General features: G+C 70.0%; 42 protein-coding genes and 13 pseudogenes. 33 read left to right on the top strand and 22 right to left on the bottom strand.

Going from position 1 to position 54,514, the window contains the following annotated elements; genetic code table 11:
- Positions 1–369 precede the first annotated feature (369 nt).
- A pseudogene (locus tag ACIRB1_RS45595) lies at positions 370–1,034 on the bottom strand (proton-conducting transporter membrane subunit); the annotation flags it as partial.
- A 355-nt stretch (positions 1,035–1,389) separates the two neighbouring features.
- Here ACIRB1_RS45595 and ACIRB1_RS45590 point away from each other — a divergent pair.
- A complete protein-coding gene (locus tag ACIRB1_RS45590; protein ID WP_403469861.1) occupies positions 1,390–2,595 on the top strand; it encodes an IS110 family transposase in 1,206 nt (401 codons plus the stop codon).
- A 260-nt stretch (positions 2,596–2,855) separates the two neighbouring features.
- Positions 2,856–3,494 (top strand): diguanylate cyclase, encoded by a 639-nt coding sequence (locus ACIRB1_RS45585; RefSeq protein ID WP_403469860.1) that lies wholly within the window; start codon positions 2,856–2,858, stop codon positions 3,492–3,494.
- A gap of 31 nt (positions 3,495–3,525) precedes the next feature.
- Here ACIRB1_RS45585 and ACIRB1_RS45580 read toward each other — a convergent pair.
- A pseudogene (locus ACIRB1_RS45580) lies at positions 3,526–3,797 on the bottom strand (zinc ribbon domain-containing protein); the annotation flags it as partial.
- Between the two features lie 4 nt (positions 3,798–3,801).
- On the opposite strand from ACIRB1_RS45580, the gene ACIRB1_RS45575 reads away from it, so the two are divergent.
- The 4 genes and pseudogenes from ACIRB1_RS45575 to ACIRB1_RS45560 all read left to right on the top strand — a co-directional run bounded on the left by ACIRB1_RS45575 (position 3,802) and on the right by ACIRB1_RS45560 (position 6,712).
- Positions 3,802–3,966, top strand: a complete 165-nt coding sequence (locus ACIRB1_RS45575; RefSeq protein ID WP_403469859.1) for a hypothetical protein — start codon at positions 3,802–3,804, stop codon at positions 3,964–3,966.
- 21 nt (positions 3,967–3,987) lie between these two features.
- Positions 3,988–4,416: pseudogene (locus tag ACIRB1_RS45570) on the top strand (trehalase-like domain-containing protein); the annotation flags it as partial.
- A gap of 358 nt (positions 4,417–4,774) precedes the next feature.
- Positions 4,775–4,949, top strand: a pseudogene (locus ACIRB1_RS45565) (iron-containing redox enzyme family protein); the annotation flags it as partial.
- Positions 4,950–5,785: 836 nt separating this feature from the next.
- Positions 5,786–6,712, top strand: coding sequence for a Rieske 2Fe-2S domain-containing protein (locus ACIRB1_RS45560; RefSeq protein WP_403469858.1), 927 nt, complete (start codon positions 5,786–5,788; stop codon positions 6,710–6,712).
- Positions 6,713–7,064: 352 nt separating this feature from the next.
- Here the strand turns inward: ACIRB1_RS45560 and ACIRB1_RS45555 are convergent, their stop codons facing one another.
- The 5 genes and pseudogenes from ACIRB1_RS45555 to ACIRB1_RS45535 all read right to left on the bottom strand — a co-directional run bounded on the left by ACIRB1_RS45555 (position 7,065) and on the right by ACIRB1_RS45535 (position 12,057).
- Positions 7,065–8,531 (bottom strand): aminotransferase class I/II-fold pyridoxal phosphate-dependent enzyme, encoded by a 1,467-nt coding sequence (locus ACIRB1_RS45555; RefSeq protein ID WP_403469857.1) that lies wholly within the window; start codon positions 8,529–8,531, stop codon positions 7,065–7,067.
- A gap of 162 nt (positions 8,532–8,693) precedes the next feature.
- Positions 8,694–9,109 (bottom strand): annotated as a pseudogene (locus ACIRB1_RS45550) (CBS domain-containing protein).
- A 293-nt stretch (positions 9,110–9,402) separates the two neighbouring features.
- On the bottom strand, positions 9,403–10,596 hold the full coding sequence (locus ACIRB1_RS45545; protein WP_403469856.1) for an amidohydrolase: 1,194 nt from the start codon (positions 10,594–10,596) through the stop codon (positions 9,403–9,405).
- A 387-nt stretch (positions 10,597–10,983) separates the two neighbouring features.
- Complete coding sequence (locus ACIRB1_RS45540) at positions 10,984–11,253, bottom strand: hypothetical protein (protein ID WP_403469855.1); 270 nt, start codon at positions 11,251–11,253, stop codon at positions 10,984–10,986.
- A gap of 150 nt (positions 11,254–11,403) precedes the next feature.
- Positions 11,404–12,057, bottom strand: a complete 654-nt coding sequence (locus ACIRB1_RS45535; protein ID WP_403469864.1) for a HemK2/MTQ2 family protein methyltransferase — start codon at positions 12,055–12,057, stop codon at positions 11,404–11,406.
- A gap of 475 nt (positions 12,058–12,532) precedes the next feature.
- On the opposite strand from ACIRB1_RS45535, the gene ACIRB1_RS45530 reads away from it, so the two are divergent.
- Positions 12,533–13,081, top strand: coding sequence for a cysteine hydrolase family protein (locus tag ACIRB1_RS45530; protein WP_403469854.1), 549 nt, complete (start codon positions 12,533–12,535; stop codon positions 13,079–13,081).
- Here the strand turns inward: ACIRB1_RS45530 and ACIRB1_RS45525 are convergent.
- From ACIRB1_RS45525 to ACIRB1_RS45505, 5 genes are all read right to left on the bottom strand, one after another.
- Positions 13,059–13,898, bottom strand: coding sequence for a glycosyltransferase family 2 protein (locus tag ACIRB1_RS45525; protein ID WP_403469853.1), 840 nt, complete (start codon positions 13,896–13,898; stop codon positions 13,059–13,061). The genes ACIRB1_RS45530 and ACIRB1_RS45525 overlap by 23 nt on opposite strands.
- Entirely contained in the window at positions 13,883–14,902 is a 1,020-nt protein-coding gene (locus ACIRB1_RS45520; protein ID WP_403469852.1) for a glycosyltransferase, read from the bottom strand. Before ACIRB1_RS45520 ends, ACIRB1_RS45525 begins: the two co-directional genes overlap by 16 nt.
- On the bottom strand, positions 14,899–15,957 hold the full coding sequence (locus ACIRB1_RS45515; RefSeq protein WP_403469851.1) for a glycosyltransferase: 1,059 nt from the start codon (positions 15,955–15,957) through the stop codon (positions 14,899–14,901). The genes ACIRB1_RS45520 and ACIRB1_RS45515 overlap by 4 nt, the downstream gene beginning before the upstream one ends.
- Positions 15,948–16,865, bottom strand: a complete 918-nt coding sequence (locus ACIRB1_RS45510) for a glycosyltransferase family 1 protein (protein WP_403469850.1) — start codon at positions 16,863–16,865, stop codon at positions 15,948–15,950. The genes ACIRB1_RS45515 and ACIRB1_RS45510 overlap by 10 nt, the downstream gene beginning before the upstream one ends.
- A gap of 321 nt (positions 16,866–17,186) precedes the next feature.
- On the bottom strand, positions 17,187–17,561 hold the full coding sequence (locus ACIRB1_RS45505; protein WP_403469849.1) for a hypothetical protein: 375 nt from the start codon (positions 17,559–17,561) through the stop codon (positions 17,187–17,189).
- An 85-nt stretch (positions 17,562–17,646) separates the two neighbouring features.
- On the opposite strand from ACIRB1_RS45505, the gene ACIRB1_RS45500 reads away from it, so the two are divergent.
- The 4 genes and pseudogenes from ACIRB1_RS45500 to ACIRB1_RS45485 form a co-directional block, all read left to right on the top strand.
- Entirely contained in the window at positions 17,647–17,907 is a 261-nt protein-coding gene (locus ACIRB1_RS45500; RefSeq protein ID WP_403469848.1) for a hypothetical protein, read from the top strand.
- Between the two features lie 50 nt (positions 17,908–17,957).
- On the top strand, positions 17,958–18,170 hold the full coding sequence (locus ACIRB1_RS45495) for a hypothetical protein (RefSeq protein ID WP_403469847.1): 213 nt from the start codon (positions 17,958–17,960) through the stop codon (positions 18,168–18,170).
- 12 nt (positions 18,171–18,182) lie between these two features.
- Positions 18,183–18,347: pseudogene (locus ACIRB1_RS45490) on the top strand (gluconate 2-dehydrogenase subunit 3 family protein); the annotation flags it as partial.
- A gap of 122 nt (positions 18,348–18,469) precedes the next feature.
- Positions 18,470–18,829 (top strand): annotated as a pseudogene (locus tag ACIRB1_RS45485) (transposase); the annotation flags it as partial.
- Here ACIRB1_RS45485 and ACIRB1_RS45480 read toward each other — a convergent pair.
- Positions 18,803–20,056 (bottom strand): SGNH/GDSL hydrolase family protein, encoded by a 1,254-nt coding sequence (locus ACIRB1_RS45480; protein WP_403469846.1) that lies wholly within the window; start codon positions 20,054–20,056, stop codon positions 18,803–18,805. The pseudogene ACIRB1_RS45485 and the gene ACIRB1_RS45480 sit on opposite strands and share 27 nt — an antisense overlap.
- 229 nt (positions 20,057–20,285) lie before the next feature.
- Here ACIRB1_RS45480 and ACIRB1_RS45475 point away from each other — a divergent pair, with 229 nt between their 5' ends.
- Complete coding sequence (locus ACIRB1_RS45475; RefSeq protein WP_403469863.1) at positions 20,286–22,622, top strand: glycosyl hydrolase family 95 catalytic domain-containing protein; 2,337 nt, start codon at positions 20,286–20,288, stop codon at positions 22,620–22,622.
- Positions 22,623–22,716: 94 nt separating this feature from the next.
- Here ACIRB1_RS45475 and ACIRB1_RS45470 read toward each other — a convergent pair whose 3' ends face one another.
- The 5 genes from ACIRB1_RS45470 to ACIRB1_RS45450 are packed head-to-tail and all read right to left on the bottom strand — an operon-like array spanning position 22,717 to position 30,317.
- Positions 22,717–25,377, bottom strand: coding sequence for a discoidin domain-containing protein (locus ACIRB1_RS45470; RefSeq protein ID WP_403469845.1), 2,661 nt, complete (start codon positions 25,375–25,377; stop codon positions 22,717–22,719).
- On the bottom strand, positions 25,374–27,188 hold the full coding sequence (locus ACIRB1_RS45465; protein WP_403469844.1) for a DUF2264 domain-containing protein: 1,815 nt from the start codon (positions 27,186–27,188) through the stop codon (positions 25,374–25,376). The genes ACIRB1_RS45470 and ACIRB1_RS45465 overlap by 4 nt, the downstream gene beginning before the upstream one ends.
- Positions 27,188–28,054, bottom strand: coding sequence for a carbohydrate ABC transporter permease (locus ACIRB1_RS45460; protein WP_403469843.1), 867 nt, complete (start codon positions 28,052–28,054; stop codon positions 27,188–27,190). The genes ACIRB1_RS45465 and ACIRB1_RS45460 overlap by 1 nt, the downstream gene beginning before the upstream one ends.
- Before the next feature lie 8 nt (positions 28,055–28,062).
- The gene (locus ACIRB1_RS45455; protein WP_403469842.1) at positions 28,063–28,977 is read right to left on the bottom strand and encodes a carbohydrate ABC transporter permease; all 915 of its coding nucleotides are present in this window, start codon (positions 28,975–28,977) and stop codon (positions 28,063–28,065) included.
- A gap of 26 nt (positions 28,978–29,003) precedes the next feature.
- Complete coding sequence (locus tag ACIRB1_RS45450) at positions 29,004–30,317, bottom strand: ABC transporter substrate-binding protein (protein ID WP_403469841.1); 1,314 nt, start codon at positions 30,315–30,317, stop codon at positions 29,004–29,006.
- A gap of 117 nt (positions 30,318–30,434) precedes the next feature.
- On the opposite strand from ACIRB1_RS45450, the gene ACIRB1_RS45445 reads away from it, so the two are divergent.
- The gene (locus ACIRB1_RS45445; protein ID WP_403469840.1) at positions 30,435–31,481 is read left to right on the top strand and encodes a LacI family DNA-binding transcriptional regulator; all 1,047 of its coding nucleotides are present in this window, start codon (positions 30,435–30,437) and stop codon (positions 31,479–31,481) included.
- A 491-nt stretch (positions 31,482–31,972) separates the two neighbouring features.
- On the opposite strand, the gene ACIRB1_RS45440 is transcribed toward ACIRB1_RS45445, so the two are convergent.
- Positions 31,973–33,181, bottom strand: coding sequence for an IS110 family transposase (locus ACIRB1_RS45440; protein ID WP_403469862.1), 1,209 nt, complete (start codon positions 33,179–33,181; stop codon positions 31,973–31,975).
- Between ACIRB1_RS45440 and ACIRB1_RS45435 the strand changes: the two are divergent.
- Positions 33,089–33,553: pseudogene (locus ACIRB1_RS45435) on the top strand (glutathione-dependent formaldehyde dehydrogenase); the annotation flags it as partial. The gene ACIRB1_RS45440 and the pseudogene ACIRB1_RS45435 overlap by 93 nt on opposite strands.
- Before the next feature lie 65 nt (positions 33,554–33,618).
- On the opposite strand, the gene ACIRB1_RS45430 reads toward ACIRB1_RS45435, so the two are convergent.
- Positions 33,619–34,086: an MSMEG_6728 family protein gene (locus tag ACIRB1_RS45430; RefSeq protein WP_403469839.1), complete on the bottom strand. Its 468-nt coding sequence runs from the start codon at positions 34,084–34,086 to the stop codon at positions 33,619–33,621.
- Positions 34,087–34,340: 254 nt separating this feature from the next.
- Here ACIRB1_RS45430 and ACIRB1_RS45425 point away from each other — a divergent pair, with 254 nt between their 5' ends.
- From ACIRB1_RS45425 to ACIRB1_RS45415, 3 genes are read left to right on the top strand one after another with little or no spacing between them, the layout of a single operon-like run.
- The gene (locus tag ACIRB1_RS45425; protein WP_403469838.1) at positions 34,341–35,027 is read left to right on the top strand and encodes a HemK2/MTQ2 family protein methyltransferase; all 687 of its coding nucleotides are present in this window, start codon (positions 34,341–34,343) and stop codon (positions 35,025–35,027) included.
- Complete coding sequence (locus tag ACIRB1_RS45420) at positions 35,011–35,289, top strand: CDGSH iron-sulfur domain-containing protein (protein WP_403469837.1); 279 nt, start codon at positions 35,011–35,013, stop codon at positions 35,287–35,289. The genes ACIRB1_RS45425 and ACIRB1_RS45420 overlap by 17 nt, the downstream gene beginning before the upstream one ends.
- Positions 35,270–36,277: an iron-containing redox enzyme family protein gene (locus ACIRB1_RS45415; protein ID WP_403469836.1), complete on the top strand. Its 1,008-nt coding sequence runs from the start codon at positions 35,270–35,272 to the stop codon at positions 36,275–36,277. Before ACIRB1_RS45420 ends, ACIRB1_RS45415 begins: the two co-directional genes overlap by 20 nt.
- 205 nt (positions 36,278–36,482) lie before the next feature.
- On the opposite strand, the gene ACIRB1_RS45410 is transcribed toward ACIRB1_RS45415, so the two are convergent.
- On the bottom strand, positions 36,483–36,854 hold the full coding sequence (locus tag ACIRB1_RS45410) for an STAS domain-containing protein (RefSeq protein ID WP_403469835.1): 372 nt from the start codon (positions 36,852–36,854) through the stop codon (positions 36,483–36,485).
- A 532-nt stretch (positions 36,855–37,386) separates the two neighbouring features.
- On the opposite strand from ACIRB1_RS45410, the pseudogene ACIRB1_RS45405 reads away from it, so the two are divergent.
- Positions 37,387–38,508, top strand: a pseudogene (locus ACIRB1_RS45405) (molybdopterin-dependent oxidoreductase); the annotation flags it as partial.
- 180 nt (positions 38,509–38,688) lie between these two features.
- Positions 38,689–38,949 (top strand): alcohol dehydrogenase catalytic domain-containing protein, encoded by a 261-nt coding sequence (locus ACIRB1_RS45400; protein WP_403469834.1) that lies wholly within the window; start codon positions 38,689–38,691, stop codon positions 38,947–38,949.
- A gap of 278 nt (positions 38,950–39,227) precedes the next feature.
- Here ACIRB1_RS45400 and ACIRB1_RS45395 read toward each other — a convergent pair whose 3' ends face one another.
- Positions 39,228–39,935 carry a BTAD domain-containing putative transcriptional regulator gene (locus ACIRB1_RS45395; protein ID WP_403469833.1) on the bottom strand — a complete coding sequence of 236 codons (708 nt, stop codon included), beginning with the start codon at positions 39,933–39,935 and terminating at the stop codon, positions 39,228–39,230.
- 564 nt (positions 39,936–40,499) lie between these two features.
- Between ACIRB1_RS45395 and ACIRB1_RS45390 the strand changes: the two genes are divergently transcribed.
- From ACIRB1_RS45390 to ACIRB1_RS45325, 14 genes and pseudogenes are all read left to right on the top strand, one after another.
- The gene (locus ACIRB1_RS45390) at positions 40,500–41,408 is read left to right on the top strand and encodes a manganese catalase family protein (protein WP_403469832.1); all 909 of its coding nucleotides are present in this window, start codon (positions 40,500–40,502) and stop codon (positions 41,406–41,408) included.
- A gap of 100 nt (positions 41,409–41,508) precedes the next feature.
- Entirely contained in the window at positions 41,509–41,754 is a 246-nt protein-coding gene (locus ACIRB1_RS45385; protein ID WP_403469831.1) for a hypothetical protein, read from the top strand.
- Positions 41,751–43,166 (top strand): Nramp family divalent metal transporter, encoded by a 1,416-nt coding sequence (locus tag ACIRB1_RS45380; protein ID WP_403469830.1) that lies wholly within the window; start codon positions 41,751–41,753, stop codon positions 43,164–43,166. The genes ACIRB1_RS45385 and ACIRB1_RS45380 overlap by 4 nt, the downstream gene beginning before the upstream one ends.
- A 126-nt stretch (positions 43,167–43,292) precedes the next feature.
- Complete coding sequence (locus tag ACIRB1_RS45375; RefSeq protein ID WP_403469829.1) at positions 43,293–44,615, top strand: GAF domain-containing protein; 1,323 nt, start codon at positions 43,293–43,295, stop codon at positions 44,613–44,615.
- A gap of 162 nt (positions 44,616–44,777) precedes the next feature.
- A complete protein-coding gene (locus ACIRB1_RS45370; RefSeq protein ID WP_403469828.1) occupies positions 44,778–46,184 on the top strand; it encodes a cytochrome ubiquinol oxidase subunit I in 1,407 nt (468 codons plus the stop codon).
- A 37-nt stretch (positions 46,185–46,221) separates the two neighbouring features.
- Positions 46,222–47,235, top strand: coding sequence for a cytochrome d ubiquinol oxidase subunit II (locus tag ACIRB1_RS45365; RefSeq protein WP_403469827.1), 1,014 nt, complete (start codon positions 46,222–46,224; stop codon positions 47,233–47,235).
- A 220-nt stretch (positions 47,236–47,455) separates the two neighbouring features.
- The gene (locus tag ACIRB1_RS45360) at positions 47,456–47,635 is read left to right on the top strand and encodes a hypothetical protein (protein ID WP_403469826.1); all 180 of its coding nucleotides are present in this window, start codon (positions 47,456–47,458) and stop codon (positions 47,633–47,635) included.
- A 222-nt stretch (positions 47,636–47,857) separates the two neighbouring features.
- A pseudogene (locus ACIRB1_RS45355) lies at positions 47,858–48,259 on the top strand (transposase); the annotation flags it as partial.
- Between the two features lie 325 nt (positions 48,260–48,584).
- Positions 48,585–48,693, top strand: a pseudogene (locus ACIRB1_RS45350) (transposase); the annotation flags it as partial.
- Positions 48,694–49,000: 307 nt separating this feature from the next.
- Positions 49,001–49,135 (top strand): annotated as a pseudogene (locus ACIRB1_RS45345) (transcriptional regulator); the annotation flags it as partial.
- A 243-nt stretch (positions 49,136–49,378) separates the two neighbouring features.
- A complete protein-coding gene (locus tag ACIRB1_RS45340) occupies positions 49,379–49,882 on the top strand; it encodes a hypothetical protein (protein WP_403469825.1) in 504 nt (167 codons plus the stop codon).
- A gap of 999 nt (positions 49,883–50,881) precedes the next feature.
- Positions 50,882–51,799: a reverse transcriptase domain-containing protein gene (locus ACIRB1_RS45335; RefSeq protein WP_403469824.1), complete on the top strand. Its 918-nt coding sequence runs from the start codon at positions 50,882–50,884 to the stop codon at positions 51,797–51,799.
- Positions 51,800–51,847: 48 nt separating this feature from the next.
- Positions 51,848–52,606 carry a group II intron maturase-specific domain-containing protein gene (locus ACIRB1_RS45330; RefSeq protein WP_403469823.1) on the top strand — a complete coding sequence of 253 codons (759 nt, stop codon included), beginning with the start codon at positions 51,848–51,850 and terminating at the stop codon, positions 52,604–52,606.
- 80 nt (positions 52,607–52,686) lie between these two features.
- Positions 52,687–54,049, top strand: a pseudogene (locus ACIRB1_RS45325) (IS1380 family transposase).
- The last annotated feature ends 465 nt before the right edge of the window (positions 54,050–54,514 follow it).

Raw genomic sequence — 54,514 nt, 5'->3', positions numbered from 1 at the left:
CGCATCCGCAGCGAGAAAGGCATCCGCTGGGGCGGACGCCCCCTCACCACCGCTGCCTGACCAACCCGGCGAACCAACACGGTCACAGCACTAGCGGGGCACCGCGATCATGTGTTTGCCCACGACTCCGCCGCGCTTGAATGCCTGGTGCGCCGCGGCGAGGTCCGCCAGCGGGTACACGCCACCACCGGACGCAGCGCGTCCGAAGCGACATGGTCGGCCCCGATGAGCGCCGACTCGGCATGCCGTCTGGGCTTCGACGAAGGTCGCTTCTGCTGCTGCAGAGAGTGTCACCTGAGGCGGTCCGGCGAGGGTACGAGGTGCGGAAGGCCCACTCGTTCTTCCGCCCACGCGAGGGCGGAGTGGACAGTAGTCGCCGATGTGGCTGGACTGGAGGCGTCGTAGCGGAGTCGTCCATGACGGGTCACCGAGCGGCTTCGGGTGGGTCACGGCGAGTGCGGCCAGGGCGAGGGCCAGCAGGGTCGAGGCGAGGCCGAGGAGCACGCCGACGAGAGTCCAGTGCGGGGCGGGGGCGGCCCGGCCCGACACCGCGTGTCCGACCGCCGTGGCGAAGCCGGGCATCGCGCCCATGGCGAGGGACAGGACCAACAGCACGGCGGGAACCGCGGTCATGGTGTCCGGCACCCGGCTCAGCCGGTTCCGTGTCTCCGGTTCCTCCCGCTCGCCGGTGGTCTCGTACGACGACTCGTCGCCGGGCCGGGGGCCGAGGCCGAAGAACACGCGTGCGCGACCCGGAGCACCGCGCCCGCGGTGACCGCCGACACGGCGACGACCAGGACGGTCAACGGGCCGCCGACCGCCTCCTCCAGCACCGCCTTCCCGAGGCCGATGCCGAAGGGCGGCAGCCCGGCGATGCTCAGCGCGCCGACGACGTACAGCACGGCCACCGCGCGCAGTTCGCGGGCGCGTCCGTGCAGGGCGTGTTCGTCCACCGAGCCGTAGCGGTCCAGGAGAGCGCCGGTGCAGGCGAACAGGGCGGCCTTCACACCCGCGTGGCCCAGGAGGTACAGGGAGGCGGGACCGGGGGTGGCGTCGGCCGGAGCGGGGCGGACGGGGTCCTGTGCCGTGAGCAGCAACTCCTCGTAGTCCCCCGTGCGAGCACGGAGCCGACCATCAGGGGCGGGATGAACGCCGCGAGTACTGCCTGCCATGGCATGCCCTACTTTCTTGGTCGTGGGTTCGAACTGGTCACTCGTAAGATCAGCGGGGCCCAGGGGCTCTGGGGCTATGACTGTCATGGCTGCGCCGTGAGATGGCTGGAAAGGCTTGGCCGCCCGGAGCCCTGTGACGACTCGACCGCCAATTGGGAGATGCGACTCGATCGCTATGTAGGGCAACGTCGGCGAGGTCGTCTGCTGGGCTGTGAATGTGCGACGAGCTGGCGGAGTTGACCGTGCCCGGATATGGGCCGGAGTGGAGATCGGCAAGGAACACCACCACTGCGTGGTGATCAACTCGGATGGTGAGCGGCTGCTGTCCCGCCGGGTCCTGAACGACGAGACGGCCCTGCTGGAACTGATCACCGACGTCCTGGCCCTCGACGAAGACGTGCTGTGGGCGGTCGACCTCAACCACGGCGGAGCCGCCCTGCTGATCGGCCCGCTGCTCAGCCACGAACAGCCGATGGTCTACATCACCGGCTTGACCGTCCACCGCGCCTCGGCCTCCTACAGGGGCGAGGGCAAGACGGACGCCAAGGACGCCTTCGTCATCGCCGACCAGGCGCGCATGCGCCGCGACCTGGGCCTGCTGCGGCCCGGCGACGAGATCGCCGTCGACCTGCGCACCCTCACCGGCCGCCGCACCGACCTGATGTGCGACCGCACTCGCCTGGTCAACCGTCTGAGGGCTCAACTGCTGGAAATCGTCCCAGCGTTGGAGCGCGAGCTGGAACTGACGAGCAAGGGCCCCGTCGTCCTGCTGACGGGCTACCAGACCCCGGCGGCGATCCGCCGCAGCGGCGCGAAGCGCATGGAGACCTGGCTGCGCAACCGGAAGGTCCGTAGTGCCGCGGCCCTTGCCCGGACGGCCGTGGAGGCCCAGCACACTGCGCTGCCCGGCGAGAAGCTGGCCGCCGTTATGGTGGTCCGCCTCGCGAAGGGGGTGATGGCCGTTGATGAGGGGATCGCGGAAGTCGATGCCCTGATCGAGGCCCAGTTTCGCGAGCATCGGCACGCTGAGGTGATCGTCAGCCTGCCCGGCATGGGCAAGCAGTTGGGGGCGGTGTTCCTCGCTGCCACCGGCGGCGATATGGATGCCTTCGACAGCGCCGACCGGCTCGCAGGCCTTGCTGGTCTGGCGCCGGACCCGCGAGACTCCGGGCGCGTCAGCGGGAACCTCCGCAGACCGCGGCGCTTCCACCGCGGCCTGCTCAACGCGATGTATCTCTCCGCGCTGTCGAGCCTGAGGAGTTGTCCGGCTTCCAAGGCGTACTTTGCCCGTAAACGCGCCGAGGGTAAAGGGCACAAACAGGTGCTGTTGGCACTCGCGCGCCGCCGCATCAATGTCTTGTGGGCCGTGATTCGTGACGGTGCGTGCTACCAAGCCACACCCGCTGTCACGGCAGCGGCTTGACATCAGCCTTGGGAAGCCTTTCTCCGGAGAAGTGCGTGGGGCGACGTCGCGGGCGTCCGGTGTCCCCGGAGTGAGGGGATGAATCTTCGTGTGGACGGCCGGTCGGCGGGTACGCGGCATCCCTGAAGATCTGAAGGGCCCGGGCCTTGCTGCCCGTCCCGCCCCCGCCCCGAACGTCCCGAAGCCGAGGAGAACCGTGTGACCTCGCTCCCCACCGTTACGGAACCGGCCGAACCGATCCTCCGCCGGGAGGTGAGGGCATGAGTCTCCGTCGGGGCCGGCCCACCGGTCCCCCCTTCCTGCGTTCGGGGGACGACGTGGGCGACGCGACCACCCGCTATCTCCTGTACGGCCTCCTTCCCGGCTGGTTCGTGCCGGGTCTTGCCGACTGGGTGATGCACCGACGGACCCGGATCGAGGACACCTCCGGCACGAAGGAATCCCTGATCCACGCCCTGATGATGACCGAGGTCGGCATCCCCATCGCGCTGACCCTGCGCTACGAGATCAACCCCCTGCTCCTCGCGGTGCAGTTGGGCGGCGCCGCGGTCCACGAGGCGACCGCGCTGTGGGATGTCCGGACCGCCGTGCGCAGCGAGCGGGAGGTCAAACCGATCGAGCAGCACATCCACAGCTTCCTGGAATCCCTGCCCTTCGCCGCGCTCACCTCCCTTATGTGCCTGCACAGCGATCAGGTCAAGTCCCTTCTGAATGGCGGGTGTTGGGACCCGGACGCCTGGCGGTTCGTGCCGCGTCGGCGACCGCTGTCGCGCGGCTATCTCGCGGGCATCGCCGCCGGAATCGGCGCGTGCGTGCTGCTGCCGTACGGAGAGGAGCTGGTGCGCTGCCGCAGGGCTGCCCGGACACAGGAAAAGCCGGCCCAGGACGAAACCAGATGACTCCTTCCCCTCGTAAGCGAGGGGCTTCTCATTACGCCGTGTTGGCGTTGTGACGGACCAGCCCGGCCCGGAGAACGTTGGTGGCTCCTACGACGTCGGCGTGTGCGGTGTGGCCGCAGGCGACGCAGTGGAACGTGTCCTGTGTGGTGCGGTTGTCCTTGGCGGTGTGCCCGCATTCGGGACATTGCTGAGAGGTGTTGCAAGGGTCCACGGCGATGACGGTCCGGTCGGCGCTTTCAGCCTTGCTGGTGGGGATCGCGAGGAACACCCCCATCCGGCGTCCGAGATCGACCGGTTGATCCCTAACGTGCGCCATCTGGAGTGGTTTCACGACCACATACGCATCGAGGACCTCTTCTTCGACGGCACCCTCGACCCGCACGGCGGCAGCATCCGTCCAGGCGCCGACGGCGCGCCCGGCCACGGTCTGACCCTCCGCGCCGGACAGGCGGAGAAGTACCGGACCGGATAGCGGCGGAACAGGAAGTGAGCGATGACGAACATGCCGAACACGACTGGGTCGGCCGAGCACGACGCCTATCCGCCGCAGGCGCTGCACGACTATGCCTTCCTCGCCGACGGCGAGCGTGGGGCGCTGGTCGGCCCACGCGGGGAGATCGCCTGGCTGTGCGCTCCCCGCTGGCACAGCGGCTCGGTCTTCTCCACCCTCATCGGCGGACGCGGTCTCTACGCCGTCACACCGGCAGGCCGCTTCGTGTCCGGCGGACACTACGAAGAGGGCTCCCTGATCTGGCGCAGCCGCTGGGTCACCGAGGACGGGATCGTGGAGTCCCGGGAAGCGCTGGGGTTTCCGGGGGAGCGGGGCCGACTCGTCCTGCTGCGACGCGTGCGGGCGACCGAGGGACCGGCCCGTGTCCGGGTGCTGCTGCATCCCCGCGCCGACTACGGCACCCAGTCCTTGAGTGAGGCGCGACGCGGCGACGACGGTGTGTGGACCGCACGGGTGGGTGACCTGCACCTGCGCTGGAGCGGTGGCGGCGACGCCTCGCTCTCCGAAGCCGGCTCGATGGCTGGGCAGTTCACTCTCGACCTGGCGCTGGCCGCCGGACAACAGCACGATCTGGTGCTCGAACTGAGTGTGTTCGCGTTGCGTGACGTCCCTCTGCCGGTCCCGTCCACCGAGTGGTCCCGGACCGAACGGGCCTGGAAGGACGCCGTACCCGGGCTCGACGACACGGTGGCCGCCCGCGACGCCCGGCAGAGTTTACGTTGCCCGGCGATCGAGTCGACGGGCGGGGACCTGCGTGAATACCGCCTGGGCCGATGCCCTCGCCACCCTCAACCTGATGTCCCTCTTCGGTCTGCACGCGCCCTGGTCGGACACTTCTCCTCCGCCGAGATCACCTCGCCCCGGGTTCACTCCGTCTCGACCAGGCCATGCGACGCTACGGTGCCGGACCGACAGCCGAGCACTTCTACGACGACCACGTAGAGAACACAGTCCTACTTGCCTCTGGTACGACACTAGCCGCCGCCGCTCCGAACCGCCGAGGAGGCCGGACGGCGGAGCGGCACCGACTCTTGAAGCCCTTCGCTGGCCTCCGCGGCGGTACGCCAGGATCCCGTGTTGCGGGGCACGCGCAACGCGTGCCCTTCCGGCCGACAGGCTGGAAAGAGGGAGCGGCGCGGCTCAGTCGGAGGGATCTTGTGGGGACATCCTCCGGTTGGCGTTCCGGCTTGTGGTCAGGGGATCCCCCGCTCCCTGCTCCTGTTCCGCCGGGTCCTGCTGTGTGTCATCCTCGCGGTGAAGTTCGGTCAGTTCGCGCAATGCCTCGTCGACCGCGTCGTCCGAAGTGCGAGGCTTGGGTGCGTGATTGTCGCTGCTGTGGGAGTCTCCAGTGTTCATGGTGCCCGGGTACCCCCGTGGTTGCATCTTCACCCGGTCGGGACGGACCGGCTCGTGCAGCAGCCCCCGGCGACGGCGTGGGTCCGGATCGTTGCAGGCAGGCAGGGGACCCGACCAGCGCGGCTGACAGACGCGATGTGCGAGAGTGGCTTCCCGTGCCCTGGCCGCGAGCTCACGCGGCGCGGCCCTTGCGGCCCTCATCCGTACAGGACGAACGAGACCGGGGCGAAGAGTGTGTCGGTGTGGAGCCCTGCACCCGCCCGGCAGAGGTGACAAACCGACGGTTCGCGGCACCGGCCCGGCCGGGACAGATCCTTCGCGACAACGCCGCGGCGTCCGGCCCCGGCCTCGGAGATGCTCGAAATGGGAACCGGCGAGTCGGTGTTTGCCGTCCGGCGAAACGGGCTAGTCGGGACACATGAAAGTGAGCAGCGTCATTCCGACCGAAGTCGTACCGGCCTCCGCGGGCACCGCAGAGCTTTCCGCCAGCGGCCAGTCCCTGCTGCTGGGCGCTCTCGACACCCTGGAGCGGGCCAAGTTCCTGGACTCCGCCGTCGCACCGATGCAGCGGGCCGTCCGCGCCCTGCCCCTGGGATCGCTGCGGGACGTTCTGCACGGCAGGCAGCTGGGTCATCCTGCGCATCCGGCGATGGTGCAGGTACCGATCGGGGCTTGGCTGTCGTCCGCGGTGCTGGACGTCCTGCCCGGCTCAGGCCGTGGCTCCCGCGTACTGGTCGGCCTCGGCACGGTGGCTGCCGTGCCGGCTGCCCTGGCGGGCTGGGTGGACTGGGCGGAACAGCACGAGCAGCAGATGCGGACTGGGTTGGTTCACGCCTGCTGCAACGCGCTGGCCGTGTCCTTGTACACCGCTTCCTGGGTCGCGCGCGCCCGCCGACAGCGGCTGGGCAAGGTGCTCGGCCTCGTCGGTCTGGCGGCGGTGGGAACGGGCGGACTGATCGGCGGCCACCTCGCCTACCGCCAAGGCGCAGGGGCCAACAAGACGGAACCGGTCCCGCATCTGGTGAAACCCGGCTGGCACCGGATCGGGGACCGCGACGAGTTCCCGACGCAGACGCCGGTGCGCTGCATGCTGGGCGAGGTGCCGTTGCTGGTGTACCGCGCCACGGCCGACGAGGTGCACGTACTGGCCGATCAGTGCAGCCACTTGGCGGGCCCGTTGTCCGGCGGCGAGACAGCCGACGGGTGCGTGACGTGTCCGTGGCACGGAAGCGTATTCAAACTCTCGGACGGAAGGAACGTGGCCGGTCCCGCCACGGCCCCGCAGCCGTGCTTCGACACCAAGATCGAGGCCGACGGTTCGGTCATGGTCCGGCTGCCGGGAGCGGGCTGACCCGTTCGACACCCGGGCGCGTGGCCGGGCCTCGGCGGGCGTAGGCGGAGCCGGCCCGCGGGCGGACGAGGGCGCCAGCTCAGCTCAGTCAACTGCCGGGAGGCCCGTTGCACCAATACTCGTCATTCCTGGCCTGAGCGGTCCGTACTGCGTCCGGAGTCCGAGGCGTGGTGCTCCGTGGAGGCCGAGACGTACGCACAACGGAACCGAACCTCCACCAGACTGCCCGATCAAACAAGATCACCGAGGACGATCACCGAATCCGCCAACAAAGTCCTCCAGGACCAGGTCAAGTTGACCAAAGACCAGACCCTGCGGGCACACGAGCAGGCCGGTGCCGGGCCGCAGTAGGTCAGTCCTCTGCGACGACGCGGAGGGTTTTGGCTTCGGTGTCGACAGCGTCCGGCACGACCATGCCTGCCTCGACGCCGGTGCGCAGGTATTGCACGATGTCCGCGGTGAGGCGCTCGCCGGGCAGAGCCGCGGGGATCCCGGGAGGGTAGGGGGTCAGCATTTCGGCGCTGATCCGGCCGATGGCCCGCTCGGCGGGGATCTGTTCGGTCCGGCCGAAGAACGCGTCGCGGGGCAGCATGGCCTGCTCCAGGCGCAGCCTGCTCGGTGACGGAACGTCCACCCGGGGAGCCGGGCGCAGATCCCCGGCGTGGGCGGAGACGTCGCGGAGGGCGGCCAGGAGGATGGCTGTGGTGTTCTCGTCGTCGGCATGGGTGAGCTGGGCACTGATCCGGCGGTGGTCGGACAGGTGCAGGTTGACCTGGTGGTGCTCCCGGATCCAGTCGGCCGCCCGGTATCCGGTGGTCTCCAGGGTGGTGATGTCGATGATGATCTGCAGCGGGTCCATGTCTGCGGCCCGGTCGGGTCCGCAGAAGTCGTCTCTGCCGTGGACGTGCATGCCGTCGATCGCGGCGATCTGCGTACGAACGTCGGCGGCAAGGGCCAGCGCGTGGTCGTAGAGCGTCTTGCCGTGCTCGACCATTTGCCTGCGCCAGCCGTCCAGCGCGGCGTAGAGGAGCACGGAAGGGCTGGTGGTGCCGAGGAGGTCTTCTCGGCCCTTGAGCACTTCCGGTTTGACCAGGTCGCCCTGGAGGTGGAACACCGAGCCCTGCTCGAGGCCGGAGCCCATTTTGTGCACCGATGTTACGCAGACATCGGCACCCGCGTCCATGGCCCAGGTGGGCAGCCCGTCGTGGAATGGCAGGTGCGCGCCCCATGCCTCGTCGACGATCACCGGTTTGTTTCTGGCGTGGCACACCGCGGCGATCGCGGACAGGTCCACGCAGGTGCCGTAGGGGGTCGGGCTCGTCACCAGAGCGCCACGGGCCTCGGGATGCTCTTCGAAGGCCGCTGCGAACGCTTCTGCCGACGGCGGGTGCGCCAGATGCCGCTCCGCATCCCACTGCGGCTCCACCCACACCGGCTTGATTCCGGACAGAATCAGCCCGGACACCACTGACTTGTGCGCGTCCCTGCCCACGAGAAGTTTCTCGTGGGGACCGGCGACTGACAGCATCGCCGCCTTTACCGACAGGGAACTGCCGCAGGTGGAGAAGAACGTGTGCCGGGCACCCACCGCGTCGGCCATGAGCGCCTGCGCTTCGTCCAGCACGCCACGGGAGGAGCGGCGGTCATCGAGTCCGGAAGTCGCCAGCACGTCCGAATGGAAGACAGCTTCACCCAAAACGGCGCGGACCCTTGGGTCCGCGCCCCGGGCCTGTTTGTGGCCCGGGGGAGTGAAGGGAGTCTGGCCGCTCGCGTGATAGGCGGCCAACGCTTCCAGGACGGGTGCTTTCGAGTGGTCCATGAGTGCCGACTGCCCTCCGGAGTTCGGGTCAAAACCGAACCAAGTGACTCATGGGGCTCACGGGCGACACGCGTCCGCCGACTTGTCGGGACGCAGCACACTGGGGCCAAGCGGATATTTCCGGAAAGTTCAAGGCCTCCAGTCCGGGTGAGCGCACTGCCTTCAGTCGGTCGACAGCGCCTGGAGGAGGTCACCGACCTTCGGATCGGTCAGCGCGCGGGCGACATCGGCCTGGGCAACGATGCCGACGAGGGTATGACCGTCGATGACGGGCAGACGGCGCACCTTGTGCTCACTCATGGTGCGTAGGATTTCCTGGGCGTCGTCCTCGGCGCCCAGGGTGACGGATTCACCTTGCGCAAGGTCGCCCGCCTTGCCTGTGGCCGGGTCCTTGCCTGCGCCCAGGACCTTCACCACGATGTCCCGGTCGCTGAGCATGCCCTGAGCCGCTCGTCCGTGCCGCAGATCGGCAGGGCACCAACCCCCAGCTCGGTCATCTTCTTCGCGGCGTCCAGCACGGTTTCCTCGGCGTCGACGCACTGGGCGCCGGCCGTCATGATCTCGCGTGCCTTCGTCATGCGGTGGCCCTCCTTGGTCATCGCCTCGATGCGCCTGGCTGCCGAATCAGTTGGGGACCGGATACTGCATGAGCGTTCCCTGCGCAAAGGGGATAACGGCTACGCCCCCCATCAACCGGCCGCCAACTCCTGTACCGCTCGACCCGTACCCGCCCGGCATAGGCGCACCGGCCCTTGTACTCAACCTCTTCCTCGGAGATTTTCCTCAGCGCTGGCATGGCGCGCCTCTCGGGCCGGGCCGGACCGCCGATATGAGTTCCCCGCGGATCATCATCGGTATCGCAACTCCTGCCCTATGTGTCGGCCGCGGCTTGTGCTCGGTGGAAGTTCCACGCCTGCTCTGCCACACCATCCGTTCTCAGGATGTCCGCGGCCGTGCAGGCAAGGCCGGTTGCTGCTGCCAGCATCACGTCACGGGCTCTGGGAGTTGCGGCGGCTGCGGCGAACTCCGGCGTGTGGTCGCAGGCGTCGGGCTCGGTGATGGCGACGAAGGGATGGATCGCCGGTACCCGGGTGCTGACATTGCCGATGTCGGATGAGCCGAGGTAGATCCCTGGTTCCGGCTCGCGCATGGCGATGCCGCACCGCCCGATGTGGTGGGCGAAGCGCTGTGCGAGGACATCGTTGCTGCGGAAGTGGTCGTAATCGACGCCGACACGCTCGATGTGTACCGTCGTGCCCGTCGCCGCGGCCACCCCCCGCGAAGCCTGCTCCAGCAGCGCGGCGAGTTCCTCGCGCGCGGCGGTCGTGGCGCCGCGCAGGCCGAACAGGCCCTCGGCGTACTCCGGAACGATGTTTGTAGCCCGCCCGCCTTCGGTCACGATGCCCTGAGCGTGGGAGCCGGACGGCAGCCGTCGCTCGAGCACGGCGAGGGTGTTGAACAACTGGATGAGCGCGGCGAGGGCATCGACGCCCTCTGTGGGATTGCCCGTGGGGTTGGCAGCCCGCCCGTGAAACCCAATGCGCAGCTGCGCGTGCGCTGTCAACGGCGCATAGAACCAGTCACGTGTGCCTGGGTGAAACATCAGCGCGGCATCGGCCCCTTCGAACAGTCCGGCGTCGGCTTCCAGGACTTTGCCCCCTCCGCTCTCCTCCGCAGGGGTGCCCACCGCCAGGACCGTCCCGAGCCCCTCGCCGAGCGCCGCTTTCAGGGCGAGCGCTGCTCCCAGGCCGGCGGCGGCGATCAGATTGTGACCGCAGGCGTGACCCAGTCCGGGCAGGGCGTCGTACTCCAGGAGCAGCGCCACGCATCGTCCCTGTCCCCCACCGGCGCGTGCGGTGAACGCGGTCGGCATGCCGGCCACTCCTCGATTCACGTGAAAATTCGCCGCTGCCAGTTCCCCTGTCAGCAGGCGCGCGGCACGGTGCTCCTCGAATGCGGTCTCGGGATCGCCGTGCAACTCAAGCGCCACCGACCACAGCCGATTGGCCCGCATCGCCACTTCCCCGCTGATGCGGCTGTACAGGGGATTGGGATCGTCCGCCATCGCGCCCTCTCCTCGCCACCATTGTCGCCTCCCTCAGACGCATACCCCCGATGGCACTTCACTCGTCCGCAACCGTCGATGGTATGTCGGCGCGTATGGACGCGAGCCAATTGCCGATCTGTTGGGAAGGAGGACTCGCGCTTCCGCCCCCCTGACCCAGCCGCCGCCTACCCCCGCCGGGCAGCGGCTTCAGCAGGAGGGATCGAAGAGCGCCGCAGCAGCGCCATCTGGCAGGCCTGACTGACGGTCAGTGAGTGGGTCAGCTACTGATGGTGGCCAGGCCGACGATTCCGGCCGCGCACATGACGAGGACGGTGAAGCTGTCTGTGCCTATCCGCAAGTATTGGCGCTTGGGTCGGAAGACAAGGCCGGCCACGTAGACGCCGGTCAGGACGATCCCCAGCGGGTCAGGTAGATGTTCGTGTGGTGGGCTGCGGGCAGGACCGGTTTGCCGGGAATGAGCGTGGCCAGCAGAAACAGCACGGGCAGGAACGCGTTGCCGCCGAAGATGTCGCTGATGGCGAGTTGATGGTTGCCCAGCTTCGTCGACGTCAGGCCGGTACTGGCCTTGGGTAGAGTGGTCGCCGCCGTCAGGGCCGTGGCGCCGAACAGACCCTGGCGGCCGAAGAACTCTTCACTGTAGCGCTCGATGAGCACGTCAGCGGCGTGTGTGAAGTGTGAGCTGAAGAAAACCCTTCGAAGGTAGGCGTAGGGACCACCATTTGCCTGCTCGTCAGGTGTCGTGTCCCCTACTCCAGGTCTTGCGCAGGTGTGGCGCGAAGCAGGCGCCTTCCGCTGAAGCGGTTGTCACTCTTTGGTCGCCCGCACGACAACCAGTTCCTCGGCAGTATCCTGCTCCGAGAGGAGACCGCGTTTCCGCAGCCAGGACAACCGCCCGGTCATGACGGGGCCGAACGGGATGGTCGCGCGTTCACGGACCGAGGCTCGCAATCCGGCCTCAGTCAGTTGGCGCACAGTGCTCTCGACGTCGCTCACTGCGGAGTGCACCAGCAGCAGCAGCCCCCCGGGCCTCAGCACCGCTGGCGCTCTGGCGCAGATCCGGTCGAGCAGCAGGCGGCCGTCGTACCCGGCGTCCCAGGCTGTGCGAGCCCCCCGCCGAGGCGCTCGCGCGCATGGGGTGGGAACGTAGGGCGGGTTGCTGACCACGACGTCGAAGGAGTTGTCCGCGATGTCCGTGAGTAGATCGCTGCGGCGTGCGGTGACCGCCAGCCCGGCAAGTGCCGCGTTCAACCGGGTCGACAGCACGGCTCGACGGCTGACGTCCACGGCGCTGACGCGGGCACCGAGCTGGGCGGCGCAGAGGGCGAGGACGCCGCCCCCGGTGCAGACATCCAGGACGTCCATGCCCGCGCCGATCGCTTCCTTACGCATCACCTCAGCGAGTAGGAAGCTGTCCGCCTGGGGCGCGTACACCCCAGGGAGCCGCCAGGTCCTGGCCATCAGCGGCGTCGGTCCGGGCGCAAAACTCCTAGAATACGCGTCCAGGTTCTTGCGCGGGGCATCCGGTCTACCGTTGGGCCTCAGCATCGTTGCCTCCCGGGCTTCGGCCGCGCAGGGAAGCCCGACCGGGCGCCACGCGGTTGGAGAGTGCCGCGCCCGGCGTAGTGGCCTACGGCAACTGCGCGCTCCGGGCCGACAACGAACGTCGAGAGCCTCATCAGATCGCAGATCAAGCGCTTCCACACTCCAAGGGCATACAACGGAACGCGGGTAACCCCTCAGTGCCCACGTGAAACATGCGGCACCCGTTTCCCGGAGCACGCACCTCTAAACGACTCCTGGGGGTGTCCGGGTCTCGCTCACGGGGCGATGCGCTGCGGCCCATGCTCCTCCGTTCGATGGGTACCTGAACGGCGCACGAACCTCGGGTCCTCACGCCGGGCGAGGGGAACCAGGAGGAGGGAGACTGGCGCCTATGCCACAGACAGCTGTCATCGTCATCGACATGATCAACGCGTACGGGCACGAGGATGCCGAGGCGCTCGTGCCTTCCGTCCGCCAAGCGCTGCCCCACATCGCCCAGCTCCTCACGCGTGCCCGCGAAAGCGGGACGCCCGTCATCTACGTGAACGACAACTTCGGGCGGTGGCGCTCGCACCACGGAGAACTCCTGGACGCCGCGCTCGCCGGGCGGCACCGTGAACTCGTCGAGCCGGTCTCTCCGGACGAGGATTCGCTCTTCGTGGTCAAGGCCCGCCATTCGGTCTTCTACGAAACGCCGCTCGCCTACCTCCTGGGCCACCTGGGTGTCGAGCGGCTCGTCCTGTGCGGGCAGGTCACGGAACAGTGCGTGCTGTACTCCGCGCTGGACGCCCACATCAGGCACTTCGACGTCATCGTCCCTCCCGAGGCAGTCGCGCACATCGATGCCGACCTCGCGGACGCCGCCTTACGGATGATGCAATGCAACATGGCCGCGATGACGTGTTCCATAGATGCCATCACCTTCGATCCGGCCCGCTGACTTCGCTCTTGCGCCAGCTGTCCGTAGCGGCGTCGTACGCCACGAGACCCCGCTCTTCGAATGCGCGCAGCCACCCCTGCATGGGCCAGGACCCCCAACGTGCCTTGTACAGCGCGCCGTTGCGCAGGATGTCGTCGAGGTGCTGGACGGGCGGGCTGTGCGTCGGATGGTGCTGGTGGTATGCGGGAGCTCCGCCCACCCACCACAGATCGACACCGAGCGAGGTGGCGCTCATGGCGAAGTCGGTGTCCTCGGCACCGTAGCCGGTGTAGGACTCGCAGAACCCTCCGATCCGTTCCCAGGTGCCCGCCGTGAGAGCGAAGGAGAGTGACCAGAACAGGCGGGGGTCACCGGCTCGCACGATATGCCCGTCGGCGGGAGCGGGACGGGCGGAGTGAGGCGTGGCCATGGCGTCCAGTTCGTGAAGCCGGTAGCCGCGGGATGGTGGCGGCGGGAGGTAAGCGACGGTTCCGCACAACAGGGCGCCGTCAGCGGCAACTTGTGCGTAACGCTGCACAAGCGCCGGGCCGGGCACACAGTCCACGTCCAGGAAGACCAGTAGCTCCGCGCCAACTGCGAGGGCGCGTACGGCTCCGGCGTTGCGGGCGGCGGCCAGCGGCAGGCGCCCGTGCAGGAGGGACAGACTGCTCACGTCCGCGGCAGGATCGCGCCCGGCGGTGAGGCGGGGGATGCCCGGGTCGGCCATGGCTACGATCACGTAGTGATCGGGGAGGCAGGTGCTGGCGGCCAGGCCGTCCTGTTGGAGCAGCAGGTGGGCGTGCCGGCCCGCCGCAATGGTGATCACTGCTGTGCGCATGCGTTCCGCCGGGATGCGCGGGAGGACAGGCGGGCGAGGAGTCCCGCGGCGCGCCGTGCGCCGTCGCCCGGTGACCACTGGGCCCAGCAGTCCGGCCGCGCGGCCGCTTCTTCCAACAGGCCGGCCCAGTCCGGTGGTTTAGGCCAGGTGTCCCGTACGGTCACGAGTCCCGACGCGCGCAGCGCCCGAGCGGTGGCGTGCTGCTCGCCGTAGGGTCGTTCCTGTGGGATGACGATGGTGGGGACTCGGGCGGCGGCGCATTCCGCGATGGCGTTCTGGCCGGCGTGGGTGACGACCACCCGGGCGCGGCAGAGCACTGGCCACGGGTCCTCGATCCATGGTCCCTCTGGGCCGCCTAGGACGGTCCACATCCAGTCGGGGGTGGCTGCTGCCGCCTCCCTCAGGCGCTCGGCGTCGAGATCCGTGCCGCCGGCGCCGAGCATGACCACGACCTCCTTGCCGGAGGGTGCGGCAGATGACCGGAACGCGGGGCGGGCCCGGCCGTCGTAACGCGAAATGCTGCCCGTGTGCAGGGTTTTGGCGAGCCAGTGGGCCGGCCATCCCGGCTCGGGCAAGGAGCCCGGCCAGGGGGCCAGGAGGGCGTCGGCCAGGTCGTAGCCCAGCCGGTGGGCCTCGTCATAACGGTCGCCGCGCATGGCCGCGACGACAACCGGGACACCCATGAGCCTGGCCAGGGCGGCGGCTTCCACTGACACGTCGCTGACGAACAGTCGGGGCTCCTCGCGCCGGATCCAGTCGGCGATGACGCCCATGCGTTCACGGTGCCCCGGATGGTGCAGGGGTGCCCAGTGCAGGCGCCCCCGGGCCGTGGGGTCGAGCGGTTCGAGCGCGGTGTCGGCCGGCAGGGAAACCCACGGTCCCAGCCATCCGGAAGGCCGGGACAGCGAGGAGAGGACGGTGACCTCGCACGGTACGTGGGCCGCGATGCACTGGGCCCGGTGCAGGTGCCCGCGCCCCTGATGGTGGACGTAGTAGCCGATCACCGCGCCACCTCCTCATACAGGGCGGTGTAGGCACTCGCGGCCTGGTCGAGCGAACAGAACCGTTCCGCCCGCCTGCGAGCCTCGGAGCGGTTCAGCTTCATGGCGCGCGGGATCAGTTCCGCCAGAGCCGCCACGTCGCCCGGCGGCGCCAGCACACCACAGGCGGGGGTGAGGATCTCGGCGAGCGCACCCCGGTCGAAGCCGCACACGGGGGTTCCGCAGGCCAGCGCTTCGGCGACCACGAGGCCGTACGGCTCGTCCCATCGTGGCGTAACCAGGGCGGCGCCTGCCGTTCCCAGCAGTTCCACGAGCCCGGATCGGTCGAGATGGCCCACGTACCGCGCCCCCTCACCGAGTAGAGGCTCGACCTCCTCCTCGAAGTAGCGCCCGTCCGACACCGGCCCGGCGAGCCGCAGCGGAACCCCGGCCGACCGGGCGGCCCGGATCGCCAGATGGGCGCCCTTCTCCGGGACCAGGCGCCCGGTCCACACGAGGTCGTCACCACCGGGACCCGGCCTCCAGAAGTCCGTGTCGATGCCGTTGCGCACCACTCGGGCCCCGGGCACACTGGACCGCCAGGCGGAGGCCGTGAAATCGCTAACCGCAGTGAAGACCACCGTGCAGGCGTCGCGGCACTGGATGGCGGACTCCAGCCAGGGCGTGGGCGGAGTGTGCAGGGTCGTGATCACCGGCACCCGAAGGGCTGGCGCCATCGCGATCGGCAGGTAGTGCAGGCTGTTGTTGTGCACGACATCGAACCGGTTCGCGCCGTCTTCGGCCAAGTCGAGCATGAGCCCGAGGTAGGCGTGGTGCTCCTCCATCCAGGCGGCATCGGGCATGCTGACGTCCGCGCGCGCAGTGGAACTCAACGTGGCTCTGCGCACGGGCAGTTCGCGTGCGTCGAGAGCCGGATCGGAACCGGGCGCCGCGAACAGCTCCACATGGTGGCCTCGCCGCGTCAGCGTATGGGCGAGTCCCCACGTGTGTGCTTCGAGGCCACCGGCGAACGGCTCGCTGATCGGAAAGCGTGCGGACGCGATCAGTGCTACCCGCACGACGCCTCCCGTACGACGTCGTCGTAGAGTGCGTAGTGGGCGTCGGCGATGTCAGACCGTTCCTGAGCGCGCTGTCGCACGCTCGCTCGGGGTGCAGGCCGCTCGTCGAAGGCCGTGAGCACGGCCTTGCGCAGTGATTCCTCGTCCAGACCGCCGTCCTGGGTGTGCCCGTACGTCAGACATGGCCGCTGCTGGGCGTAGAACCCGCAGTCCGGTGCCGCGACCGCGGTGCCCAAGTCGTAGCACGCCTCCAGCCATCCGGAGTGGGTGCCGAACAGATAGGGCAGTACCGATAGGTCAAGCGATGCGAGGTAGTCCCAGAGCTGCTCGTCGTTGTAGTAGTCGTGCACGTGAAGGGTGAGGCGTCCTCGATCGGCGAGGTCGCGTAGCACGTGCACGAGCGCCGGGGATGCGGCGTCTGCCACGTCACGGTGGATGTTCACCTGGACCTCCGCGCCAGGGAGTTCGGCCACTGCCTCGGCGAGGACACGCACGACGGGCAGCACGGACATGTTGGGGCGCAGGCTCTTGGCGTGCACCCCAACGCGGAAATGGTTTCGCTGAGGCCGCGGCTGGGCCAGCCGTGGCAGTTCGACGACGTGGGGATGCGGCAGGACGGTGGCCGCACGGCTCCACCGGTCGTGGATAGCGCGGGCGGCACCCGGGGTGAGCGTGATGAGCCGGTCGGCGGCGGGCACGATGACGTCCAGGGCCGCCTCGTGGATCGCGGGATCGGGCTGATGCGGATTGCGCAGATCGTGCACCGTGTAGACGAATGGCTTGCCGTGGCGTCGCAAAGCGTCCACGAGGTCGGCGAGCTGCTCAGGACTCTGGGCGTCGAACCCGAAGTGCAGATGGAAGACGTCGAAGTCCTCATGGTGCTCGCGCACCCAGGCTGGGTCGAGCATCACCGGGGGCCACCAGCGCTGAGACGTGCTCGGCGCACCATTAGGCCGCGGATCTCGCAGACGCGTGACACCATCGGATTCTGGTACGGAGCAGTGCCGTACGTATACGTGCCCCGCGGGCACCGAGGCGACCCGGATCTGACGTGACCCGCGGGCCCGTGGCGTCGATTGATCGGACACGTGTGTCCTCCAATGCTGGGGGAGCCGGGCGGGGCCTGCCCGTTCCAGTGTGTGGAGCGCTTCCAAGTGCCGCATCCGGGCCGCCGCCCGCATCGCGGCCCCGCGCCTCCGTTCGGTCGGCCTACGGGGCCACCGGTGGTTCTATGTGTCCGCCGAACGAGGGACGAACCGCAGCGCGAAATAGGCGGCGGCCCATGGTGCCCCGTGGGCTTCGACGTCCGTGCTGCGCAGGATGTCCAGTACGACCGGCCCCTGCAGAAGCACCAGACAGGCCCGGTCCGTGTGCGCGATGTGCACCAGGAATTCCCGGAGCCGCCGATCGGCGGCGCCTCCGTACGGTACGGCACGGCCGATCCGGGCACGCGCCTCCTGGTCGCAGAGGGCCTCCAGTACCGCGTCGGCCGCCTGCTGCCGACCGGAGCCGACGAAGACGGCGACCCGCCTGTCCTGCGAGGACAAGAACTCATTGATGTCCTCGGCTGCGCGCAGCTCGACCACGGCGGCGCTGCTGTTCATGATCGGTGCCTCCTCTCGGCGGTCGAGTTCCCTCAAGACGGGCGATAAAGCATCACACGTACCGTCCGTTCGCCCGCCGGGGGTGATGTGCGGTGGCCCGGTCGGGGCCGCCGCCGGAGTCGCGGGGTTCCTCAGCCGGCGGTTGGCCAAGACGGCACTGCCGCTGGCGTCCGCGGTGATCGTCGCCAACGGCGTGCGGGGCAGCTATCTCCATCCCCGGGGCATCGGGCAGAAGCCCGGTGGTTGGTCGAACTGGCGTTACAACATGGAGATGGGGCCGCCGCTGCTGGTGACCATGGTCGGCGGCATGGGGCTGCTCGCGGCGGTCCTGCGGCGCGAGCAGTGACCGTGGTGCACCCCGGGCAAGCCGAAGGCGGGCGCTTCCCGGGATTCGACGTGCGGGAGCAATCGGCCCACTGGGACCAGGTGACAGCTGGGGTGGTGCTGTCCCGTCTGGGCATGCCGCCGGACATCCGGTTCTTCGCCCCGCATGAGCAGGCCGTCGCGACTGCCTTGTCCGACCGTCTCGTGGACCAGAACGAGGACTCGCGGCTGCCCCTGGTGGCGATGGTGGACGCCCGGCGGGCCGAGGCGCAGACGGACGGGTAGCGCTACCAGGACATGCTCGAGGACGGGCAGGCGTGGCGCGATTCGCTGGCCGCCCTGGACGCCGATGCCGAAACAGCACACGACCGGGGCTTCGTCGCCTGCTCATCGCAACAGCAGGACCGGCTGGTCCAGGCAGTGCAGGACCTCGGCACGGATGACTGGCACGGCATGAACGCCAGCCGCGTGTGGACCTGTGGACCCGGTACTTCTGCACCGCCTTCTACTCCCATCCCGTGGCGTGGAATGAGATGGGCTTTCCCGGCCCTGCCTATCCGCGCCGATACATGGGCTGCCCCAGGCTCGGCGCCGAGTTCATCGCCGCGACTGGCGGCGACATGGACGCTTTCGGCAGCGCCGACCGCCTGGCCGGCTTCGCCGGCCTGGCATCCAGGCCCCGCGACTCCGGCCGTGTCAGCGGCAACCTGCGCAGGCCCAAGCGGTACCACCGCGGCCTGCTGCGGTCGATGTACCTCTCGGCGACGGTCAGCATGACGACCTGGCCCGCCTCCAAGGCGTTCTACCAACGCAAGCGCGACGAGGGGAAGGGCCACAAGCAGGCCCTGCTCGCTCTCGCGCGCCGACGTCTTAACGTCCTGTGGGCGATGATCCGTGACGGAGAGTGCTATCAAGGCTCATCTCCCGTCGCGGTCGCGGCTTGACAACACGATTGGGAAGTCCTTTCCGGTGAGGGAGTGGAGGTCGATCGCGTCGGCCATCGCCTGGAGGCCGGCGTTATTGAAGTGCAGGTGATCGCCGGAGTCGTAGGCCGGCAGGATCCGGTCGGGAACGTCGGGGTCGCGGACGACGGCGTCGAAGTCCACCACCGCGTCGAAGACGCCGCCATGCCGGGTCGGTTCGTTGACGGACTGCCGTACGGCCTCGCGGGCCTCGGTCCAGCCGCCGTTTCCGCCGTACGGCGTGATCGTGGCGCCGACGACACGGATGCCATGGGAGTGGGCGCGGGTCACGATCTCGCGGTACGCGGCCTCGAAGGCGGCGGGGTCCGTCTGGTTGGGTCTGCCCCTGATGTCGTTGATTCCCTCCATGACGATCAGCGCGCGGGCACCGCTGCGGGAGAACACGTCGCCGTCGAGCCGGGACAGGGCGCTGGGGCCGGTGCCGTTGAGCAGCACGCGGTTGCCCGCGATGCCCGCGTTGAGCACGCCGAGGCGTTCGCGCGGGGGCAGTTGGCGCAGCCGGGCGGCGAGGCGGTCGGGCCAGCGGTGCTTCGCGTTCGACGTCGATCCGGAGCCGTCGGTGATCGAGTCGCCAAGGGCGACGACACTGCGAGCGGCCCGCGCGCCGAGCACGTCCACGCCGGTCAGGTAGTACCAGAAGCCGGTGGTCGCGGTGTACGCGGTGCCACCCTGGTCCGCTGTGTGGTCGCCGCCCGGTGCGGGGAACGAGGTCTGCAGTGCGGAGCGGTGATACGTTGCGGGCCCCGAGTCGGCGGGTGTGTACAGGCTGAGCAGCAGGTTGGTGTCCGAGGGGACGTGCAGGGGGACCGGGTCGCTCACTGCGTCCTGTCCGGCCGGGACCGTGTCGGAGGCGGCACCGCGGAAAGTGATCGGACGCAGCGTTCCCGCAAGCGCGTTGGAGCTCTTCGGGGCGCCGGTCTCCTGTATGGCGACGGTCGCGGCGCCGAGTTCGAGGGGCGCCGTTCCGAGGCGGTTGGAGACCCGGATCCGGACGGCGCGTCCGCCGACGCTGGTGTGGATCACGTCGTCGCGTATCGACTGGCCCGGCAGCTCGGTGGCGATGCCCGCCGCCGCGGCCTCCCAGGTGCCGGTCCAGCCGGGTCCGCCGGTCGCTCGCCGGAGAGGGCAGGAGGGGCGCAGCCAGGGCGACCAGGAGAGCCACGAGTAAGTGGCGGACCGTGACCGCATGACGCGGCGTCCTTCCGGTGGGATCGGCCGCAGGCGACCGCAATACATCGGATGAGTCAAGAACTTCGGTGAGGATTATTGATGTGTGCATGAGATTTGGACTGACTCACTGAGCATGAGCAAGCTGGCATGTAGCCCTCGTGTCAAGGTCGTTGACAGGTCTCCGGGGCATGCCTAGGTTCCTCGATACACCCGATGTCTCAATGACCGTCAGTTCTGGAGGACGATGATGACCTCGCAGCCGGGGGAGCGCTCGCAGGTGCCCCGCAGAGTCGTACTCGGCACCGCGCTCGGGGGAGCCGCCGCGGCGGCCCTGCCCGGGACGGCCCACGCCGAGGAGACCGGCCGGGCGGTGCGGTCCGATGGCCCAGCCGCGGTGGCCCAGGCCCGCCGAAGGCCTTGGAAGCTCCGCGACACCATGAGCGGCGATGGCGCCTGGGAAGGATTCCTGCGCCGCCAGGATCTGCTGTGGAGCAGGCTGCCCACCCTCTGGTACGAGGGTCCGTTCCTCGGCGACGGACTGCTCGGCAGTATGGTCTACCAGGAGCCGGGCACCAACCAGGTCCGCTTCACCGTCCAGCACGGCCGAGTCCAGGACCACCGGCCCGAGTTCGGCAGCGGCTGGGGCACGTGCCGCTTGCCCGTCGGCCACCTCACGCTCGAACCGGTCGGCACCATCACGTCCGTCGACTGGCGGCTGAGTCTGTGGAACGCCGAACTCATCGGCACCATCACCACCACCGCGGGCACGCTCACGCTCTCCGCCCTCATCCACGACGAGGTCCTCGCCGCCCGCGTGACCGCCGACGGCGATGAACGGGTCACCTGGACGTTCCACCCCGAAGAAGCGCTCAGCCCCCGGCGCATCAGCGAGGCTCCGCCCGCCGGCTACACCCCCAATCCGCCCTGGACCACCGGGACCACCGCCGACGGCACCGAGCAGGTGCTCCAGCCGCTCACCGGCGGCGGCCAGACCGCCACCGGGTACCGTCGCACCGGCCACGACCTGCTGCTCAGCGTCGGACACAGCTCGCCCTCCGGCACCGCCGCCGAAGCCGCCTCGCTGCACAACCTCCGGCGCGCGGCGTCGTACAGCGCCCTGAGGCGACGGCACACCCAGTGGTGGCACGCGTTCTACCGCAAGAGCTTCGTCTCGTTCCCCGACCAGCGCCTGCAGAGCTTTCACTGGATCCAGCTCTACAAGGTCGCCTCCGCCAGCCGCGCGGGCGGCCCCGTCATGGCCACCTCCGGGCCGTGGCTGGAGCCCACTCCTTGGCCTGCGGTCTGGTGGAACCTCAACGTCCAGCTGGAGTACTGGCTCATCCACGGCTTCAACCACCCGGAACTGGACTCGCTCGCCACCACCCTGCGCCAGAACCAGGAACAGCTCATCGCCAACGTGCCTGCCGCCTACCGCGCCGACAGCTCCGGCATCGGCCGCAGCTCCGACATGTTCGCCAACCGCGGCGTGGGCCAGCCGGGCACCGGAGCCGAGACCGGCGACCTCACCTGGGCGCTGCACAACGTGTGGCTGTCCTACCGGCACTCCATGGACAAGACACTGCTGCGCGACACGATCTTCCCCGTGCTGCGCCGGGCCATCAACTACTACCTGCACTTCCTCACCCCGGGTAGCGACGGCAAGCTGCACCTGCCGAGCACGCTCTCGCCCGAATATCCCGTCGTGCCGCCACAGGACACCAACTACGACCTGGCCCTGATCCGGTGGGGCTGCCAGACCCTCATCGAATCGGCCGAACTGCTCGGTATCGACGACGAGTTGACCCCACGCTGGCAGGAGGTCCTGGCCCGGCTCACGCCCTACCCCGTCGACGACAACGGCTTCATGATCGGCGCCGACACCCCGTACGCGCAGTCCCACCGGCACTACTCGCACCTGCTGATGGTGTACCCGCTGTACCTCGTCAACTGGGACCAGCCCGGCAGCCGGGACCTGATCGCGAAGTCGGTGACCCACTGGCACGCGCTGACCGGCGCCCACCGCGGCTACAGCTACACCGGCGCCGCCTCCATGTACGCCATGACCGGCGACGGCGACACCGCGATCGCGTACCTGAGGAAGTTCTTCGACCCCACGACCCGCTACCCGTGCCGGGCCAACACGCACTACACCGAGGCCGGTCCGGTCATCGAGACACCGCTGTCTGCCTCGCAGTCGCTGCACGACATGTTCTGCCAGAGCTGGGGCGGTGTGATCCGCGTCTTCCCGGCCGTCCCGTCCTCCTGGGCGGACGTCACCCTGCACGACTTCCGCACTCAGGGCGCCTTCCTCGTCAGCGCCGTCCGAAAGGCGGGGACGACCCGGTTCATCCGGATCAGGAGCCTGGCGGGCGAGCCGCTCAAGCTCCGGCACGGTCTGACCGGGACCCTCACCGTGCTGCTGGACGACGGCACTCCGGCCCACACCCACGATCTGGGCGACGGCATCCTCGCCATCGACCTGCCCCGGGGCCGCGAGGTGCTCGTCCACTCCGGCTCCCGTCCCGACCTCGTCATCGCGCCCGTCACCGTCAGCGAGCCCGGCGCGGCCTGGGGCCTGCCGTAGCCGACGCGAGGGGAGGGGGCCTGTCGCCGGCTCCGAGGCGGTCCAGCGGACCTGCCTCGGAGCCGGCGACACGCGTGTTTCCCCGCATCGCCGGTCAGGGCCTGATGGTCAGCCAGTCCAGCCCGGCCACCCGGCCGGTGCCCTTCGCCACGACGTAGAGGTCGTGCGCTCCGGTGACCGTGTGCTTGAGGGTGACGGACCGCTCCTGCCAGTCGCCGGAGCCGGACACCGGCACCTCGGCCACCACGCGGTCGTCCGGGCTGTCCAGGCGCAGCTGAAGTGAGCAGCCGCGTACGCACTCCGGGGCGAGGCGCACAGCGAGATGTCCGCCGTTGATGTTCACCTGGTGGAAGCCCACCCGGTCGCCGCCGCGAAGGGAGACCGACGCGGTGCCCCGGTCGGCGCCCCGGACCTCGGTGGCCTGCTCCGCCTGGAGGGTCGAGGAGGCGTCGGGCCCGTCGCCGTAGAGGCGGATGTCGTTGACGACCCAGGGCGCGGGCCCGCTCGCGGTGAGCGTGATGCGGAGGTGGCGGGCGGTGGTCTGACGCGGGAAAACCGCGTCCTGGGTGAAGGAGCGGCCGGAGACCCGGGCGAGCGGTTCGCCCCAGTGCCTGCCGTCGCGGCTGAGGGAGACGGTGAAGCCGTACGGCTGGCCGCTGGTGTCGCGGCCGGCGTCGAGGGAGATCCGGTCGAAGGTCTTGTCCTCGCCGAGGTCGACGGTCAGGGACTGGCCTGCGGTCTGCGGATCGACGGCTGTCCAGCGGGTGTTGATGTCGCCGTCCACGGTGGTGGAGGCATCGGTGCCGTCGCTCGCGGTGGCGGTCCATGAGCCGTGCCGCACCCGCTCCTGGCAGCCGGGCAGATCGCAGCCGGTCGACCAGACGGGGGCGCCGAACTCGTAGGCGCCCTGGTCGGGAGCCGCGCCCAGGACGTCGGTGGTGACGCCGTCCACCACTTCGCCCGCGTCGATGGCGGGCGAGCGCGGCGTCAGCCACAGCTCGCCGTTGACGGCGTCCGTATATCCGGGCTGATCGCTGATCAGGTTTGAGCGGACGACCGGCAGCGGGTCTCCGGCCTTCGTCGCGGTGACCGGCTTGGGCCCGACGATGTTGCTGAAGTACGAGCCGGACGCGTCGGTCGCGCCGCCGAGCGCGACCGAGGCGACGTTGATGCCCACCCCGTAGCTGGAGTTGTGGTCCTCGTTGGCGATGCTGGGACCGGTGTGGCCGTTGAAGAAGACTCCCCGACTGCCGGTGTTCCAGGCGACGTTGTGGTGCAGCAGGAAGTGACCGGAGTAGTTGTCGACGTAGTAGCCGTTCTGCCCGTCGGCGTCGTGCGCGGTGTTGTGGTCGATGGAGGTGCCGGAGCCGTTCAGGCTGCAGCAGACGTAGAAGGGCGAGCCGTCGCGGGAGGTACGCATGGCTTCGGAGATGTCGTTGTAGGCGATGTGGTTGTCGTGGAACTCGGTGCCGTTGAGCTGCCAGGCGGTGTCGATGGCGGCCCGTCCGGTGCGCCGGACCGTGTTGTGGGTGACCGTGTGGCCGTTGCCGTTGATCTCGATGCCGGGGGTGTAGCTGCCCATCCATCCGACGTCGTGGATGTAGTTGTCGGTGACGGTGTTTCCGGTGCCGCGGACCAGGACGCCGTCGCCCGCCGACTGGGAGATCTCGCTGTGCTCAAGGGTGTTGCCGGTGCCGAGGATCTGCACGCCGGAGTCGAGGATGCGGGAGGCGACGATGTGCCCCTCGAACGGCGGGATCGCGAGGTCGCCGTCCGGTGGCATGGGCAGTGTGGAGAACTCGGAGATGTATGTGGCGTGCAGTCTGTCGACCACAACTCCCGTACTCGCCGGGCCGGTTCGCAGGGAGGTGCCCCACAGGTCGAGGCCGCGCACCGTGACGTACGAGCTGTCGCTGAGGTCGATGCCCCACAGCCGGTGCTTGGCGGTCACTGTGTGTCCGGTGATGCCGCCCTTCGGCGGGAGCAGGTAGAGCCGGTGCGCGGCTTTGTCGTAGTACCACTCGCCGGGTCGGTCGAGGGCGGCCTTCGACCCGACGAGGTAGTAGTTGCGGTAGGTCTGGTTGCCCATGCACAGGGGCGGGCAGCGGTAGTTGCCGCCCTTGAAGTCCAGGGTGCCGGGTGCGGTCGTGGTGACCGTGCCGGTCTGCTGGGCCCAGGGGTTGGATCCCGCCCACAGGTGCACGGTGGCGCCGTTCCAGTCGGCGTCGGGCAGGTCGGTGTCGTCGATGCGCTGGTCGGTGGAGGTGGTGTCGGCCTCGGCCCAGGTGGTGTTCAGCGGATCGGCGCCGGAGTTGGGCCAACGGCCCTCCGCCGCACGCTTGTTGTCCAGGAAGACCGCGTTGAAGTCGGGGTCGGGCGGCAGGTTGGTGTCGGCGGCGACGAGTCCGCCGCCGGCGTCCTTCCAGCCCGTCACCCGCTCGGTCCCGTCCACGGTCACCGGTCCGTCGCCGTAGGCGGCGATCGTGATCGGGGCGTCCTTCGTACCGGAGGGAGGCGTGAGCTGTTCGTGGTAGGTGCCGTGATGGACCAGGCAGGTGTCGCCGGGGCGGACGCGGTGGAGGCAGGCGCCAATCGTGCGCAGGGGGCTTGTCCGTGTGCCGGTTGCGTGATCGCTGCCCTGGGGGGCCACATGGTACGTGTGTCCTGATGATGCGGAAGATGCCGCGTGCGCCTGGACCGGGAAGGTCAGCAGTGCGGTCACGGTGGCCAGTACGGACAGGCGTCTGATCCTCACGTTCCGTCTCCGATCGTCGGATGTGCGGTGGTCGGGGCTTGGGAGTTGTCAGGGAGGGGCGCCGCGGCCGGGGGTTCGCGCCAGGTCCTCTCGGCTTCCGGTCCGGCCGGGAGACCGAGTACGGCACACCTCAACCAGTGCTCACCGGGCGGGAGTCGACCGATCAGTGTGGGCAGCGCGGTGCGTCGGGCGAGGACGTTCGTGCCGGGCAGGCAGTCGAGGACCTCGCCCTCGCGCCGGCCGTCGAGGTCGTGCAGTCCGGTGAGTCCCGCGGGAGCCGCCACCCTTGCGTACGCCGACCCGGTGTCGCGGTCCGTGCCCGCGTCCCGGTCGACGGCGAAGCCGCCCTCGGCGGTGTGCAGGGCGCGCCCGGTGCGGATGTGGTGGGTGCGCACATGCCAGGGTGCGGCGGCGGTCAGCCAGGTGGTGATCTCCACGTCCGGCCAGGGGCGCCAGGTGCTGCGGACCGTGTCCGCCGTGACCTCGGGCTCGGCCGGTTCCTCGCGCACCCGGTAGTGCGCTCCGCCGTCGTCGCTCAGCGCCAGCATCGAGTCGTGGGCGCCCTGTTCGAGCCCGCGTGTGCCGTTCGGCAGGCTGAAGCCGAAGCGGGTCGAGTAGGCGAACTTGGCGTATTTCTCGGCCCCATGGCGTACCCACGGGTGGTGCTGACGTCCGGCGAGCAGGATCACGTCGCTGGACGCGCGCAGGAGGACCGCTCCGGCGTGCGGCTGGGCACTGACGGTGGGCAGCGCGGGGGGCGGCTCCTCCTTGGCCGTCCAGAACGCGTGCCCGGCGGGCAGTGCCAGCGGCAGATACGTCTTGAGGGACCAGTAGGGGGAGCCGGACGCGTTGTACTGCTCGGCGAGCGCGGGCTGCGGATAGCCGTACCCGATGGAGAGCAGCCCGTCGGGCCCGGTCACCGGCCGCCCGTTCCACCAGCGCAGGTGCCGGAGCAGATACCCCTTGACCTCGCCCCACGGCAGGACGTCCACGCCGGCGAACGGCAGGGCGCCCCAGAAGGCGGCCTGGGCCCAGCGGTAGGTCAGGCTGCGGCCGTACGGGAGGGCGGCTCCGTCGTCGGCGAACCAGTGCCGGAAGTCGCCGACGAAGCGGGCCGCACGGTTCTTGAAGCGGTCGCCGCCCGTGAGGGTGTCGTGGAGCAGGCCGTAGAAGTGCATCGCCCATGGGATGTAGTAGTCGCGCCGTTCGGTGGGTCCGTCCGAGTACCAGCCGTCGCCGAGCCAGAAGGTGTCCAGGCGGTCCAGGCGTGCGGTAACCAGCGAGCGGTCGTAGGGCACTCCGACCCGGTCGAGACCGAGGCCGACCAGCACCGGGAAGAAGTGCCAGTTGTTGTCGGGGGTCTCCCGGGGCAGTGCGCTGAGCAGCCACCGTGCGAGCCGGTCGCGTTGGGGGCCGCTCAGCGCGTCCCACCACTGCTGGGGGGCGAGCGCGAGGGCGAAGCCGATGGCGGCCATCTCGACGATGCGCTGGTCGCGGTCGAGCGGCTCGCCCCAGTACTCGGGGTGCGCGGGATCGCTGCCGTGAGCGAGCCCCTCGACCCACAACTCGGCGTGGGGGACGGCCTGTTCACCTGCCGCGAGGGGTGCGAGCCCCCAGAGGGGCCGGGCGAACGCCTCCAGTTCGGCGGCTGTGTCGTCGTGGATCGCGGTGTTCACACCGAGCCGTACCCGCGCCCGGCCCGCACTGAAGCGGGACGCGATGGGCTCGGTCAATTCCCTTACCTTGGTGGCGAGTTCACTCCGTGTGTCGTCCATCAGCGCCTCTCCGCGTATCGGCTTCTCTCCGCTCATCAGCCCTTCTCCGCCCCGGCCAGCAGCCCGGTGCGCAGGAAGCGCTGGGCGAGGACGAATCCGATCAACAGCGGTGCGCAGGCCACGAGTCCGGCGAGGGCCGCCTCGGGCTGGTGGATGTCGAGGTCCGCGAAGCCGCTGGAGTTGTTGACGGCGCCGGTGGACTGGAGCAGGGACATCAGGCCGAGTTGGAGGGTGAAGGTGCGGTCGTCGGAGAGCATGACGAAGGGCAGGAAGAAGTCGGTCCAGCACCGCACGAAGCCGAAGAAGGCGATCAGGGCGATGGCGGGGCGGCCCAGCGGTACCGCCACCGACCAGAACAGCCGCAGCTCACTCGCCCCATCGATACGTCCGGCGTCCAGCAGACTGTCGGGCACATTTGCCTGGAAGTGCAGGAAGGCCAGGTAGACGCCGAAGGGGTAGAAGGACAGCGGCAGGATCACCGACCAGACCGTGCCGGTGAGGCTGACCGCCGACATCTCCAGGTAGAGCGGGAGCACCAGGGCGGCCGGGGGCAGGATCATCGTCACGATCGACAGGGTGAGCAGGATCCGGCGGCCGGTGAAGTCGTGTTTGGCCAGCGCGTAGCCGGCGGGCACGCACAGCAGCAGGGCGAGGGCCACGCTGGCCGCCGCGTAGATGACCGAGTTGCCGATCCACAGGGTGATCTCACCGTCGTTGTACGACGTCAGGTGCGACCACGCGTCGCCCACGTTGCCCAGGGAGCCGAAGCCGAGCGGTGAGCCGGTGGTCAGGTCGTCGGCCGTACGCGTGGGGGCCAAGAGCAGCCACAGCAGGGGGAGTCCGAAGAAGACGGCCGCGCCGAACAGGAACAGGGCGCGGGCGCCACGCGAGAGAGCGGTCATCGCCTCGTTCACCGAGAATCGGGGGAGTGGGTGGAGTACATGCGCGTACGGGTGATGACGATCCACGCGGCCAGTACGCCGACGGCGAGCATCGCCAGCGACAGCGCGGCGGCCTTGCCGAAGTCGCCGTCCTGGGTGGCGTAGACATAGGCGAGCTGGTTGACGGACCAGGTGGGGCTGATCTGGCCGGGGGCACCGGTGGAGAGCACGGTGGGCTCGACGAACACCTGGCTGCCGGAGGCGAAGCTGGAGATCAGGACGAAGGCGACGTACGTACGGACCATCGGCAGTTTGACGTGCCACATGGTCCGCCAGGCGGAGGCACCGTCGACCTGTGCGGCCTCCAGGACGTCCTTCGGGAGGGCGTTGAGTGCTCCGTACAGGACCACGATCCAGCCGCCGGCGTGCACCGCGACGCCCATCACGGTGAGGACGGCTACGAGGCTGCCGCCGGACAGGGCGTCCGTGGCGCTCCTGATGTCCATCAGCTTGAGGAGAGGGAAGAACGGGCTGCTGTCGGGGCTGACCATGAACAGCCACAGCAGAGCGGCGGCCGAGCCGGTGACGGCGCCGGGCAGGTAGTAGACGAGTTGGAGCGCGCTCGTCGTGCGGCCGGGGCGGGCGTGCAGGGTGAAGGTGAGGGACACGACGGTCAGCAGCAGGATCGGCAGCCACAGCAGGAGGTAGGTCGTCACGTGGGTGGCCGCGTCGCCGAGCCGGTAGTCGTGGAAGACGGCCGCCCAATGGCCGTCGGAGAAGGAGCCGTTGACGACGAAAGAGGTCCACAGGGCGTATCCGGCGGGCGCGAGCCCGAAGACTGCGAGGAACAGCGCGTAAGGGCCGACGAGGATCCAGACGGCGGCGGTGGGGGCGAGGCGGCGTCGACGGCGGGACGTCATGGTGGGTTGCGCGACGACGGCCACGGGCGGGCGGGACCGCGTAAGTGTCCTCATCCGACGGTGTACCCGCCGGTCTTGGCCGCCGCCTTCAGCTTGTCCTGCCAACTCCCCAGGGAATCACGGAGGTTGCCGCCGGAGTCGGCTGCCTTGACGAACGTGTCGTTGAAGCTGCTCTGCCAGTCGGCCTCGAAGCGGACCGCACCGAAGCCGGGACGCAGCGAGTTCGCCGCCGTGGTGAGGGCGGGCATCGGATCGGAGGCGTAGTACGGGTCCTTCGACTTGGCTTCGCCCCACTTCTTCGCGGCCGCCGTGAAGGCGGGGTAAGTGGGCTGCTTTGCCTGGAGGTTGACGTCGGTGGTCATCCAGCGCACCAGGGCCGCGGCCTGCGCGGTACGTCCGCCGGCGTGCGAGGAGACGAGGAAGGCACCGCCGCCGACCTGACCGGCGTACGACTGACTCTCACCGGGCCAGGTGGGCATGGGGGCGGCGGCGATCCGGCCCGTCGGCACCTTGAAGGCGGGGGCGAACATGAAGTCGCCGAACCAGGCGGGGGCCGGCAGCATGAGGATCTTGTCGTCCTTGCCGAACTTCGCGAAGCCCGGGTCGATGGGGGCGACGGTGGTGACGGCCTTCTTGCGGGCGAGCGGCTGGAGCAGATCGGCGACCCGGGTGCAGTCCGCCTGTCCCAAGTCGATGTGGACCTCGGTGAGGCTGAGCGTGTCGCGGGTGGGGCAGCCGCTGCTGCCGAAGTAGACACCGGCGCCGTACTTGCCGTTGATGGCCCCGACGATGGTCCCGGGATGCTCCGAGGCTGCCTTCAGGCCGGTCTTCTGGTACTCCGCCCAGGTCTTGGGCACCTGATAGCCGTATCGCTTCATCAGCTTCGCGTCGTACCAGAGGACGGTGGGGGCGATGTCGTTGCGCAGGCAGTACGTCTTCCCGCCGAAGGTGCAGGTGTCGAGGGAACCGGGGGTGAAGCCGTCGCGGACGGGCTTCGGGACCAGGTCGTCGAGTGGGGCCGCGTAGCCGAACTTCGCGTTCGCGAGGGTCGCGGCCTCGGCCGGGTTGGCGAGGAAGACGACGTCGGGCCAGCCGCTCCTGGTGCGGTTGGCGAGCGAGATCTTGGTGGGTACGTAGCCCGCGTCGGGCGGGATGGTGACGAGGCGCATCTTCACGTCGGGATGGGCCTTCTCGTACTGCTGGGCCGCGGGCATACGGGTGTTGTCCACCCAGACCAGTAACTCGCCCTTGGCGCCGCCCGAGCCGCTGCCGTCGCCTCCACCGGTGCCTCCGCACCCGGAGGCCAGCAGCGCGATGACCGCGGTGACGGTCGCGGCCAGGGACGTCGTGCGCCATCTCTTCATGGAGGGACCACCTTTCATGGGGGACCGCCTTTTTGGCCGATGCGCCTTACTCCCGGGACGACGGTTGCGATAGTTTTCGCAAAATCAGAACGACCGGCAACGTAGGAGATTCATCCGATGACGTCAACGGTTCGGACAGGATCCAGCGACGGCAGACGGCGGACGCTGGCCGAAATCGCCGAACGAGCAGGCGTGTCGGTGTCCACCGTCTCCAAAGTGCTCCACAAGAGATCCGATGTATCGGCAGAGACGCGCGCGAAGGTGCAGCGGCTGCTGGAGCAGCACGGCTATCTGGCGAAACACCACCCGGCGGCCACCACAGCCCCGCCCGGCGGCCTGATCGACTTCGTCATCAACGAACTGGACAGCCCCTGGGCGGTCGAGCTGATCCGGGGTGCGGAGGATGTGCTGCACGACGCGGGCATGGGGCTGGTCGTCTCCTCCACCCACGGCCGGACCCGACGCGCTCGGCAGTGGCTGGACTCGCTGGCCACCCGCTCCACCCGCGGCGCGATCCTCGTCGTACCCGAACTGACTCCCGAGCAGCACGACGAACTGAACCGGCTCGGCATCCCCTACGCGCTCGTGATGCCGATCGACGAACCCGCGCCGGGCACACCCTGGGTGGGCGCGACCAACTGGCCCGGCGGACTGGCGGCGACCCGGCACCTCATCGAACTGGGCCACCGGCGCATCGCCATCATCAGCGGTCCGGAGCGCCGGCTCACCTCCCGCGCGCGGGTCGACGGCTATCGTTCCGCCCTCGCGGAGGCGGAACTCCCCTTCGACCCCGAACTCGTGCGCTACGGCGACTTCGCCCACGGCCTCGCCTACCAACACGCCCTGGAACTGCTGGCGTTGCCCGACCGCCCGACGGCGATCTTCGCCGGCAGCGACCATCAGGCGCTGGGCACCTACCGGGCCGCCGCCGAACTGGGCCTGCGTATCCCGGCCGACGTCAGCGTGGTCGGCTTCGACGACCTCCCCTTCGCGGACTGGGTCACCCCGCGCCTGACGACGATCCGCACCCCCCTTGCCGACATGACCGCGCTCGCGGCCCGCATGGTGCTGCGGCTGCTGTCCGGCGAACAGCCGGAGACCACACGGGTGGAGGTCGCGACGGAACTGGTGGTGAGGGAGAGCAGCGGGCGTCGGTCAGGGTGAAGCCGGGGTGGGGGCAACTCACGCGCTCCGCAACGGATCCGCTGGCCGAGCCGCGGCATCTCACCCAGGGCGACGCTCGGGTGACGATGCTCGACCGCCCGCTCACCGCCCCCGCCGGGTGGCCGGTGGCGTGGTGTTCGCCCTTGCCGACGTCCAGGCCGAGGAACACGGCCACGTCGCGGGTGTCGAGCACTTCGTTCCTCCGATGAGGGTCTGTCTTCCCGGCCAAGGCACGGCGCCGACATCCGGCAACCACGTTACGAAGAGCGTTGCCAGAAGTTCCGGCGTTCCTGCCCCTATTAGCGATCTACCGGCGCCTCCCGACCCGGTGACACCACCCCCCGGGTCATGGTCGACAGGGGGCAAAAGTCATGCCGGGCCAGAAGGCCGGGAGCCTCATGATCGAGGCCGTCTGAAAAGGTAACCGGGTGCCTCTATGTCCTGCGTCAAGGCGCCCCTGTCGGGTTTGGGGTGGTTCGGGGTCGCTGGGGTTACGCGGTGAGCCCGATGTCCTTGGGGGCACGGGGTTCGTAGAAGGTGCCGTCGCGGAGCATGGCGAACAGGACGCTGATGCGTTGGCGGGCGAGGCGGAGGAGGGCCTGGGTGTGGGTCTTGCCGCGGGCGCGTTGCTTGTCGTAGTAGGCGCGGGAGGCCGGGTCGGCGTTCATGCAGGCGAAGGCGGACAGGAACATGGCCCGTTTGAGCTGCCGGTTGCCGCCTCGGGGTGCGTGTTCACCGTGGATCGAGGTTCCCGACGACTTCGTGGTGGGGGCGAGTCGGGCGTAGGAGGCGAGGTGGGCGGCGGTGGGGAAGCCGGTGCCGTCGCCCACGGTGACCACCAGGACGGCGGCGGTCCTGACGCCGACGCCGGGCATCGACGTCAGGACCGGGGAAAGAGGGTGGGCCTCCAGCAGGTGGTTGATCTGGGCTTCCATCGCCCGGCGCTGGGTGTGGACGGCGGCCAGGGAGGCGGCCAGAGAGGGGATGACGATGTCGAGGGTGGCGGTGCCGGGGACCACGACGGTCTGTTCGTCGAGAGCGTCGAAGACGTCGTCGATCAGCCGCTGGGCCATGCGCGGGGCCTTGGGCCGGATCAGCTCGACGAGTCTGCGGCGGCCGGCTTTGCGCAGGGCGGCCGGGGAGCCGTAGCGCTCCAGCAGCCAGGTCACGGCCTGGTGGTCGAGGCGGGAACCAAGAACGCGTTCGAGGCTGGGGTGGAACTGGGTGAGCAGGCCGCGTATCCGGTTGGACGTGCGAGTGGCCTCGGCCGCGAGGTCCTGGTCGAAGCCGACGAGGACCGTGAGTTCGGCGGTGATCTCGTCGGTGAGTTCGAGCGAGCGCAGGGTGTGCGGCATGGTGCGTGCCGCGTCCGCGATCACCGCGGCATCCTTGGCGTCTGTCTTGGCCTCGCCGGGGTAGAGGTCGGCGATCCGGCGCATAGCCAGGCCAGGCAGGTAGGCGATGCGGCACCCTGCTTCGCGGGCGACGGTCAGCGGGAGGGCGCCGACGGAGGCGGGCTGGTCCACTATGACCAGGACGGTGCCGAACTTTGCGGTCAGCTTGTCGAACACGGCCCGCAGTTTGGGTTCGCTGTTGGGCAGCGGTTTGTCGACGACCTTCTTCCCGGCCGGGGCACCGACGCCGTGATCGACGCGGTCGGCATGGAGGCCCACGGCAACCCGGTGACCAAGGGCGCCCAGTGGGCGACCGCGCTGCTGCCCGACGCACTGGCCCAGCCCTTCATGGAGAGGGCGGGCCTGGACCGGCTCGGCGCGCTCTACTCGGCCATCGACCTGGTATGGCGCGGCACCGTCTCGCTCTCCGGGGTGTATGGCGGGGCCGTGGACCCGATGCCGCTGCTGCCTATGTTCGACAAGCAGCTCCAGTTCCGGATGGGCCAGGCCAACGTGTGGCGCTGGGTGCCGGAGATCCTCCCCCTGCTCACGGACGGGGACCCCCTCGGCGTGGACGGCTTCGCCACCCACCACCTGCCCCTGGAGGAGGCCGTGCAGGCCTACGCCATCTTCCAGGCCAAGGAGGACGGCATGATCAAGACCCTGCTCCGCCCCTGACCGCCGACGTGCCCGCCCTCCGGCACCACCGCGACCGCTCCGCCCGGAGGACCGGCGCCCGCTCCTCAGCCGGCCCGGTCGGACGCCGGCCACACATAGGGCAGGTCGTCGGGCACGTCCGGGAAGAGCGGACGGTACACCTCGGGGGCCTTGCGCACCAGCGCCGACCGGTGGCTGGTGTGGAAGGCCTCGTCCCCCGGCCAGGGCGGCAGTTCCCCCGCCTCGGCGAGCCGCTCCTGGGGACGGACGGCCGCGCCGGGGCGGTGCCGCGCGAAGTCGGCGGTGACCGTGGCGGCGCAGGTGTCGGCGCGGCCCTCCGCCACCCACACCGCGCACACGTGGAGGGAGTAGCGGACCAGGGCCTCCTCGTAGCCGGTCCACATGCGCACCGCGGGATGGTGCCGCCATCCGTAGCCGGGCACGGTCAGGCCGCGCAGCACCTGGAGGGCCTCGACCCGCTGCTTGCCGAGCCGGGCCGGGTCGAGGACGGCCGCGGAGCGGGTGAACCCGGGGTACGGGAGGAAGGTCTGCACACACGATGCCTACCGCGGTCCGGCGGTTCCCGAACCGGGGTCGCGGTACGTGCCGGCCCCCTCCCGAGCTGCCGGAAACCGGCGCACAACGGCCTCCGGGACCCCAGCATGCGACAGCCGTCCCAGGGCAGGAGGCCAGAGAGGGCCTTCGAGTCGCGCCGGTCCGCTGACTCGCCGAATCTGACAGAGGTGAGCACGCGCGTGGCGAGACCGAGCACGACCTGTACCCGTTCCTACCTCCCTGGAGGCCTCGGATGACGACTGCCCCTGCACGGGCCGCCGACCTTGGACGCCTGTGGACGCTCCCCGGCGTCTACGCCCCGCAGGCGGACACCCACCTGCTCGCCCAGGCGCTCGACGCCGAAGGTGTCGTACCCGGCGTGGACGTCCTGGACGTCTGCACGGGCAGCGGCGCGCTCGCCCTGCTGGCCGCCCGGAAAGGCGCCCGGGTAACGGCGACGGACATCTCCCTGCGCGCGGTGATGACCGCCCGGCTGAACGCGGCCCGCGCCGGACAGCGCGTCCGGGTGCTGCACGGCGACCTCACCGGGCCGGTCTCCGGACAGCGCTTCGACCTGCTCGTGAGCAACCCGCCGTACGTGCCCGCCCCCGAGGGACACCGTCCCGGCCCGCACACCCCGGCGGTCGCCTGGGACGCCGGGCACTGCGGACGGCTCGCCCTCGACCGGATCTGCGCCCACGCCCGGGACCTGCTCCGGCCGCACGGCGTGCTGCTCATGGTGCACTCCGGGCTCTGCGGCGTCGACGAGACGCTGAGACGGCTGTCCGCGACCGGCATGCGGTGCGCGGTTGCCGACCGGGCCCTCGTCCCCTTCGGACCCGTGCTGACCAAACGCCTCCCGTGGCTGCGGGCCCAGGGACTGATCGGTCCCGAGGACGACAAAGAGGAACTGGTGGTGATCCGTGCCGAACGCATCTGACCGGCCCCGTCGGGTGACCGTCGACCGCGACGGCCCGGTTCTCGTCGAGGGACCGGTGGAGATCGTCCGGGAGGACGGCACGATCGCCTCCTCCGACCGCTTCGTGGTGGCCATCTGCACCTGCCGCCGGAGCCGCAGCCAGCCCTGGTGCGACACCAGCCACCGACGTCGTGCGAAACCCGCCGACACCCGCCGCCGCGAGGGCCGCGACGGAACCGCCGGCACCGGACAGAAGGACACCCATGACGGCGACGACCACTGAACGCCCCTTTGCCGCTCCCTCCCTGCCCAGTCCCCGGGGCCCCCTCTCGGCAGGTCTCTTCGCCGCCCTGACCACCCCCGGGCAGGCCCCGCCGCCCGTCGCCGGCGCGACCGCCGCCGACCCGTACGGGGACGATCTGCACCTGGCCCTCTACGCGCTCTACGAACTCCACTACCGCGGGTTCGACGGCGTCGCGGACGACCGGGAATGGGACCCCGCCCTGATGCCGCTCCGCCAGGCGCTGGAGGAGCGCTTCCTGGCCGCCCTGCGCGCCGGCGTGCCCGGCGGCCGCTCGGTGGACGACGCCTTCGGCGAGCTGCTGGTCGAGTCCACCGACCACAGCGACAGCGTGGCGTACTTCCTGGAGCATGACGGTGATCTGGGGCAGATCCGTGAGTACGCCGCCCTGCGCTCGCTCTACCACCTCAAGGAGGCCGACCCGCACGCCTGGGTGATACCCCGGCTGTCCGGGCGGGCCAAGGCCGGGATGGTGGCCATCGAGTACGACGAGTTCGGGGCCGGCCGGGCGGAGCGGATCCACGCCCAGCTGTTCGCCGACCTGATGACGGACCTCGGCCTCGATACCCGCTACGGCTACTACCTCGACGCCGCCCCGGCGCCCGCCCTGGCCGTCGTGAACATGATGACCTTGTTCGGGCTGCGCCGCGCGCTGCGCGGGGCGCTGGTCGGGCACTTCGCCTGCGTCGAGGTCACCTCCTCGCCCGGCTCCCGCCGGCTCGCCGCCGCGATGCGCCGCACCGGCGCCGGTGCCGCGGCCGAACGCTTCTACGCGGAGCACGTGGAGGCGGATGCCGTCCACGAGCAGGTCGTACGCCGGGAGGTCATGGGCGGATTGCTCGCCGACGAACCGCACCTGGAGCCGGACGTCGCCTTCGGCGCGGACGTCACCACCCACCTGGAGAACCGGCTGTCGGCCCACCTTCTGGACGCCTGGCGCGCCGGACGGACGGCGCTGCGTCCGCTCTGACCACTGTGGCCGTCGGACCGCTGTGGCCGCTCTGGCCGCGCGGGGCCCCTCCGGCCAGGCGTGACCAGTGCCCGCGCGGGCATCCCCCGGTGAGGTGAGACCTGTGACCGCGCGGCGCTCCCTCCGACCGCGGCCGATCCCCGACCGCGCGGGCCCGCAGCACCGCGCTTCTCGGGCGCGGCGGCGGGCCGGTCCGCGCGCGGTGTCAGGCGCCGCCGTCCTGGTCGTGCCGCTCCGCGCGCGCCTCGGCGGGAGTGCCGTAGACGGGGAAGACGGTGCCCGCGCCGGTGAGGGTGAGCAGGCGTGCCACCTGGGTGGGCGGGGCGGCCAGGGACAACCGGTTGCCTGACTCCTGGGCCCGGCGCCGCAGCCGCAGCAGGGCGTTGAAGCCCGACGAGTCGCAGAAGGTCACGCCCGACAGGTCGATGATCACGTGCGGCCACCGGTGGATGGCCTCCAGTGCCAGCTGGTACACGGCGGGTGCGCTGCCCACGTTCAGGTCCCCGGTCACGGTGGCCACGGCGAGCCGCCCCTCGGGGTCCTCGGCGATGCGCATCGGCGGGTGGTCGGGACTCATGATCGGCTCCTTCGGGACTGGCTGGTGTGCGTTGGCTGGTGTGCGTCAGCGGGCCCGGCGTCGTGTGCTCGCTCGGGCACGGTCCGGGGCCCGCTCGATCCGTCCGGGAGCGGGAGGCTGCTGACGCATCGGTGGGTGCCCGGCGTCCGCGGGCCCCGCCCGCTCCCTCCCATGCTTTCCTGCCCCAATTCCCTTACGGGGTAAGGCGGTCAGGGCCTGCTGAGCGCCCGTGGCGACAGGGACGCCGCGGCAGGGCGACCGCCCGGCGCCTTCGACACGGGGCCCGGGGTGACAGGCCGGGACGACGCCGAGCGGGCCGGTGGCGTGGACGTCCCACGCGACCCGGCCGACCCGGACGGGGATCTCCGGGCCCGACGGGCGGTGCATCCCGTGCTCGGCGCGGCCCGCGCCCGTCGGCCCGCTCCCGCCGTCGGCCGACGACCGCTCTCCCGGGTCCGGCGCACGGCGAGGCGGCCCGCCCCTCCGTCCCCACCCGTGCCGGTGCCGTCTCCGCGCCTTCGGCGGGAAGGGTGACCCGCGCTTCACCCGCACCAGCGCCCTCGCCGACCTGCACGTGCCCATCCGGGCGGACAGCGACATCGCCTTCCTCGGCGGCCTCATCCACCACGTCCTGGAGAACGAGGCCGACTTCCGCGAGTTCGTGCTGGTGTACACCAACGCCGCCACCCTGGTGAGCGAGGACTTCCAGGACACCGAAGAACTGGACGGCGTCTTCTCCGGTCTGAACGAGGAGACCGGGCACTACGACGTGGCGCGGGGCAGTACGACGGCGGCACCGTACAGGCGGCCTCGGGAGAGCGCGACCTCCAGTACGAGGCGCGTTCCCATGACGGCAAGTCGGTCTCCACCTCCGGGCAGTCGGAGAGCCACGGCTCGGGCGGCCCCGCGATCACCGGCGATCCGCGGCGCGACCCCACGCTCCAGCACCCGCGCTGCGTCTACCAGGTGCTGAAACGGCACTACGCCCGCTACACGCCCGAGATGGTGGAAGAGGTCTGCGGCATCCCGCAGGAGACCTTCCACGAGGTCTGCCGGACCCTGCTGGAGAACTCGGGACGCGACCGCACGAGCGAGTTCGTCTACGCGGTGGGCTGGACCCAGCACACCATGGGCGCGCAGTACATCCGCGCGGCCTGTGTCCTGCAACTGCTGCTCGGGAACATGGGCCGCCCCGGCGGCGGCATTCAGGCGCTCCGCGGCCACGCCAGCATCCAGGGCTCCAGCGACATCCCGACCCTGTTCAACCTGCTGCCCGGCTACCTGCCGATGCCGCACGCCCACGCCCACGAGGACCTGGAGACCTTCATCGACTCGGTGAAGGCCGACAAGGGTTTCTGGGGGGAACATGCGCTCCTACATGGTGAGTCTGCTCAAGGCGTACTACGGCGACGCGGCCACCGCGGAGAACGACTTCTGCTTCGACCACCTGCCGCGGCTCACCGGCGACCACAGCACGTACGAGACGGTCGTCGCCCAGATGGACGGCACGTGCAAGGGCTACTTCCTGATGGGGGAGAACCCGGCGGTCGGCTCGGCCAACGCCAAGATGCAGCGGCTGGGCATGGCCAACCTGGACTGGCTGGTGGTGTGGGACTTCTCGCTGATCGAGTCGGCCACCTGGTGGAAGGACGGGCGACCCGCGCCAGGACCTGCGCGTCGCCCTCGGGAGGCCAAGTCCTTGCTGGAGACGGGGGAGATCCTGCGCCCGGACGAACCCACCGCGCACGATACCCCCGGTGGCAAGGTCATCGGGCTGCTGAGCCGGCGCGCGCGAGGGGAGGGTGTGCTGTGAAGGCACTGTGCTGGGGAAGGCGTGAACAAACTCGCCGTGGAGGACGTCTCCGACCCCGTACTCCGCAACGACCAGGACATGATCGTACGGCTGCTGGCGGGCACCACCTGCGGCTCCGACCTCCATCTCAGCGGCGGCTACGTCCCGTTCATGCGGTCGGGGGACGTGATCGGCCACGAGTTCATCGGCGAGGTCGTCGAGACGGGCAGCGGGGTGCGGCGGCACGCGGTGGGCGACCGGGTGGTGGTCGCCTCGTTCGTCGGCTGCGGACGCTGCTGGTAATGCACCTACGACCTGTGGTCGCTGTGCGACAACACCAACACCAACCCCGGTATCGGACAAGCCCTGTTCGGCGCCGACACCGGCGGCATCTTCGGCTACTCGCACGCCATGGGCGGACTGCGCGGCAGCCACGCCGAATACGTACGTGTCCCGTTCGCGGACCACGGGGCGTTCCCGGTGCCGGAGGGCGTGGACGACACCAGCGCGCTCTTCGTGTCCGACTCGGTGCCCACCGGCTGGATGGGTGCCGATGGGCGTCGGTCGGTGCGCCGCGGGCGTCACCGACGGAGGGATGAGGGCGAGTCGGCGTCCAGCGGCCGGCCTAGGTAGGGCGCGAGCATGCGGCGGAAGCCGGTGGAGGGGGAGAGGCCGAGTTCGTTGCGCAGCCTGGTCCGGTAGGACTCGAAGTGCCTTAAGGCCTCCGCCGTGTTGCCCTCGGCCAGGTGGACCGCCGTCACCTCGCGGTGCGCGCTCTCCCGCAGCGGTTCCGCCTCGACGGCCGTCATCGCGTACGTCAGCGCCGTGCACATCCGGCCGTGGCGGCGGTGGTGGCGGCTGACGGCCTCCAGCGCGTACAGCCGGGTCTGGTGGAAGTGTTCGCGGGCGTCCGTCAGCCAGTCGTCGCACCAGGCCGGCAGCAGGTCCTCGCACAGCAGGCCGGGGATGTCGGCGCCGGGGACGTCCTTGTCGGGGCCGTTGGCCAGGGAGGCGGCGTAGCGGGTGGCCGTGTGCAGGTCGACCTGCACGTGATCTGCGATGGCGAGCCGGGTCGAGCGCAGATCCACCACGGCCTGCTGGTCGCTGCGCCGGGAGATGCGCCACAACGCCGAACGGAGGCTGGCGGCCGCCCTGTCGCGGGGCAGGTGGGGCCAGAGCAGCTCGGCCGCGTGCTCCCGGGACACGCCCTGCGAGTGCAGCGCGAGATAGGTGAGCAACCGCTGCGCCGTGGGCGGAAGGTAGACGGACTGCAGGCTGACTCGCAGCATGAAGCGTCCCAGCAGCGTCAGGACGGTGGGGGGCGGCGCCCCTGATGAGGAATCGCAAACGGACATCATCGCTCCGCGCCGGGGTCGGGGAGGCGTGCGCCGCGTCCCGGCCGGTGCTCCGCGGGCGGAGCCGCGCAGCCACAGCCCTGGTGTCGGCGTGCGTCTCTGCTGTGGAGTTGGCTGCGTTCTCAACCGTTGCATGTGCCAGGTAACCGTTCCAGGGCCCGCCAAACGGCACCGGCTCCGGTCGTCACCGCCGTCCGCGCCGGCCAGCGGTGGCACGGCTTCGGCCGTCTTGCGTCTCCGCGCTGTCACCTCCGGCGTTCCACGCGTCACGGCACATCGGAGTGGCCGCGCACGTGCGGGTCCGTCCGTCGTGCCCCCGCCCGGGCGTCCCGGTGCGGCCGGGCGGTCCGCCCATGACCGCGGGATCGGTAGGCCGCCGGAGACGCCTCGGTGACGGGGCGTCCCTAGCGTCGGTGCCACGTCCCAAGGCGGCCGGCGCACCGGACGCGCCGGCCCGGGCCGCAGGCCACACCGCGCACACGCAGATGAGGAGAAGCGATGTTCACCCACACGCAACGTCTCCAGTTCGAGGCCAAGCCGGAGAAGCCGGACCCCGTGTACGCGCACAAACTGCAGGAGCTGGTGGGCGGCGCCTACGGCGAGATGTCGGTGATGATGCAGTACCTGTTCCAGGGCTGGAACGCCCGGATCAAGGGCAAGTACAAGGACCTGATCATGGACATCGCGACCGAGGAGATCGGTCACGTGGAGATGCTGGCCACCATGTGTGCCAGGCTCCTGGAGGGGGCACCGGCGACGGCCACGACCAAGATAGCCACAAGCGATCCGGCCATCGGGGCGGTCCTGGGCGGCATGGACCCGCAGCAGGCCATCATCGCGGGCGGGGCGGCGCTGCCGGCCGACAGCAACGGCTATCCGTGGAACGGCCGTTACGTGGTCGCCAGTGGCAACCTGCTCGCCGACTTCTACGCCAACGTGGCGGCCGAGGCGCAGAGCCGTCTGCAGACCGCCCGCCTCTACAACATGACCGACGACCCCGGCGTCAAGGACATGCTGAAGTTCAACCTGGCCCGGGACACCGTCCACCAGAACCAGTGGTTGGCCGCGATCGAGCAGCTCCGCGAGGACGGCCTGGAGGGCGTCGTGGTGCCCGGCGGCTTCGAGGACGAGGAGTACCGCGAGCACGCGCAGACGCTGTGGCACCTCTCCGACGGCGTCGAGGCGGGCGCCGGACTGTGGGCCACCGGCCCGGCACCGGACGGCGAGCACGAGCTGACCCTGTTGGAGAACCCCGCACCGCTCGGGGACATCGGGATGGCACCGGCGCCTGACCCGAAGCTGTACGCCACCTACGACGGCAGCCAGGGCAAGCCCAAGGGACCGGTCCTGGGCACCGAGACAGGTGTCAAGGGCAAGATCAAGGACGTGCTCACCCCGGACGAGTGAGCCGGCCGGCAGGGTCCGCCCCGCGGGGCGGACCCTGCGCTCCGTCGGCCCTCCGGCGGACCTTCGCTTCCCACCCGTTCCCGCACCCCGAGGAGTGATCATGGCCGTCTCCGGCCTCTCCGCGACCCGGTACCGTTCCCGTCCGGCCCCGGCGCGGCTGCCCCTGGTCTGTCTCTACCTGGCCGTCGGAGCGACGGGCGTGTCGCTGGGCAGCTGGCCGCTGAAGCTGGCCGCACTCGCCCTGGTGGCCACCGCCGTCTGCCGGATCGCCCTCTCCGGGCAGGGCTCCCGGATGCGGGGGAGCCGGGACGGGACCGCCCCGCAGCGCGACGGGGGCCGGACATGATGCTGGACTCGCGGTCCTACCGCCACCCGCCCACCGGCACGCTGAACCCGCCGACCGAGGAGCAACCCGTCCCGCAGGCGGAGCAGTTGACCGTCCAACCCGCCCCGCGGGCGGAGCGGTTGACCATCGCGCCGGAACGCGCCGGCGCCGTCCACGACACCGCACAGGCACCGGCGCGGGCACCACGGCGCAGGCCGGGCGGGACCCGGCCGGGGCGGATCCGTCTCGGCCTCACCATGCTGGGCCCGGCCATGGTGGTCTCGGTCGCCTACATGGACCCCGGGAACTTCGCCACCAACATGAGCGCGGGCAGCCGCTACGGGCCGCTGCTGCTCTGGGTGATCGTCCTGTCCAACCTGGTCGCCGTCTTCGTGCAGTACCTCGCGTGCAAGGTGGGCGTCGCCACCGGCCGCGACCTGCCCGAGCTGTGCCGGGAGCACACCCCCCGGGTGGTCAACTACGGGTTGTGGGCACAGGCCGAGCTGGTGGCGATGGCCACCGACCTCGCCGAGTTCGTGGGCGGGGCGGTGGCCCTGCACCTGCTGTTCGGACTGCCGCTGCTGCCCGCGGCCGTCGTCGTCGGCCTCCTCTCCCTGCTGCTGCTCGCCTTCGCCCCCGAAGGCCGCCGCAGGTTCGAGGTGGTCACCGCCCTGCTCCTGCTGGTGCTGGTTCTCGGCTTCGTCTACCAGTCGGTGCGGGCCGGTTCGTGGAACGGCGCGGCGTCCGGGCTGCGGCCCCGGCTGGAGGGATCACGCAGCCTGATGCTGGCCACCGGCATCATCGGTGCCACGGTCATGCCACACGTGATCTATCTCCACTCCTCCCTGGGGAAGCTGCCCGCCCGTACCCCGCCGGCGGCCAGGCGCCGGGCCCTGCGCGACCACCGGACCTCCCTCGTCGCGGCGCTGGGTGTGGCCGGCCTGGTCAACGCCAGCATGCTCACCCTGGCCGCCACCACCCTGCACGGCGCGAGGAGCGCGGGCGACGGCCTCGACGCGTTCCACGAGGGTCTGGGCCGGGCCCTCGGACCGGGCGCCGCGCTCGCCTTCGCGGTGGCCCTGCTGGCGTCCGGTCTGGCGTCGGCCGGGGTGGGCACCTTCGCCGGGCAGGTCATCATGCGCGGATTCCTGCGCCGCCGGATGCCGCTGACGACCCGTCGGCTGCTGACGATGACCCCGCCGCTGGCGCTGCTCGCCACCGGGCTCGATCCCACCACGGCCCTGGTGATCAGTCAGATCGTGCTCTCCTTCGGCATCCCGTTCGTGCTCGCGCCCCTGCTGTGGTTCACGGCCAGGCGCTCCCTCATGGGCGCGATGGTCAACCGGGGTGTGACGACCCTGTGCGCCTCGGTGATCTGCGCCACGGTCAGCGCCCTGAACATCGTCCTGGTGGTCCGGGCCGTGAGCGGCTGACTCCCTTGTGCGGCAAGCCGGTTGACGACACCGGCCGGGCCGCGCGCGGTGGCCGGGACGGCGGGCGTTACGGCCCGGTCCCCGTCACCGCCGTGTGTCGTGGGCCGTATACATGCGGGGACGGGGGTGACAAACGCCCTGCGCGGGGCACTCGCGGATCTGCCGGAGAACCGGCACACCGTCGAGGGGGGAGCCGGGATGCGACTGAAGGCGGCGATCGCCCTGGAGGCAGCCGCGCCGGGGCTGGCCACCGGGCGGCTGGTGGTCGTGGAGCTGACCGGCGAGGTGTACGACGAGGCGTGCGCGGTCCTGGAGGCGGCGCTGGCCGCCCCCGGCCGGGCCGATCTGATCGTCGACATGTCCCGGGTGGCCCTCGTCTCGGCGGCGGCCGCCGCCGTGACGGTGCGGTTCGCCGATCTCTGCCGTGCCCAGGGTCGGACCCTGCGCCTCGCCGGCTGCTCACCGGCCGTGCTGCGCGCCCTGCGCCGCGCGGAGTCCGGCGCGTCGGAGCTGGAGTGCCTGCCCTCCGTCCGTGCCGCGTTCGGCGAGGTCCAGGACACCGCGCCGAAGGCGGCCGTGCCGGGCGGAGGCGCCCTGCACTCCGCCGTCGCGGCGGTGGCAGCGGGGGAGCGGGGAGAGGACGCGCGCCGCGCGCTGCTGAGCCAGCCGCTCATCGCGATGGCGCAGGGAATGCTCTGCGAACGCTACGGCCTGCCCGAACCCGCCGACGGGATGGGCCTGTTGACCGCAGCCGCCCGGCGCTACCACCTCAAGCCGCGCTGGCTGGCCGCCGCCGTCACGCGTACCCCCCGCCCGCCGCGCGGTAGTGCGGTGTGGTTCCCCGGCCGCCGCCGCGCCGCGCCCCCGCCCGTCACGTTCGCCCGGGGACAGGACGGCGCCGCCCTCTCACAGGCCGAGTTCCTGGACGCGCTGCGCGACGCCGCCTGCGAGGTGGCGGCCACCGACAAGGGGGACGTGCACCTGGTCGATCCCGGCAGCGGGGCGCTGTGGCTGGAGTCGCAACGCGGGTTCCCGGCCGGGCTGTGGGACCGCTTCGGCGTCGTCGACGGCGGCGGCACCGCGTGCGCGCTCGCCGCCCGGGCCGGGGAGCGGGTGGTGGTCGACGACGTCGCCACCGACCCGGTCCACGAGGACGACGTCCGCCGGGTGCTCCTGGCGGGCGGCAGCCGTTCGCTGCAGAGCACCCCCGTGCCCGGCGGCGGGCACGGGCGGCCGTACGCGGTCTTCTCCACCCACCATCCGCGTCCGCACCGCACCTGGACGCCGGCCGAACTCGCGGCGCTGGACGAGATCGCCGCCCAGGCCGGCTCCTGGCTGTCCTGGTACCGGCGCACCCGGCTGCCCGACGCCCTCGAACACCTCCACCAGCTGGGGCGGGCGCGGGAGCCCCTGCCGTGCGGCGCCGACGTCCGCAAGGTGAACGTGTAGCCGTTCCGCTCCCGGGCACTCATGCCGTGCGGGCCGCCGCGTCCTCGATGACGAGCAGGCGTTCTTCGGCGGCCCGACCAGTTCCGGGCGGTGTTGTGCCGTGCGGGTACGGTTCCCCGGTGATCCGGTTTCGACCGCTCCATCCGGGTACTACCGGAACCCATGACGCCAACACTGCTGAACGTCCCCTCGACGTTCGTGATGTCCGCGGTCCGCCAGGTCTCCGAGGGGGACCTGGCGGCGGCGCGCGCGCAGATGGGCTTCTCGCTCGCCTGGCACATCGTCGTGGCCTGCCTCGGTGTCGGGCTGCCCGCCCTCACCCTGCTCGCCGAGTGGTACGGCATCCGCACCGGAGACCCGGCCCACCGGCTGCTGGCCCGGCGGTGGGCCCGTGCCATGGGTGTGCTGTTCGCGGTGGGCGCGGTCTCGGGCACCATCCTCAGTTTCGAGATGGGACTGCTCTGGCCGGGCCTGATGGGCCGGTTCGGCCAGGTGATAGGACTGCCCTTCGCGCTGGAGGGCATCGCCTTCTTCGTGGAGGCGATCTTCCTGGGCATCTATCTCTACGCCTGGGACCGGCTGTCGCCCCGCCGCCATCTGCTGACCGGCCTCCCGATCGTGATCGCGGGCACCGCCTCCGCGTTCTTCGTCGTCTGCGCCAACGCCTGGATGAACCAACCGCGCGGCTTCACCCTGCGCCACGGCAAGGTGGTCGCCGTGGACCCCTGGGCGGCGATGCTCAATCCCGCCAGCCCGCCGGAGACCGTGCACATGATCCTGGCCGCCTTCATGGTCGCTTCCTTCCTCACCGCAGCCGTCTACGCGGTGGCCATGCTGCGGGGCCGCCGCGACACCTACCACCGGGCCGGGTTCTTCATCCCGTTCAGCCTGGGCGCGCTCGTGACACCGTTCCAGCTCTTCGTGGGGGACTGGGCGGCCCGCTTCCTGGCCTACTACCAGCCGACCAAACTCGCCGGCATCGAGGGTGTCTACCGCACCGGTTCGCACGTCCCGCTGACGATCGGCGGCATCGCGGGGAGCGACGGGCTCAAGTACGGCCTGGAGATCCCCGACGGTCTTTCCCTGCTGGTGGGGTACAGCCCCGGCACCGTCGTCAAAGGGCTCGACCGGGTGCCCGCCGCCCAACGGCCGCCGGTCACCGGGGTGCACTGGGCCTTCGACCTGATGGTCGGCATCGGCTTCTTCCTGCTGGCCATGGGCGTCTGGCTGCTCGGCCTGTGGTGGCGCCGCCGTACCGGTGGTGAACTCCCCCTGCCCCGCCTGTTCCTGATGCTGGCGGCGGTCGGCGGACCGGCCGCGGTGGTGGCGCTCGAATGCGGCTGGACGGTGACCGAGCTGGGCCGCCAGCCCTGGATCGTGTGGGGCGTGATGAGCGTCCGCGACGCCGTCAATCCCGCCCCCGGCCTGATGACCGGCCTGTGGCTGGTCCTGCTCGTCTACGCCGCCATGACCGTCGCGACCGTCTACGTCCTGCGCCGCCTGGCCCGGGGCACCCCCGTGCCGCGGGCGCCGCAGGAGGAGGACGTCACCACCTACCGGGTGGTGTGAACTCCCACCGTCCGCTCTACGACCTTTGGAGGCGACCGTGCTCGCGGACGCTGCGCTCGCCGTCATGTGGGTGGGCCTGACCTGTTACGCCCTGTTCGGAGGCGCCGACTTCGGCGCCGGTGTCTGGGACCTGCTGGCCGGCGGTGCCGAACGCGGCCGTGCCCGCCGGGCGCTCATCGAGCACAGCATCGGACCGATCTGGGAGGCCAACCACGTCTGGCTGATCTTTGTCGTCGTGCTGCTGTGGTCGGCGTTCTCCCCGGTCTTCGCGGCGGTGATGTCCACCCTGTACATCCCGCTGACGCTCGCCGCGCTGGGCATCATCGCCCGGGGCGCGGCCTTCGCCTTCCGCAAGGCAAGCACCGAACTGTGGCAGCAGCGCCTGTTCGGCGCGTGCTTCGCGGTCTCCTCCCTGCTCACCCCGTTCTTCCTCGGCACGGTGGCTGGCGGCGTCGCCTCCGGGCGCGTCCCGCCGGGGCTGGCCACGGGTGACGTCCTCACCAGCTGGCTCAACCCGACCTCGCTGCTCGGCGGGGTGCTGGCCGTGCTCACCTGCGCCCACCTGGCCGCCGTGTACCTGTGTGCCGACGCGCACCGCGAGGGCCGCCGGGAGCTGGCCGAGGCCTTCACCCGGGACGCCGTGATCAGCGGACTGGTGGCCGGAGCCGTCGCCCTGGCGGGTATCGCGGTCCTGCACGCGGACGCCTCCGAGCTGTTCCACGGACTGACCCATCGCGCGCTGCCCCTGGTCGTCGTCAGCGCCGTGGCCGGGGTCACCGGCCTGGTCCTGCTCGCGCGGCACCGCTTCGTCGCCGCCCGGGCCGCCGCGGCCGTGGCGGTCGCCGCCATCCTGTGGGCCTGGGGCGCCGCCCAGTACCCGGCCCTGCTGGTGGGCAGCACCACGGTCTCCCAGGCCGCGGCGAACACCTCCGTCCTCTCCGCGGTCCTGTGGGTCCTCGGGGTGGGCGCGCTCCTGCTGGTCCCTTCCCTGTGGCTGCTTTACGCGACCTTCCAGCGCGGTACGTCGGACGAGCACTCGGCGTCGCACTGACCCGGCGGTCCGGCCGGACGGGAGGCGACGCCGGGCCGGCCGGTGTCCGCCACGCCCCCCGACGGCCATTGATCGAAGCGCCAACTCGTGGATGTGGAAGCAAAGTCGGAGGCATCCAGGCCGAGGGGTGTTTGCCGAGGCGACCGACAACCCTGCCAGCCGGTCCCGGACGGGAGTGTAAATCTAACGGCAGATCCGACGATCATGGGAGAGACGTCAAGTGACTGACACCGCCGTGGAGTTGGAGACCGTGGAGCCTGTCGAGAAGGACTTGTCCGGGCCGCCCGTGCCCGTGTCGGACGAGCAGTTGGTGGCGATGCTGGTGGAGCGGGCCCGGTCGGAGGGACTGCAACTGACCTGGCAGGGCGGGCTGCTGCAGCAGCTGACAGTGATGATGTAGCCCGCGGCACCGCTTGGAGGTCTGACCCGGCAGCTGACCGGCACTTGGGTTGTCCTTGCTTGGAATTGTCGATCTCCCAGGCGGTGTCGCTGCGCGCGGCCGGTCGGGCGTCTGTGACTTCATAGGAGCCCGGCCAAAGGTCCCATCACTGTCTTGTCCGTCTGCCCGACCGGCGCGCGTACCGCCCCTCACGTGTCGTACGGAAGGACAGCAGACACCAGCATGGCAGCGGATGAAATAGCCGTCATCGGCGGGATCGACACCCACACCGACACCCACCAGGCCGCGATCATCGACACGATCGGCCGCCACCTGGCCACGGAGCCGTTCCCCACCAGCCCTGCTGGCTACCAGCAGTTGCTGGACTGGCTGCGCTCGCACGGCGAAGTCTTGGCCGTCGGGGTCGAGGGGACCGGCGCCTACGGAGCCGAGCTGGCCCGGTTCCTGTCGGCACACGGCATCACCGTCGTGGAGGTCGACCGGCCCGACCGCAAGGCCCCGAGGGACAACGGCAAGTCCGACCCCGTTGATGCCTACGCCGCAGCAACCGCCGTGCTCTCGGGCCGCGCCAAGGGGACGCCGAAGGCACGCAACGGCATTGCGGAGGCCATCCGCGCCTTGCGGGTAGCCCGCAGCTCGGCCATCAAGGCCCGCACTCAGACCGTCAACCAGATCCGCACCCTGATCATCACCGCCCCTGCCAAAGTGCGCGAGCAGTTCCGGGGATTGCCCACGACGGAGCTGATCGACTGCCTGGCCCGCTCCCGCCCTGCCGGCGATCTGGCGGATCCGGCCTGTGCCGTCAGGACAGCTCTGCGGCGTCTCGCCCGCCGATACCGGGCACTCAGCCAGGAGATCGACGATGCGGACGCTGAGCTGAAGCCCCTGGTGACGAGGGCCGCACCGCAGCTGGTCGCCCTGCCGGGTGTCGGTCCCGAAACCGCCGGGCCTGGCCTCCTGGATCGGGGTCTGCCCCGGCCAGAACGAGTCCGCCGGAGTCAGCAAGTCCGGACGCACCCGGCCCGGCAACGCCAACCTCAAGCGCCTGCTCGGCGTCGCCGCCATGGTCGCGATCAGGAACAAGGATTCCTACCTCGGAGTCTTCTTCCGCCGTCTCGCAGCCAGACGCGGCGGCAAACGCGCACTCGTCGACGTGATGCACAAACTCGTGATCGCCATCTGGCACGTCCTGCACGACCACGAGCCCTACCGAGATCTCGGAGCTGACCACTTCACCCGCCGCGACCCCGAACGCGCCATGCGCCGCATGCTCAAGGAAGCCAACAGCCTCGGCCTGACCATCCGCTTCGACCCCATCCCAGCCTGACGGCTCAACCACGAGTCATTTTCGTGTCAGACCCTCACTGGGACCGGATCGTCGCCGCATGGGCCGACGGTGACGATCAGGGGCTCGACGACGCGTGGGTCGACCAGCTCGCCGACCTCGGCTCCCAGTGGGGCCAGTACGAGTACGTCACCAACATCGGCTTCGCCGCTTGACCTCGTGCTGATGCTCAACACCTCGTCAGTGTCCCAGCCACCCGGACGTGACCCCGTGACCAGCAACTACACAAAAATCAGAGGACTCTGAAAAACGCCTTGTCCGCAAAACCGTCAAAAATGCATCGACGGATTCCATTTTTGACTCATTCCTTGCGAATTCCAGGCTGCCAGAACCCTGGTTGCGGCGGAATCGGCGCAGTACTGTCCGTATCCCAAGGAGGGGACCACATAGGGGGATTCATGTCTTTTCCGACCGACGAAACCCAGGACCCTCGCGAACAGGAATTGATCAAGGGTCATTCCATTATGGCGAAAGAAGCGCTCCGCTCTCTGACCGCCAGGACCCTGGAAATCGCCCAGAAAGCCGACCCGGAGAACGTGCCCGAGCAGGTCAGAGATTCTCTCGCGGCGAAGGAGCTGTCCGAGTATCCCGTCTCGATAGCGATAGGCGGGGCCTTCGTGGTCACTCTTGACGCCAATTTCACGAACTTGCCCTATACCTTCCACGGAGTCTCCGGAGGTATCGCCCTGGGCGGCGGCATCACCTGGGGAACCGCATGGTTCAACTACCCGATCGAGCGCATCATCGGGTGGGATGCGCGATTTTGGGCGAGTTTCGCGACGGCTGTGACGTCGATCACCTACTGGGGCATGAGCGGTGAAGTCATCGGCTCGATGATCGCCGGCGGACTCAACATCGGCGGCGGCGGCGTGGGCGGCCAGGGAACTTTCCGCACGCGATAGCCGACAGCGATCCGCCACACGACCCGGGCGGCCTCGGCGTACGGCATCCCCGTCACCGCGGCCGCCCTCGCGGCTACGGCGCAGCATCCGCAGGCCGCTGGCCCTCCTCGGCATCAGCTGACCTGCACCGAACCATGATTAGCCTCGGGCTTTCGCGAGGTGGAGTGTCCGAGGCTTGATCAAATAAGCGGAGAGTGCTCCTGACCTGCAACGATGGGACTTGTCTAGGGTCCTGTTGGCTGCAGGGAAAGAAGCACTCTCCAGGTGAAGGTGCGACACGAGGTCGCGTGTGTTGAGTGGGCTCTTTTGGAGAGGGGGTCGGCGATAGCGTCGGCGACAGAGTAGCCCCGGGTCAGTGTCCGATGACCTGCCCCCACCCGGACATGCGTCGCTGGTAACGGCGGGGTGTGAAGCTCCGGGGAAAAGCCCAAGTGCCCTCGTTCCACCCGAGGGCAACAGGCAAGGGGAAGACCGGACGGGTGAACAACCGTGAACCCTCGATGACGTCTCGTGAGAAGAAAGCCCCGCCGGTGGGAAGCGACAGCGGGGTGCAGGGCAAGCCGCTGGAACGCGGCAGGCGCCGGGCGGATGCTTCACGCCGCCCGGGAGGACACCGCCGCCCCGGGATATAGAGGGCACCCAGCCCGGTCGCAGCTCAGGCACGCGGAACGTGGAAACCCCGACGGAAGCCGCCCGTCCATACCGGACGGGCGGTGGGCTGACCGTGAGGAAGGCTGATGTTTCCGGCGGGTAAGGACGGCTCAAGAAGCGAAGGCCGGCATGCCGAAAGGCCGGAGGAAACCAAGGCAGTTACGGGCGGTGGACTCTCCGCCGCCGCTTTGGCCAACTCGCCGGATACGGACCGATGTCCGAGTCCGAAAGGACGCTGACGTGAGCCGGGTGAGCCTGTGAGGAGGGACGATGACAGCAGCGACAGCACCGAAGGACAAGTTGGACGCCCCGGCCCCGGCCGGGGCGAACGGACCGGAGGGCGGCCTCGTGGACTGGCCCAGCATCGACTGGGACCAGGCGGAGAAAGACGTACGCCGTCTGCGTCAACGCATCTTCACGGCATCGAAGGAAGGGGACCTGGCGAAGGTCAGGAACCTGCAGAAGTTGATGCTCCGGAGCCTGAGCAACACGCTGGTCAGCGTGCGGCGGGTCACGGAGATCAACGCCGGACGCAAGACGGCGGGGATCGACAATCAGGTCGTACTCACCGCCTCGGGCAAGTCGGAACTGGTGCGCTTCATCCAGCAGCGCGGCAGCAACTGGCAGGCCCACGCGGTCCGGCGGGTGTTCATCCCGAAGGCGGGAGGACGCAAGCGGCGCCCGCTCGGCATCCCCGTCATCGTCGACCGGGCTCATCAAGCTCGTGTCTCGGCGGCGCTGGAACCTGAGTGGGAGGCCCGGTTCGAGGCGAGGTCGTACGGCTTCCGTCCGGGCCGGGGCTGCCATGACGCGATCGGGGTCATCTTCAATACGCTCAGCGGCAAGAACCCGCAGCGCGTGTGGATCCTGGACGCGGACCTGGCGGCGGCATTCGACCGCATCGATCACGACCAGCTTCTGGCCGGGCTCGGCGCTTTCCCCGCTCGGGGATTGGTCCGGCAATGGCTGAAGGCCGGGGTCGTGGAACGCGGGAGGTTCACACCGACCGAGGAGGGAACTCCCCAGGGTGGCGTGATCAGCCCCGTGCTGCTGAATATCGCTCTGCATGGGATGGAGACGGCTGCGGGCGTGCGGTATCACCCTTCGGGCCGACGGGCCGGAGAGATCATGCCGAACGCTCCTGTGCTGGTCAGATACGCTGACGACCTCGTGGCGATGTGCCACAGCCGCGCTGCGGCTGAGCAGGTCAAGGCACGGCTTGCCGAGTGGCTCGCGCCCCGGGGGCTGGTCTTCAACGAGGACTAGACACAAATCGTCCACGCGGAAACCGGCTTCGACTTCCTCGGGTTCAACGTGCGCCGCTACCGCAGCGGCAAGCTGCTGATCAAGCCCAGCAAAGCCGCCGTCAAGCGGATCCGGGGCAGACTGCGGGAGGAAATCCGGGCCCTTCGTGGCGCGGAGCCCGCGGCAGTACTGCGGACGCTCAATCCGATCGTTCGCGGATGGGCGGCCTACTACCGGACGGTGGTGTCCAAAGAGGTCTTCTCCTCGCTGGACGCCTACCTGTGGCAGCTCACCTACCGGTGGGCGCTGCCCAGGCACCCGAAGAAGCCGAGGCGCTGGATCATGAGCCGGTACTTCGGCCGCTTCAATCCTGCACGTCAGGACAATTGGGTGTTCGGTGACCGCGACAGCGGCGCCTACCTGGTCCGGTTCGCCTGGACGAAAATCATCCGGCATCAACTGGTCAAGGGCGGGGCGTCCCCGGATGACCCTGCTCTGGCCGACTACTGGGCCGACCGCCGTCGCAAGGGCGCCCCGCTGCCGCTGGACCGGGCCACCATGCGTCTACTGAAGACGCAGACAGGCCGCTGCCATCGGTGCGGGCAACTGCTCCTGCACGCAGACCGGTCCCCGCAGTCCCCGAGGGAGTGGGAGCAGTGGCTCCGCACCACCCGGAAAGCGATCAAGACCCAACACATCGCTTACCAGGGGACGAAGACGCCGGATGGGGTTCAACTCCGCCTCACCCACGCCTCATGCCGTCAACGCCTATACATGGACGGCCGCGAGGAAACCCTGCACACCGGAGAGCCTTTGGGGCTTGCTTGAGCCGTATGCGCGGATGACGTGCACGTACGGTTCTGAGGGGGCCGGGGTCCAGCAATGGACTCCGGCTACCCGACAAGCGTATCGGGTCGTACCCGCATGTCCGCATCGAGGGCGGCGGCCGGGCGGTTGTCTCGCAGGCCGGGGCGTGCTGCTGGTCGAGACCGTCCGCAAGGCCGGGTTGGACACCGCGATATCAGCGGCGCTGACGCCGTGGCGGAAGGCTCGGGCGGTGCACGATCCGGGCAAGGTCCTGCTGGACGTGGCCCTGGCGGTCGCGCTGGGCGGGGACTGCCTCGCGGATGTCGCCATGCTGCGGGCCGAGCCGGCCGTGTTCGGGCCGGTGGCCTCCGACCCGACGGTCTCCCGCCTCATCGACACCCTCGCAGCCTCCGATGAGAAGGCCCTGCGGGCCATCCGTGCCGCGCGGGCTGAAGTCCGCCGGCATGTCTGGCGGTTGGCCGACCGGGAAGCGCCTGATGCGGGTGGGACGGTGACCGTGGACCTCGACGGGGTGCTGGTGATCGCGCACTCGGACAAGGAGGACGCCGCACCGACGTGGAAGCGAACCTACGGCCACCACCCGCTGATGGGGTTCGTCGACCACGGAGCGGGCGGCACGGGTGAACCGGTCGCGGCCCTGCTCAGACCAGGCAACGCGGGATCGAACACGGCCACCGACCACATCACCGCCACTCAACTGGCTTTGGCCCAGCTGCCAAAGAAGTACCGGCGCGGGCGCCGGACCCTGATCCGCACCGACTCCGCGGGCGGCACCCACGACTTCGTCGCCTGGCTCGCCCAGCGGGGACGGTGGCTGTCCTACTCGGTCGGCATGGTGAACACCGAGCAGATCCACCAACGTGTGCTGAAGGTTCCGGCATCGGCCTGGACAGCGGCCGTCGAGGCGGACGGCGAGATCCGCGACGGCGCCTGAGTCGCTGAACTCACCGGCGATGTTCTGGACGGCTGGCCCAAGGGCATGCGGCTGATCGGCAGGAAGGAACGGCCGCACCCCGGGGCCCCGTTGCGGCCAACGGTGCGGACGGCATGCGGCTGACCTGTTTCGCCACCAATACCTCGGGCCGGCCGATCGCCGAGCTTGAGCTCCGTCACCGGCTGCGGGCCCGGGCCGAGGACCGCATCCGCGCCGCCCGGGCCACCGGCCTGCGCAACCTGCCCCTGCACCGCACGGCCCAGAACCGGATCTGGCTGGAGATCGTGCAGATCGCTCTCGACCTGCTGGCCTGGATGCCGATGCTCGCCCTGACCGGCACGGCCAGGCTCTGGGAGCCCCGCCGACTACGGCTCCGTCTGTTCACCGCGGCCGGACAGCTCGTGACCACCGGCCGTCGGCGGATCCTCCGCCTGGCCCGGCACTGGCCCTGGACCGGTCACATCACCGCAGCCCTCAACCGGCTCACCCAACTACCCGACCCTGACTGACCAGCAGATTCCCCGTCCCTTCGACAGCACCCCAACACCCGGAGCAGTGGAACCCGGCGCCACCCCGAGGCGACACTCGCCTCTTCGGCCTGCACAGCCTTCTCCCACGGCACGAAAACGGTCCACCGACTACGCCGACGGACCGTCACGTAACTTCGAGGTTAGTTGGAACCTGGTCGCGAGAGTTGGAATTAGTGACTGCGCGCCTCGGAGCTTATGGGCTGGCTGTGGCTGTGTGTGGATGGGGCGGTGCGGAGGAACTGCGCAGGTCTGCCGTGGTGGCGCCAACCGCGACGACGGCGCCGAGGCATAGCAGGCCACCGCTGATGAGGGCTGCTGCTCCCGAGGTGGCGTCTGCGACGAGACCGCCTGTCGGCGTACACGTGAACGTACACAGCCGCGTACGGATGAACGTGCTCAGTTCTTGATGCGGTGAGGCCGGCGCGTCGGCATTCTGCTTCTGTG

This window comes from Streptomyces sp. NPDC096013 (assembly GCF_044763565.1).
Lineage (GTDB): Bacteria > Actinomycetota > Actinomycetes > Streptomycetales > Streptomycetaceae > Streptomyces.
The sequence above is the reverse complement of the archived record's forward strand: the minus strand, read 5'-3'. Positions and strand labels throughout refer to the sequence as shown.

Excerpts from the sequence above, each read along its gene's own strand:
- ACIRB1_RS45585 (WP_403469860.1), top strand. The coding sequence starts at position 2,856 with ATGAGTCTCCGTCGGGGCCGGCCCACCGGTCCCCCCTTCCTGCGTTCG.
- ACIRB1_RS45555 (WP_403469857.1), bottom strand. The coding sequence starts at position 8,531 with ATGGACCACTCGAAAGCACCCGTCCTGGAAGCGTTGGCCGCCTATCAC.
- ACIRB1_RS45545 (WP_403469856.1), bottom strand. The coding sequence starts at position 10,596 with ATGGCGGACGATCCCAATCCCCTGTACAGCCGCATCAGCGGGGAAGTG.
- ACIRB1_RS45535 (WP_403469864.1), bottom strand. The coding sequence starts at position 12,057 with ATGGCCAGGACCTGGCGGCTCCCTGGGGTGTACGCGCCCCAGGCGGAC.
- ACIRB1_RS45530 (WP_403469854.1), top strand. The coding sequence starts at position 12,533 with ATGCCACAGACAGCTGTCATCGTCATCGACATGATCAACGCGTACGGG.
- ACIRB1_RS45525 (WP_403469853.1), bottom strand. The coding sequence starts at position 13,898 with ATGCGCACAGCAGTGATCACCATTGCGGCGGGCCGGCACGCCCACCTG.
- ACIRB1_RS45510 (WP_403469850.1), bottom strand. The coding sequence starts at position 16,865 with ATGCTCGACCCAGCCTGGGTGCGCGAGCACCATGAGGACTTCGACGTC.
- ACIRB1_RS45505 (WP_403469849.1), bottom strand. The coding sequence starts at position 17,561 with ATGAACAGCAGCGCCGCCGTGGTCGAGCTGCGCGCAGCCGAGGACATC.
- ACIRB1_RS45500 (WP_403469848.1), top strand. The coding sequence starts at position 17,647 with ATGTGCGGTGGCCCGGTCGGGGCCGCCGCCGGAGTCGCGGGGTTCCTC.
- ACIRB1_RS45480 (WP_403469846.1), bottom strand. The coding sequence starts at position 20,056 with ATGCGGTCACGGTCCGCCACTTACTCGTGGCTCTCCTGGTCGCCCTGG.
- ACIRB1_RS45475 (WP_403469863.1), top strand. The coding sequence starts at position 20,286 with ATGACCTCGCAGCCGGGGGAGCGCTCGCAGGTGCCCCGCAGAGTCGTA.
- ACIRB1_RS45465 (WP_403469844.1), bottom strand. The coding sequence starts at position 27,188 with ATGAGCGGAGAGAAGCCGATACGCGGAGAGGCGCTGATGGACGACACA.
- ACIRB1_RS45460 (WP_403469843.1), bottom strand. The coding sequence starts at position 28,054 with ATGACCGCTCTCTCGCGTGGCGCCCGCGCCCTGTTCCTGTTCGGCGCG.
- ACIRB1_RS45450 (WP_403469841.1), bottom strand. The coding sequence starts at position 30,317 with ATGAAGAGATGGCGCACGACGTCCCTGGCCGCGACCGTCACCGCGGTC.
- ACIRB1_RS45445 (WP_403469840.1), top strand. The coding sequence starts at position 30,435 with ATGACGTCAACGGTTCGGACAGGATCCAGCGACGGCAGACGGCGGACG.
- ACIRB1_RS45425 (WP_403469838.1), top strand. The coding sequence starts at position 34,341 with ATGACGACTGCCCCTGCACGGGCCGCCGACCTTGGACGCCTGTGGACG.
- ACIRB1_RS45415 (WP_403469836.1), top strand. The coding sequence starts at position 35,270 with ATGACGGCGACGACCACTGAACGCCCCTTTGCCGCTCCCTCCCTGCCC.
- ACIRB1_RS45410 (WP_403469835.1), bottom strand. The coding sequence starts at position 36,854 with ATGAGTCCCGACCACCCGCCGATGCGCATCGCCGAGGACCCCGAGGGG.
- ACIRB1_RS45395 (WP_403469833.1), bottom strand. The coding sequence starts at position 39,935 with ATGCTGCGAGTCAGCCTGCAGTCCGTCTACCTTCCGCCCACGGCGCAG.
- ACIRB1_RS45390 (WP_403469832.1), top strand. The coding sequence starts at position 40,500 with ATGTTCACCCACACGCAACGTCTCCAGTTCGAGGCCAAGCCGGAGAAG.
- ACIRB1_RS45385 (WP_403469831.1), top strand. The coding sequence starts at position 41,509 with ATGGCCGTCTCCGGCCTCTCCGCGACCCGGTACCGTTCCCGTCCGGCC.
- ACIRB1_RS45380 (WP_403469830.1), top strand. The coding sequence starts at position 41,751 with ATGATGCTGGACTCGCGGTCCTACCGCCACCCGCCCACCGGCACGCTG.
- ACIRB1_RS45370 (WP_403469828.1), top strand. The coding sequence starts at position 44,778 with ATGACGCCAACACTGCTGAACGTCCCCTCGACGTTCGTGATGTCCGCG.
- ACIRB1_RS45340 (WP_403469825.1), top strand. The coding sequence starts at position 49,379 with ATGTCTTTTCCGACCGACGAAACCCAGGACCCTCGCGAACAGGAATTG.